Origin of the sequence: Paenibacillus sp. MDMC362 (assembly GCF_003269305.1) — a bacterium.
GTDB lineage: Bacteria > Bacillota > Bacilli > Paenibacillales > Paenibacillaceae > Paenibacillus_AQ.
On the sequence record NZ_QLYT01000028.1, the window covers coordinates 1 to 55,565 of the forward strand.

The 55,565-nt window shown below is 47.5% G+C and carries 62 protein-coding genes; 59 read left to right on the forward strand and 3 right to left on the reverse strand.

Annotated features, from left to right (window positions below):
* Positions 1–192 precede the first annotated feature (192 nt).
* The 6 genes from DP091_RS14600 (at position 193) to DP091_RS14630 (ending at position 7,566) form a co-directional block, all read left to right on the forward strand.
* Positions 193–1,200 carry a LacI family DNA-binding transcriptional regulator gene (locus DP091_RS14600; protein ID WP_113058984.1) on the forward strand — a complete coding sequence of 336 codons (1,008 nt, stop codon included), beginning with the start codon at positions 193–195 and terminating at the stop codon, positions 1,198–1,200.
* A 166-nt stretch (positions 1,201–1,366) separates the two neighbouring features.
* Entirely contained in the window at positions 1,367–3,043 is a 1,677-nt protein-coding gene (locus DP091_RS14605) for a ribulokinase (protein WP_113058985.1), read from the forward strand.
* A 204-nt stretch (positions 3,044–3,247) separates the two neighbouring features.
* A complete protein-coding gene (locus tag DP091_RS14610; RefSeq protein ID WP_113058986.1) occupies positions 3,248–4,330 on the forward strand; it encodes a glycoside hydrolase family 172 protein in 1,083 nt (360 codons plus the stop codon).
* Between the two features lie 275 nt (positions 4,331–4,605).
* Positions 4,606–5,562: an acetamidase/formamidase family protein gene (locus DP091_RS14615; RefSeq protein ID WP_181469812.1), complete on the forward strand. Its 957-nt coding sequence runs from the start codon at positions 4,606–4,608 to the stop codon at positions 5,560–5,562.
* Positions 5,563–5,820: 258 nt separating this feature from the next.
* Positions 5,821–6,867 carry an ATP synthase beta subunit C-terminal domain-containing protein gene (locus DP091_RS14625; protein ID WP_113058988.1) on the forward strand — a complete coding sequence of 349 codons (1,047 nt, stop codon included), beginning with the start codon at positions 5,821–5,823 and terminating at the stop codon, positions 6,865–6,867.
* Positions 6,868–7,092: 225 nt separating this feature from the next.
* Positions 7,093–7,566, forward strand: a complete 474-nt coding sequence (locus DP091_RS14630; protein WP_071220445.1) for a DUF3574 domain-containing protein — start codon at positions 7,093–7,095, stop codon at positions 7,564–7,566.
* A gap of 92 nt (positions 7,567–7,658) precedes the next feature.
* Here the strand turns inward: DP091_RS14630 and DP091_RS14635 are convergent, their stop codons facing one another.
* Complete coding sequence (locus tag DP091_RS14635) at positions 7,659–8,645, reverse strand: DNA-3-methyladenine glycosylase 2 (RefSeq protein WP_146747001.1); 987 nt, start codon at positions 8,643–8,645, stop codon at positions 7,659–7,661.
* Positions 8,646–8,792: 147 nt separating this feature from the next.
* Between DP091_RS14635 and DP091_RS14640 the strand changes: the two genes are divergently transcribed.
* The 17 genes from DP091_RS14640 to DP091_RS14715 all read left to right on the forward strand — a co-directional run bounded on the left by DP091_RS14640 (position 8,793) and on the right by DP091_RS14715 (position 21,668).
* Positions 8,793–9,404 (forward strand): bifunctional transcriptional activator/DNA repair enzyme AdaA, encoded by a 612-nt coding sequence (locus DP091_RS14640; RefSeq protein WP_113058990.1) that lies wholly within the window; start codon positions 8,793–8,795, stop codon positions 9,402–9,404.
* Positions 9,376–9,924: a methylated-DNA--[protein]-cysteine S-methyltransferase gene (locus DP091_RS14645; RefSeq protein ID WP_113058991.1), complete on the forward strand. Its 549-nt coding sequence runs from the start codon at positions 9,376–9,378 to the stop codon at positions 9,922–9,924. Before DP091_RS14640 ends, DP091_RS14645 begins: the two co-directional genes overlap by 29 nt.
* Complete coding sequence (locus DP091_RS14650) at positions 9,917–10,630, forward strand: 2OG-Fe(II) oxygenase (protein ID WP_113058992.1); 714 nt, start codon at positions 9,917–9,919, stop codon at positions 10,628–10,630. Before DP091_RS14645 ends, DP091_RS14650 begins: the two co-directional genes overlap by 8 nt.
* 85 nt (positions 10,631–10,715) lie before the next feature.
* Positions 10,716–11,534 carry an SPL family radical SAM protein gene (locus DP091_RS14655; RefSeq protein WP_113059037.1) on the forward strand — a complete coding sequence of 273 codons (819 nt, stop codon included), beginning with the start codon at positions 10,716–10,718 and terminating at the stop codon, positions 11,532–11,534.
* 176 nt (positions 11,535–11,710) lie between these two features.
* Positions 11,711–12,475: an SDR family NAD(P)-dependent oxidoreductase gene (locus DP091_RS14660; protein WP_113058993.1), complete on the forward strand. Its 765-nt coding sequence runs from the start codon at positions 11,711–11,713 to the stop codon at positions 12,473–12,475.
* A gap of 303 nt (positions 12,476–12,778) precedes the next feature.
* Positions 12,779–12,874 carry a competence inhibitor ComI gene (gene comI, locus DP091_RS31590; RefSeq protein WP_220091170.1) on the forward strand — a complete coding sequence of 32 codons (96 nt, stop codon included), beginning with the start codon at positions 12,779–12,781 and terminating at the stop codon, positions 12,872–12,874.
* 388 nt (positions 12,875–13,262) lie between these two features.
* Positions 13,263–13,859, forward strand: coding sequence for a hypothetical protein (locus DP091_RS14665; RefSeq protein WP_113058994.1), 597 nt, complete (start codon positions 13,263–13,265; stop codon positions 13,857–13,859).
* 208 nt (positions 13,860–14,067) lie between these two features.
* Positions 14,068–14,661: a hypothetical protein gene (locus DP091_RS14670; protein WP_146747002.1), complete on the forward strand. Its 594-nt coding sequence runs from the start codon at positions 14,068–14,070 to the stop codon at positions 14,659–14,661.
* A 100-nt stretch (positions 14,662–14,761) separates the two neighbouring features.
* A complete protein-coding gene (locus tag DP091_RS14675) occupies positions 14,762–15,298 on the forward strand; it encodes an AAA family ATPase (RefSeq protein WP_258394528.1) in 537 nt (178 codons plus the stop codon).
* 149 nt (positions 15,299–15,447) lie between these two features.
* Positions 15,448–15,924: a GNAT family N-acetyltransferase gene (locus DP091_RS14680; protein WP_258394529.1), complete on the forward strand. Its 477-nt coding sequence runs from the start codon at positions 15,448–15,450 to the stop codon at positions 15,922–15,924.
* Positions 15,925–16,027: 103 nt separating this feature from the next.
* Positions 16,028–16,627, forward strand: coding sequence for a transglutaminase-like domain-containing protein (locus tag DP091_RS14685; RefSeq protein WP_113058998.1), 600 nt, complete (start codon positions 16,028–16,030; stop codon positions 16,625–16,627).
* A gap of 73 nt (positions 16,628–16,700) precedes the next feature.
* Entirely contained in the window at positions 16,701–17,213 is a 513-nt protein-coding gene (locus DP091_RS14690; protein WP_113058999.1) for a DUF6886 family protein, read from the forward strand.
* 119 nt (positions 17,214–17,332) lie between these two features.
* Positions 17,333–17,926 carry a P-loop nucleotide/nucleoside kinase family protein gene (locus DP091_RS14695; RefSeq protein ID WP_113059000.1) on the forward strand — a complete coding sequence of 198 codons (594 nt, stop codon included), beginning with the start codon at positions 17,333–17,335 and terminating at the stop codon, positions 17,924–17,926.
* Positions 17,927–17,960: 34 nt separating this feature from the next.
* Positions 17,961–18,383 carry a hypothetical protein gene (locus tag DP091_RS14700; RefSeq protein ID WP_113059001.1) on the forward strand — a complete coding sequence of 141 codons (423 nt, stop codon included), beginning with the start codon at positions 17,961–17,963 and terminating at the stop codon, positions 18,381–18,383.
* Between the two features lie 30 nt (positions 18,384–18,413).
* Entirely contained in the window at positions 18,414–18,962 is a 549-nt protein-coding gene (locus tag DP091_RS14705) for a hypothetical protein (RefSeq protein WP_113059002.1), read from the forward strand.
* A gap of 127 nt (positions 18,963–19,089) precedes the next feature.
* A complete protein-coding gene (locus tag DP091_RS14710; protein ID WP_113059003.1) occupies positions 19,090–19,698 on the forward strand; it encodes a YdcF family protein in 609 nt (202 codons plus the stop codon).
* Between the two features lie 509 nt (positions 19,699–20,207).
* A complete protein-coding gene (locus DP091_RS14715; protein ID WP_113059004.1) occupies positions 20,208–21,668 on the forward strand; it encodes a chitinase in 1,461 nt (486 codons plus the stop codon).
* A gap of 281 nt (positions 21,669–21,949) precedes the next feature.
* Here DP091_RS14715 and DP091_RS14720 read toward each other — a convergent pair whose 3' ends face one another.
* Positions 21,950–24,304 (reverse strand): Ig-like domain-containing protein, encoded by a 2,355-nt coding sequence (locus DP091_RS14720; protein WP_258394520.1) that lies wholly within the window; start codon positions 24,302–24,304, stop codon positions 21,950–21,952.
* A gap of 439 nt (positions 24,305–24,743) precedes the next feature.
* Here DP091_RS14720 and DP091_RS14725 point away from each other — a divergent pair, with 439 nt between their 5' ends.
* From DP091_RS14725 to DP091_RS14875, 31 genes are all read left to right on the forward strand, one after another.
* Complete coding sequence (locus DP091_RS14725) at positions 24,744–25,355, forward strand: YkoP family protein (protein WP_181469814.1); 612 nt, start codon at positions 24,744–24,746, stop codon at positions 25,353–25,355.
* 85 nt (positions 25,356–25,440) lie between these two features.
* Positions 25,441–26,712, forward strand: coding sequence for an alcohol acetyltransferase (locus tag DP091_RS14730; RefSeq protein ID WP_113059006.1), 1,272 nt, complete (start codon positions 25,441–25,443; stop codon positions 26,710–26,712).
* Positions 26,709–27,386 (forward strand): DUF6320 domain-containing protein, encoded by a 678-nt coding sequence (locus DP091_RS14735; protein WP_113059007.1) that lies wholly within the window; start codon positions 26,709–26,711, stop codon positions 27,384–27,386. Before DP091_RS14730 ends, DP091_RS14735 begins: the two co-directional genes overlap by 4 nt.
* Positions 27,387–27,466: 80 nt before the next feature.
* Positions 27,467–28,000: a GNAT family N-acetyltransferase gene (locus tag DP091_RS14740; RefSeq protein ID WP_258394522.1), complete on the forward strand. Its 534-nt coding sequence runs from the start codon at positions 27,467–27,469 to the stop codon at positions 27,998–28,000.
* A 211-nt stretch (positions 28,001–28,211) separates the two neighbouring features.
* On the forward strand, positions 28,212–29,951 hold the full coding sequence (locus DP091_RS14745; protein WP_113059008.1) for a sensor histidine kinase: 1,740 nt from the start codon (positions 28,212–28,214) through the stop codon (positions 29,949–29,951).
* 31 nt (positions 29,952–29,982) lie between these two features.
* On the forward strand, positions 29,983–30,720 hold the full coding sequence (locus DP091_RS14750) for a LytR/AlgR family response regulator transcription factor (protein WP_113059009.1): 738 nt from the start codon (positions 29,983–29,985) through the stop codon (positions 30,718–30,720).
* A 194-nt stretch (positions 30,721–30,914) separates the two neighbouring features.
* Positions 30,915–32,366: a carbon starvation CstA family protein gene (locus DP091_RS14755; protein WP_113059010.1), complete on the forward strand. Its 1,452-nt coding sequence runs from the start codon at positions 30,915–30,917 to the stop codon at positions 32,364–32,366.
* Positions 32,367–32,563: 197 nt separating this feature from the next.
* Entirely contained in the window at positions 32,564–33,199 is a 636-nt protein-coding gene (locus tag DP091_RS14760; protein WP_258394530.1) for a hypothetical protein, read from the forward strand.
* Positions 33,200–33,221: 22 nt separating this feature from the next.
* Positions 33,222–33,749, forward strand: coding sequence for a MauE/DoxX family redox-associated membrane protein (locus tag DP091_RS14765; protein WP_113059012.1), 528 nt, complete (start codon positions 33,222–33,224; stop codon positions 33,747–33,749).
* A 10-nt stretch (positions 33,750–33,759) separates the two neighbouring features.
* Positions 33,760–34,299, forward strand: coding sequence for a thioredoxin domain-containing protein (locus DP091_RS14770; protein WP_113059013.1), 540 nt, complete (start codon positions 33,760–33,762; stop codon positions 34,297–34,299).
* 14 nt (positions 34,300–34,313) lie between these two features.
* Positions 34,314–34,784 (forward strand): hypothetical protein, encoded by a 471-nt coding sequence (locus DP091_RS14775; protein WP_113059014.1) that lies wholly within the window; start codon positions 34,314–34,316, stop codon positions 34,782–34,784.
* Positions 34,785–35,027: 243 nt separating this feature from the next.
* Positions 35,028–35,432: a NusG domain II-containing protein gene (locus tag DP091_RS14780; protein WP_258394523.1), complete on the forward strand. Its 405-nt coding sequence runs from the start codon at positions 35,028–35,030 to the stop codon at positions 35,430–35,432.
* Positions 35,433–35,636: 204 nt separating this feature from the next.
* On the forward strand, positions 35,637–36,803 hold the full coding sequence (locus DP091_RS14785; protein ID WP_113059015.1) for a purple acid phosphatase family protein: 1,167 nt from the start codon (positions 35,637–35,639) through the stop codon (positions 36,801–36,803).
* Positions 36,804–36,857: 54 nt separating this feature from the next.
* Positions 36,858–36,983, forward strand: a complete 126-nt coding sequence (locus DP091_RS31900; protein ID WP_258394524.1) for a hypothetical protein — start codon at positions 36,858–36,860, stop codon at positions 36,981–36,983.
* A 4-nt stretch (positions 36,984–36,987) separates the two neighbouring features.
* The gene (locus tag DP091_RS14790) at positions 36,988–37,617 is read left to right on the forward strand and encodes a hypothetical protein (protein ID WP_113059016.1); all 630 of its coding nucleotides are present in this window, start codon (positions 36,988–36,990) and stop codon (positions 37,615–37,617) included.
* Positions 37,618–37,705: 88 nt separating this feature from the next.
* A complete protein-coding gene (locus tag DP091_RS14795) occupies positions 37,706–37,966 on the forward strand; it encodes a DUF3139 domain-containing protein (RefSeq protein WP_258394525.1) in 261 nt (86 codons plus the stop codon).
* 47 nt (positions 37,967–38,013) lie between these two features.
* Positions 38,014–38,559, forward strand: coding sequence for a GNAT family N-acetyltransferase (locus DP091_RS14800; protein WP_113059018.1), 546 nt, complete (start codon positions 38,014–38,016; stop codon positions 38,557–38,559).
* Positions 38,560–38,582: 23 nt separating this feature from the next.
* Entirely contained in the window at positions 38,583–38,837 is a 255-nt protein-coding gene (locus tag DP091_RS14805; RefSeq protein ID WP_181469813.1) for a DUF402 domain-containing protein, read from the forward strand.
* A gap of 138 nt (positions 38,838–38,975) precedes the next feature.
* Positions 38,976–39,533 carry a GNAT family N-acetyltransferase gene (locus DP091_RS14810; protein WP_113059020.1) on the forward strand — a complete coding sequence of 186 codons (558 nt, stop codon included), beginning with the start codon at positions 38,976–38,978 and terminating at the stop codon, positions 39,531–39,533.
* A 99-nt stretch (positions 39,534–39,632) separates the two neighbouring features.
* Positions 39,633–40,379, forward strand: coding sequence for a GNAT family N-acetyltransferase (locus tag DP091_RS14815; RefSeq protein WP_113059021.1), 747 nt, complete (start codon positions 39,633–39,635; stop codon positions 40,377–40,379).
* Between the two features lie 200 nt (positions 40,380–40,579).
* A complete protein-coding gene (locus tag DP091_RS14820; protein ID WP_113059022.1) occupies positions 40,580–41,302 on the forward strand; it encodes a class I SAM-dependent DNA methyltransferase in 723 nt (240 codons plus the stop codon).
* A 15-nt stretch (positions 41,303–41,317) separates the two neighbouring features.
* Positions 41,318–41,797 (forward strand): GNAT family N-acetyltransferase, encoded by a 480-nt coding sequence (locus tag DP091_RS14825; protein WP_113059023.1) that lies wholly within the window; start codon positions 41,318–41,320, stop codon positions 41,795–41,797.
* 166 nt (positions 41,798–41,963) lie between these two features.
* A complete protein-coding gene (locus DP091_RS14830; protein ID WP_258394526.1) occupies positions 41,964–42,548 on the forward strand; it encodes a GNAT family N-acetyltransferase in 585 nt (194 codons plus the stop codon).
* Between the two features lie 115 nt (positions 42,549–42,663).
* Entirely contained in the window at positions 42,664–43,362 is a 699-nt protein-coding gene (locus DP091_RS14835) for a YjjG family noncanonical pyrimidine nucleotidase (protein WP_113059024.1), read from the forward strand.
* A 142-nt stretch (positions 43,363–43,504) separates the two neighbouring features.
* Entirely contained in the window at positions 43,505–44,152 is a 648-nt protein-coding gene (locus tag DP091_RS14845; protein ID WP_113059025.1) for an HAD family hydrolase, read from the forward strand.
* A gap of 331 nt (positions 44,153–44,483) precedes the next feature.
* Positions 44,484–45,101, forward strand: a complete 618-nt coding sequence (locus DP091_RS14850) for a YqaA family protein (RefSeq protein WP_113059026.1) — start codon at positions 44,484–44,486, stop codon at positions 45,099–45,101.
* The gene (locus tag DP091_RS14855) at positions 45,101–45,637 is read left to right on the forward strand and encodes a phosphatase PAP2 family protein (protein ID WP_071218639.1); all 537 of its coding nucleotides are present in this window, start codon (positions 45,101–45,103) and stop codon (positions 45,635–45,637) included. The genes DP091_RS14850 and DP091_RS14855 overlap by 1 nt, the downstream gene beginning before the upstream one ends.
* 22 nt (positions 45,638–45,659) lie before the next feature.
* Complete coding sequence (locus tag DP091_RS14860) at positions 45,660–46,901, forward strand: MGDG synthase family glycosyltransferase (protein WP_113059027.1); 1,242 nt, start codon at positions 45,660–45,662, stop codon at positions 46,899–46,901.
* A gap of 17 nt (positions 46,902–46,918) precedes the next feature.
* Complete coding sequence (locus DP091_RS14865) at positions 46,919–47,554, forward strand: DedA family protein (protein WP_113059028.1); 636 nt, start codon at positions 46,919–46,921, stop codon at positions 47,552–47,554.
* Positions 47,555–47,729: 175 nt separating this feature from the next.
* The gene (locus DP091_RS14870; protein WP_113059029.1) at positions 47,730–48,119 is read left to right on the forward strand and encodes a glyoxalase superfamily protein; all 390 of its coding nucleotides are present in this window, start codon (positions 47,730–47,732) and stop codon (positions 48,117–48,119) included.
* Positions 48,097–48,999 carry a hypothetical protein gene (locus DP091_RS14875; protein ID WP_258394531.1) on the forward strand — a complete coding sequence of 301 codons (903 nt, stop codon included), beginning with the start codon at positions 48,097–48,099 and terminating at the stop codon, positions 48,997–48,999. Before DP091_RS14870 ends, DP091_RS14875 begins: the two co-directional genes overlap by 23 nt.
* 117 nt (positions 49,000–49,116) lie before the next feature.
* Here the strand turns inward: DP091_RS14875 and pdxR are convergent, their stop codons facing one another.
* Positions 49,117–50,541, reverse strand: coding sequence for a MocR-like pyridoxine biosynthesis transcription factor PdxR (pdxR, locus tag DP091_RS14880; protein ID WP_113059031.1), 1,425 nt, complete (start codon positions 50,539–50,541; stop codon positions 49,117–49,119).
* Positions 50,542–50,654: 113 nt separating this feature from the next.
* On the opposite strand from pdxR, the gene DP091_RS14885 reads away from it, so the two are divergent.
* The 5 genes from DP091_RS14885 to DP091_RS14905 all read left to right on the forward strand — a co-directional run bounded on the left by DP091_RS14885 (position 50,655) and on the right by DP091_RS14905 (position 55,461).
* The gene (locus DP091_RS14885) at positions 50,655–51,635 is read left to right on the forward strand and encodes an aldo/keto reductase (protein WP_113059032.1); all 981 of its coding nucleotides are present in this window, start codon (positions 50,655–50,657) and stop codon (positions 51,633–51,635) included.
* A 60-nt stretch (positions 51,636–51,695) separates the two neighbouring features.
* A complete protein-coding gene (locus DP091_RS14890) occupies positions 51,696–52,220 on the forward strand; it encodes a YfiT family bacillithiol transferase (RefSeq protein WP_113059033.1) in 525 nt (174 codons plus the stop codon).
* Positions 52,221–52,378: 158 nt separating this feature from the next.
* Positions 52,379–53,380, forward strand: coding sequence for a Gfo/Idh/MocA family protein (locus DP091_RS14895; protein WP_113059034.1), 1,002 nt, complete (start codon positions 52,379–52,381; stop codon positions 53,378–53,380).
* 30 nt (positions 53,381–53,410) lie between these two features.
* Positions 53,411–54,358, forward strand: a complete 948-nt coding sequence (locus tag DP091_RS14900; RefSeq protein WP_113059035.1) for an AraC family transcriptional regulator — start codon at positions 53,411–53,413, stop codon at positions 54,356–54,358.
* A gap of 14 nt (positions 54,359–54,372) precedes the next feature.
* Positions 54,373–55,461 (forward strand): Gfo/Idh/MocA family protein, encoded by a 1,089-nt coding sequence (locus DP091_RS14905; RefSeq protein WP_113059036.1) that lies wholly within the window; start codon positions 54,373–54,375, stop codon positions 55,459–55,461.
* Positions 55,462–55,565: the final 104 nt, after the last annotated feature.

Genomic DNA, 55,565 nt, shown 5'->3' on the forward strand with positions numbered 1-55,565 from the left:
CGGCCCCGAAAGTGTCTCGGTTGGAAGTCTGCTCACGAATCGTTCATGGCAGAGCTATCGCACTTGGCTTGACAATCCGTCATATAAAAAAAGAGGGTTGACATAAGCATGTTCCTTCTTGTAACCTGTGATTGTAATCGTTTACGTAATCGATTACACAGCGGAATCATAACTTTTTGAGGTGAACCATGTTTGGCAAAAGCAACCATTAAACAAGTAGCAGCGGCAGCAGGAGTATCCACGGCAACCGTTTCAAGAGTGCTGAACGACAGCGATTATGTAAGCGATGAAATAAAAGAGCGAGTGATGGCGGCGGTGAACCAGTTGAATTACCGTCCAAGCGCTATCGCCCGCAGTCTGAAGCAGGACCGGACTTATATGATTGGGGTCATCGTTCCCGATATTTCCAATCCTTATTTTATGGGGATCTCCAGAGGAATTGAGGACACTGTAGGCAAAGAAGGCTTTCAGCTTATATTTTGCAGCTCGGATGAGAATCCGGACAAGGAAAGGCGATTGCTTAAGCTTATGCAGGAAAAGCGCGTGGATGCCGTCGTATTGGCGACTTCGGGCGGCAATGATCCGGCGATCAAGCAGCTGGCGGATTCCAAAATGCCGATGGTTCTCGTAGACCGAAAGCCGGACTCGCCGGAAGCGGGTTTGACTCTCGATCTGGTAGCCGAGGACAATACCGAGGGAGCATCCCGTCTAACCCGGAAGCTGCTTGAGGATGGTCATACGGTTATTGGTGTGGTTAACGGTCCGACGAGATCCAGCACGGGCAGGGAGCGTCTTGACGGTGTCCGGAAAGCGATGAAGGAACACGGCCTGAACGAGGAACCCATGGTGTATAATGGAGACTTTTCTACGGAGGACGGAATCCGCGCGGTACGTCATTTTCTGGCAACGGAAAGAAGACCAACTGCTGTTATATCCCTGAATAACCGCATGAGTCTCGGTGTTTTGCTTGAGATTGTGCGCAGCGGTCTAAAGATACCGGCCGATATGGCCGTAGCTTCTTTCGGTGAAGTAGAGGCCGGTCCATTACTCAAAGAATCGGGACTCTACTATATGAAGCAGCATCCCTATGACATGGGGATTAAAGCCGGCGAGATTCTCTTGCGTCGAATTCGCGATGAGGCCCCGTTGTCTGAGCCTGAAATAGCGATTTACGGCAATGAAGTGAAACAGCTGGATTGATCACCTTGGCATCGATGCTCCGTATTCCGGTGTGTATGCACAATGTTCCGGAGGAACGGATGTTTCAGCCAAGCGACTGGACCGCCTTTGTTGACTAGAACAGGTCACGGCCGATTAACGGGTATGCAGAGCTTACGGTCCTTTGTACAAATAGGAGGCAGATAACATGAAGCAGTTATACACCATTGGCGTGGATTTCGGTACGGAATCAGGCAGGGCTCTTTTGGTTGATATCACGACCGGGCAAGAAGTTGCTACCCATGTGACACCATACACGCACGGAGTCATGGACGAGGTGCTGGTCCACTCGGGTTTGAAGCTGGAGCAGGATTGGGCGCTGCAGCATCCGGGTGATTACATGGAGGTGCTTCGGCAATCCATCCCGCGTGTTCTGTCGGAGGCAATCGTATCACCGGATCAAGTCATCGGGATCGGCATCGACTTCACGGCATGCACGATGATGCCGCTGGATGCCGGGGGGACTCCGCTGTGCATGCTGGAGGAGTGGAGGGACAATCCGCATAGCTGGGTAAAGCTGTGGAAGCATCACGCGGCACAGGATGAAGCGAACCTGATCAATGAGGCCGCTAAGCGGCGAGGGGAGAAATTTCTTACACGCTACGGAGGGAAGCTGTCCTCGGAGTGGATGCTTGCGAAGTCTTTACAGATTCTGAATGAAGCTCCAGAGCTGTATGAGCAAGCTGCATTATTTATGGAGGCTGCCGATTGGGTGGTCATGCAATTGACCGGTCAGCTCGCACGGAGCAGCTGCACCGCAGGCTATAAAGCCAATTGGCATAAACGGGAGGGATATCCGTCCAAGGAGTTCCTGCAGTCGCTTGACCCGAGGTTCGGGACCCTTGTGGAGGCGAAGCTGAGAGGACCGATCAAGCCACTGGGTTCGAAAGCGGGCGGATTAACCGAATCGATGGCAGCCTTAACCGGGCTTTTGCCGGGTACAGCGGTAGCCGTTGCCAACATTGATGCCCATGCTATGGTGCCGGCCGTTAGTGTCGTAACCCCGGGTAAACTGGTGCTCGCCATGGGAACCTCTACTTGCCATTTGTTATTAAGCGACAAGGAAGTGACGGGTGAAGGCATTTGCGGTGTCGTCGAGGATGGGATCATCCCCGGTTATTACGGGTATGAGGCAGGACAATCGGCTGTTGGCGATATATTCGCCTGGTATGTGGATGAGGCAGTGCCGGAATATGTAAGTCGCAAGGCTGCCGAAGAGCGTCTGGGCATTCATGAGTGGCTTGAGCGGGAAGCGTCGCAATATGAGCCTGGCCAAACCGGGCTGTTGGCTCTCGACTGGTGGAATGGAAGCCGTTCTGTACTGATGGATGCCGATCTGAGCGGTGTCATCCTTGGATTGACCCTGCAGACCAAGCCAGAGGAAATATATCGGGCGCTTCTGGAGGCCACCGCTTTCGGAACGCGAGCAATCATCGAAGCCTTTACCGAAAGCGGAATTGAAGTTAAGGAGCTCTATGCTTGCGGTGGATTGCCGCAGCGAAACCGGCTGCTGATGCAAATCTATGCTGATGTTACCGGCAAGGAAATCAAAGTAGCGGATACCGTCCAGACGGCTGCTTTTGGTGCAGCTATGTTCGGCGCCGTGGCGGCAGGCAAAGAGCGGGGAGGCTTTGAGAGCATCGTAGAGGCAGCAGAATCCATGGCTCGTGTTCGTGAAGAGACCTATAAGCCGATTGAGACCAACGTGCGTGTATATGATCAACTATACAAGGAATATAAAGGACTTCATGATTATTTGGGAAGAGGCGAAAACGGGGTGTTGAAACGCTTGAAAGCATTAAAAAGCGGAAAATCATCGGAATGAACGCAAAAATGAACGCCGGACGGGAAGGATTACGGTCATGATGGTGTTGTGGACGAGGAGGAACCAGGCATAGGGATATTTATCATCTTCGATAGGGGGAATAGTGCGGTCGATGAGGCTTACCTGCGGATGAAGGACCTTCTGGGTTCATTCGTTAAAGAACGGCACGGACCCAATATTACATACTAAAAGGAGTGGTAATAGATGATGAACTTTAATGGACTCAACATGCACCTTGGAAATTTATCTCGGCTGTCCCATGCGCAGACAAGATCCATCAGCGCGGAGAATTTTACCGGTGAAAAAGGAAAGGGCGGCATGGCCACCAACGGCACGGGCGCAGCGGCTTCCAGGGACTTGGGCGTAGGATGGAAGGTCTCCCCTTCCGTGGAGATTTTACCGGGAGAAACGTTTACCATGGGTGACATTCAGGGGCCCGGGGCGATTCAGCATATCTGGCTTACTTGTCATCCGACGTTGTGGCGCAATCTGATTATCCGCATGTATTGGGATGATGAACTGGCCCCTTCGGTTGAGGTGCCCGTCGGTGATTTGTTCTGTAACGGATGGGGCGAGCGCAGCGATGTCAATTCAATTCCGGTTGCCGTGAATCCGGCCGGCGGCATGAACAGCTACTGGCAGATGCCCTTCCGCAAGCATGCCCGATTGACGATGGAGAACCGTGCGCCGGAAAAGGCAGTCCTTTACTATCAAATTGATTATACGTTGACGGAAATTCCGGAAGATGAGGCATATTTTCACGCGCAGTGGCGGAGAACGAATCCCGTTCCTTATAAAGAGGTTTATACCATTCTGGATGGGGTGACTGGACACGGACACTATGTAGGGACTTACCTCGCCTGGCAGGTGAACAATAACGGCTGGTGGGGCGAAGGCGAGATCAAGTTCTATATGGACGGGGATCAGGATTATCCGACCATATGCGGTACGGGAACAGAAGATTATTTTGGCGGAGCCTGGAATTGGGAGCAGCCGATTGGTACCTATAGAACCTACTCCACGCCATATTTGGGGATGCACCAAGTGCTGAAGCCGGACGGATTGTATCGAAGCCAGCAGCGTTTTGGCATGTATCGATGGCATGTCATGGATCCAATCCGCTTTCAGAGCGATCTTCGCGTGACCATTCAGGATCTTGGCTGGAGATCCGGAGGGAGGTATCTTCCGCAGCAGAGCGATATTGCATCGACTGCGTTCTGGTATCAGGCCGAGCCCCATGCGCCATTTCCAGAGCTTCCGGATAATGATGAGCGGGAGATTATATAAGAGGATCTTATGCTGGTGACTATAAAATTTGACTGAGCATGGTGATGAACCGTCCCTCGCAGTGAATCTGCGCCGTGGACGGTTTTTTGTGTTCCGACGACCAACCATGGTACAACCGGAAACGGAAAACGCACATATTCAGAGTAATTATTGTTACCCTTTAGAGTAATTGTTTATTGACTCACGGAGTAATTTGAAATACCCTATAAAGTAACAGAATGGATATTAGGCATGGAATGTCCACTCTGATTACAGCTGTGAAGGGAGAAAGATGGATGTCACAGGTTCATATGTTACAACCGAATATTCACACGCTTCATGGATTTTTCAGCATGGAACTGGAGCCCGCCCTATACATTCAGTCTGGGGATACTGTCGTGTATCAAACCTTAGATGCGGGTTGGGGACTGGAGAAGCGCGCTGCCCCAGACGCGGCGAGAATGAAGTTTACGAAGCGCAGTACGGAGCGGCAGGAGAAGCAGTTCGGGCATGCGTTAATGGGTCCCATCCATATTCAAGGGGCTAAACCCGGGCTTACATTGGAGATTCAAATCAACGAAATCGTTCCCGGATCATGGGGATGGACCTCTGCCGGAGGTTATCCGAGTTATTGGAACGAGAAGCTGGGTATGGCCCACGCCAAGGAAGTGATGCTGGACTTTGGATTGGATCCCCGGACAATGACAGGCAGAAGCCAGTTCGGAAATTTCAAGTACAGCGTCGGCCTGAAGCCGTTTATGGGGATTCTGGGCATGCCGCCGAATGAAAAAGGTCAGCATACGACTTTTGCACCGCGCCCTTATGGCGGAAATCTTGATTGCAAGGAATTAACGGCCGGGAGCACCTTGTATCTGCCGATCCCGGTGGATGGCGGGCTGTTCTCAACAGGGGATGGACATGCGGCACAGGGAGACGGCGAAGTTAGCGGTCCCGCCCTGGAATGCCCCATGGAGAAGGTGTGTCTAACCTTTCATGTCCGAGACGACATGCCCATAACGATGCCCAGGGCCAAGACGAGTACCGGCTGGCTTACGATGGGGTTTCACGAGGACCTTGACGAAGCCATGTGGATGGCATTAAACGGGATGCTTGATCTCATGACCGAGCTCTACTCTATTTCAAGAACGGAGGCGTACGCCTATGCCAGCTTAACGGTCGATCTAAGGGTAACCCAGATCGTGAATACATTTAAGGGCGTGCACGCATTTTTACCTTTTGGGGCATTGAGGTGAAGGGAACTGAAGGCTGGAGGACTCTGACTAGACTGACTTGCCCAGTCCTTATGATCCGTGGCGTAAAACCACATCCCGGGTTATCATTAGAAGCAGGGAACAATATAGGCTGGCGCAGCCTCAGGCAAACATCGTGGCGTTTGAGGAGCATGATCATCACATTTTTGAACCGGATGTGGAAGTGTTTGTCCGCACCGCAGACTCTCTTCTGAAAGAAATTAGGAAGAACCATCAATCATTTAAAAAGGGTGTACGCACTTGGACAATCTGAAGCTGAATGTATCACTTTTACGACAAAGAGTTCCGAACCTGACCAGCGCAGCCAAATCCGTGGGATTACGGCCGGCCACGGTCTCCAACCTATGTACTGGAAAAATTCCCGTTGGTCGGGCGGAAGTCCGTACCATAGCCGCATTGGCATCTCTGGCAAAATGCAGTCTGGATGAACTGATTCTGCGCGGAGAAAGTGTGGAGATGATTGAAACGGGCATCAAACCGCTTGATCTATTTGCCCCTTTGGCAAAAGGGGGGACCGTTGGTCTGGTCGCCCGTCCCGGAATGGGCCAACTGGTGCTGCTTGGTGAGTTGTTTCATCACCTCAAGCAGGAAGGGTATATGACGATTTTGCTAAAGCCGGATGGCGAATATCCCGAGCTGCAGGACATGCTGAATGACGTAGAACGGGTAGCTTATTCTATAGAAGAAACCTATTCCATTGTGGCGAATGCGAATACCGATCATGAGATTGTGTTTGCAGCGGACAGGGAGCATGTCTTGACCGGCAAAATCTATGACCTTCAGGAACGTTTTCAACAGGAGGGCATACAGCACATCACGACGTTTCTTGTGGACCTCAAAGGTGCGGCTGTGGATGAAGACATGCCTTACGGCCCCCTGGAGACGCTATGGTATTTCGATGCCGATCTGGCGGCAAGACATATGTTTCCTGCCGTGAACCCGTTATACTCTACCTCTTCCGTATCGGAAGGCGTTCACCTGGATCCGGTTCATTTATCGGTCCAACAGCGGGCCCAGAAGCTGCTGCGCCGTTATCGCGAGCTGCGTTCACTGGTTCAGGTACGAGGATTGCAGGCCATTCCGGCATCCGAGACAGAGGTTTACGAGCGGGGATCTCGGCTCGAGGCGTATCTTACGCAGCCATTTTACGTTGCGGAGGCTTATACCGGGTTACCGGGCGAACGGGTGCATTTGCAGGATACGCTGCATGATGTTCAAGCTATTTTGAATGGCAGCATGGATCATCGATCAGTGGAGAGTTTATCCCGGATCGGGAGGCTAAAATAGCATAATATTCATTAAAAGTCGATTTCTCGCAGTTTGTTTATCGGGAATATCGGCTTTTTTGCGTGATTCCGCATAATATAATCCGTATGTCCCATAGATGATAAGAAAAGGCCAGTATATAATATGTGCTAGTCTGTATCGTGCGGATGGCAGGGAGGTTGCACCGGACAACAGAAATGTCATGCTTGTACGGGACACGAGACCATACATAAAGGAGAAATGGGCATGAAGAGAAAAGGTTGGCTTATCGCATTCGCAGCGGCATTATTGTTAACACTTATCGTGGTACCGGTTCAGCAGTCTTTCAGCGCAGAGGGCAATCCGACGGCAACCGCCATTACACAGAGTGCTTTGAACGATCAGTTCCACTTGGATCATGTCGTTAAGATTTACGTGCCTTCAACGGTGAAGGGTGACATTCCGATTACGGATGCAGCCCATCAGAAGTTTGTCGACCAAACGCTAACGAAGCTGTCCGGCTGGTTTGGCGGGGCAACCGCGATTCCGGGCGAAGGGGCATGGGTGGACAATAACAAAACCCTGATCAAGGAAAAAGTAACGATCGTATACGCGTTTGCCGAGAAGCTTGACAAGGACTCGCTAAATCAAGTGGTGGATTATGCGAAGAAGCTTAAGGACGATTTGTCGCAATCCGCAATCTCACTCGAGGTTGACGGCAAACTGTATTTCATCGAATAGTTGATTCTCGAATCAGCGATGAGCTAATAGGGGAGGTCTCCCTGCTGTCTGTCATGGCAGAAGGGAGATGTCCTCTTTATTGCGTTTGCCTATTAATAAAGAAACCTCCACAGATAAAAGGTGGCATAGGATTCCCAGTTCGCCCATGCTGCCGACAGCTCCATTATCTCCTTCTTCGTCGGTTTCGCTTCCAAGCCCAGCAGATGTTTGATGGCATTGTGCAGACCCACATCATCGATGGGAAAAGCCGCCGGCATTCGCAAACATCGCATCAGCACATAGTTAGCCGTCCACGGTCCGATCCCGCGGATGTTGATTAATTGTTTCTCCGCTTGTTTTAAGCTGCCTGCTTCAAGCAGCTGCTCCTTCGTCAATTTCCCTTCGACCATAAGCTGAGCGACTCCAATAAGATACTCGCCTTTTTTCACGGTCATACGAAGCCCGTCCAGCTCTTCCACAAGCAGCGGTGCGATGTCCTCAGGTCTTGGGAAGATCCAATAAACCTCTCCTTCACACTCCACGCGGCGGCCGAAAGCTTCAACGAAACGTCTCTTTAACGTATAGGCATAGGCCAGGTTAATCTGCTGCCCCAAAATGCCCCAGCACAAAGCCTCGAACAGATCGGGAATGCCCATGTTACGAAGTCCATAGAAGGATTGAACGGCTTGACTGAGTAATGGATCTGCCTCCGCCATCGCATAGAACGGTACGAGATCGGTATTCAGATCGAACCAGTCCCGGACATAACCCGCTACTTCCGCCCGCTTGCAGGGATCGGAGGGGGCCGTATTCCCCAAAAACCGAACAAGGATCGCTTGCTCCTGAGGCTCGGCGCTGACTTCAATCACAGCGATCTCACCCTCACCCTCAAGTTGGATCGCCCGGTAGATGCTGTCATTCCGGATATGATAAAGACATTCGTTCGGCGATCTTTGCAAATAATGGAGGTTCTCCGTAAAACTGAACTCCTTCGGTACGAAAAGCCTGATGGCTTCGGTATGATCTTCCCAGCTGTCCCGGGGGAGATGATCCTCCGTTGTATATAGCTTACCGTCATGGTTGTGTTTTTGCACCTGCATCTTCATCGTTTCCTTTCGTGCTTGAACTCTTCTATACTAGTTGTACCATAAACGCAGACCGTATAATTTTGTTATCTTGCTCTTCTATTCCAAAAAGCGTACAACAGGATTATCCTGTGGTTATAATGTTAGCGGAGGTGAGGAAACGTGGCAAACCGAATACAACCGACCGATGCCCAGTGGAAGGCCATTATCAACAACGACAAGGATAGTGACGGCAAGTTTTTCTATGCGGTGCAGACAACGAAAATCTTCTGCAGGCCATCCTGTAAATCCAGACCCCCGAAGTTTGAAAATGTGCGCGTGTTTCAATCGGCGGATGAAGCGAAAGCCGAGCGCTTCCGGCCATGCAAAAGGTGCAAGCCGACGGGTGAGCGTTTACCGGACCATGAATGGATTGAACTTGTCACCGAGTATATCGATAAACACTATACGGATCATTTATCGCTTGATGTCTTGGCCGATGTGAGCCACGGCAGTCCGTACCATCTACACCGGATATTTAAGCGCGTCAAAGGTCAGACCCCGATGGAGTACATTCAGGATTACCGGATCGGCAAGGCCAAGGAGCTCCTGACGAAATCCAGCTTGGCCATTTCGGATATCGGCCATAAGGTGGGCATGGAGAATACGGCTTATTTTATTACGTTGTTTAAGAAGAAGACGGGGATGACGCCCCTTAGTTATCGCGGGCAATATCTGAAACATACAAATGCGGAGGTGCAAGATCATGAAATCCAATCATTCGATTACCATTAACTGGACCCAATTGTGTCATGATACATGGAACGTACACATCGCGGCCACGCCGCAAGGTTTATGCTTCATCGGATCACAGGATCAGCCTTTAACCGAGTTGGAAAGATGGGCGCAATCAAAGTTCCCTGGCTGTGAACTTGTGCAGAACGATGAAGCCATGAAGCCGTATGCTTATGAGTTGGTGGAGTATTTTCAGGGGAAACGCGATCGGTTTGAGGTGGCTATGGATTATAAGGGGACCGCGTTTCAAATGGTAGTATGGAATGCGCTGTGCCAGATCCCGTATGGACAAACCTTCACGTATTCAGACATTGCCAACCAGATTGGAAAGCCGGCAGCTGTTCGAGCTGTAGGAGCGGCTATTGGGGCTAATCCGCTGCTGATAACCGTGCCTTGTCATCGGGTAATTGGCAAAAGCGGTGCATTGACGGGGTATCGCGGGGGGCTTGCCATGAAGACCCGGCTGCTGGAGCTTGAGGGTGAGCGAGCCAGGATGAGGGAGAAGATCAATTATGCCTAATTCATTGCCGCAGCGCATAGCAGGGCTCGATTGGACAGGGATACAAGGAGCTTTGGATGAGCAGGGATATGCGGTCGTTCCAAAGCTCCTGCTGCCTGACGAGTGTGCGGAGATTATCAACACGTATTCGGAAGAGGAGCGGTTTCGCAGCACGATCAATATGGCTAGGCACCGGTTTGGGCTCGGAGAGTACAAGTATTATCAAGCACCGCTGCCAGAACCGCTGCAGCAGCTTCGGGAAGGCTTTTATCCTGAGCTTGCGTTGACCGCTAACCGCTGGTTGACGCAGATTGGACATGAGGAGAGATATCCGGTGAGCTTGGATGAGTTTCTTGGCATGTGCCATGCGCAGGGGCAAGAGCGTTCGACGCCGTTGATATTGAAATATGAAGAAGGCGGCTATAATTGCTTGCATCAGGATTTGTACGGAGATGAATTTTTCCCGTTTCAAGTGGTGTTTGTTCTGAATGAGAAGGAAGTCGATTACACAGGGGGAGAGTTTCTGCTCATCGAGCAGCGGCCGCGTGCACAGAGCCGGGGACATGTGATCACGTTGGAACAAGGAGCGGGGCTAATCTTTCCGACCAACCATCGTCCTGTTCAGGGAACGCGAGGGTATTACCGGACCACGCTCCGGCATGGCGTCGGCACCATTACGTCGGGGACCCGATACAGCCTCGGGATTATTTTTCATGATGCAAAGTAGAGGGGGGCGTGTGTCCACTCATTCATTATGGGATGTGAGGAGAGAAATAGTATAATAGAAGAAAGTGCAGGAATGGGGTGTCCAGGTGAAACAAGAAGTACTCTATAAAACGCCGAAGACCCTGCTCAATAAAGGAACGGGATTCCTGAACGGCTACAGCCATACCTTGAATCCGTATACGGGCTGCACCTTCGCTTGTTCTTATTGCTATGTCCGGCAAATGCCGGTATCGATATTCCGCAATCAGGAATGGGGGAGCTGGGTTGACGTTAAGGTCGAATCTGCTGCTATCCTGCAAAAAGAACTGAGGCGTGCCAAGTCCAAGGGACCCGTCACGATTTTCATGTCTTCCAGCACCGATCCTTACCAGCCGATTGAGGCCAAGGAAGAAGTGACTCGCTCTTTGCTTGAGGTGATGGTCAGCGAACCGCCGGATTTTCTGCTCGTACAGACGCGCAGTCCATTGGTCCGGCGGGATGTTGATCTGCTGCAGCAGTTAGGAGAACGCGTCCGGGTAAGCATGACGGTCGAGACGGACCGCGAGGAGATACGCAAGCATTTTACGCCATCAGCGCCGCCGATCCAAGCGAGACTGAAAACCCTCGAGCTGCTGAGGGACGCGAGGATTCCCGCTCAGGCAGCTATTGCCCCCGTGCTTCCGAGCACGGAGGCTTTCCCGCAGATCCTGCGGCCGCTCGTCCATCGCGTGTGCATCGACGATTATTTCATGGGGGATGGCAGTGGCGGGAAACGTACGAAAAGACTGCCTGTTCAGGCTCTGTACGAGGAGCTTGGGGAGCAGGAATGGTACGACCCCGCTGCTTATCGAACGGTCTACGATCGATTTAGCCGGGAGTTTCCGGTGGAGCAGTTGTTTGAGAGCCAGAAGGGTTTTGAACCTTAAGGTTTAGATTGGCAAGTTTAGAAGAGGATCCGTGATCCGTGGATTAGATAGATTATGATAGGTTTAGGCCAGGACCGGAAGATCGTTTCTGGTCTTTTTTTGTCATGTCTGGCGGTAGATGATTATGGTATGATAGGCGAAAATAACCAGTCAAACGGTAGAGGAGCGAATGAACAATGAAGATGGATTTAACGGATAAAATTGCGTTAATTACGGGAGCCGCGGGCCAGTTAGGGCGTGTCATGGTCAGAACCTTGGCGGAATGCGGCGCGGATGTGGTTATCCATTACCGGGGGAGCCAAGCCAAGGCAGAAGAGCTTCAACGCGAAGTAGAGTCGATGGGCAGACGCGCGTTCACGGTGCAAGCTGATGTCACGGATCAAGCTTCCGTGAATGCCATGCGGGATGCGGTGCTTGCACATTTCGGCGTGCTGCCCCAAATCATTGTTGCCAATGCCGTCGAATCCTATCAATGGACATCCGTCTTGGAGCAAGCGCCGGAAGATTACGAGAGTCAGTTTCAATCCTGTGTCATGCAAAGCGTCTACCTGGCGAAAGCTTTTGTTCCTGCCATGATCGAGCGTCAAGGCGGCCGGTTCATCGGGATCAACACCGAATGTTCAATCCAAAACTTCCCGAGCCAATCGGCTTATGTTGCGGGAAAACGCGGCATGGACGGTGTCTACCGCGTGCTCGCCAAAGAGATCGGCGAGCACGGGATCACCGTCAACCAGGTCGCGCCGGGCTGGACGATCAGCGACCGCGATCGGGAGAACGGAACCGAGCACAGCGCCTCCTATGAGGCCTCCGTTCCATTGAAGCGCCGCGGAACGGACCAGGAGATTGCCAATGCCGTGGCATTCCTGGCTTCGGACTTGTCGTCGTTTATTACCGGGGCATATATTCCAGTGTGTGGCGGGAATGTGATGGTGGGGATCTAGAGTTTCGGTAAATGGAGTGAGCTCAGCAGTGTTCATGAACTTCGTAGATTCTCATTGTGGTGGGGATTTGCGAAGTTCGTGGGTATGGAGTTATCGGAAATTCATGCCGCACAATAGTCGCATTCGCTCCTTTAAGCCTTTCGGGTTCGTGAATACTTACAACGTTAGATGAAATCAACGGATGTAAGATTGAGTAAAAAAACCGAACAATCGTTCTTCATCTCATTAGTAGATGATGGTATAATAAGGAAAGACAATTGAATCTTGGGTGGGCATGGTTTCCCTTCGAAAGGAGGTGAAGCCATGGAAATTAAAGATGCGTTGACGATCATGTTTCTGTTTGGATCGTTTATCCTTGCACTTTTAACATACATCAATTCGAACAACAAGAGAAAGTAAAAACCCACCCCAAGGTTAGCGCCGAAGGTGGGTCTTTATTCTGATCGCTTAGAAGGGAATAAACCATCCAAGCCAATTGTTCAGCCGAGTGTTCCCGCACTCGGCTTCTTTGTAAATTATGATAACACAATTGGAAAAAGAAGTGAACCTGGAAAGAGTATTTTGGGTATTTGAAAACCTTAAATAAAGAATAGTGGATTATTGAAGGGGTATATCGCAAGTGGGCGGGACGAAGCTTTGAAGAAGCAGATGTAATTATCTTTTTATCACCTAAGAAAAACTGATTGTAGTAAAGAGTAATAAGGAAATGATTTTGAGAGTAGCATATGAATGTGACATTCGATTACATACAAGAACGTTATGAGAACTCTATGCAAAGGAGAATAACATGGGATCTAGAATCATGCATTATTGTATTTCTGCCCGTCTTGCTAAAGAATTAAAGATTGATGATGATCAATTTTTCTTAGGTGGCATTGCTCCTGATGTGAATAAAAATATGAAAACCCCTAAAACCATTTCTCATTTCGTAAGGACCAATAATGAAGGACAAATATTTGCCGATTATTTGGGATTTCATGAGAAATATCTGAGATATATGAGTGAACCATTTTATCTAGGTTACTTTTTTCATTTAATATCTGATGTCATATGGGTCGAAGAAATTTATTACAAGAAAATAAAGTGGTTGCCTCAACCGGATAAAAAAGAAGCGCAGTTAAAGTATTATAGAGATTTTTGGAGACTCAATGGAAAGTTGATTGATTATTATTCCATTGAATATAGACCGATGGAAGTCAAGTCCATTGAGATTGAAGAGATTGATTATAGATACCTGCCAGAATTAATAAAGGATTTAGAAAATGATTTTGCAATGAAAGATGAGGCGAAAGAACAAGAATTGGAAATTCTTGAGTTTGAAGAAGTCATTGCTGTTCTTGAAAGAACAGTAAGGGAATGTGTTGAAATTTCGATGAAGACGTAGACTTCCGATAACGTAATATTCATGCTGGCCTCGGCTGAGGGCCGAGCTTTGACCGCTAGGGGGCTACTGGTCTGGAAACAGAATCAGGTAAATACAATCTATTCCCGGAAGACCATGAGTGTATATCCCACAACTTAACAGCTTCAAAGATTCCGATTAACTACAAGAAAATTTTGATTACATTATGACTAGTCGAGTGGGTACTTAGTTGGATTATAGATCTCCGAGAAGTTGTGTACGCCATAAAGAGATGAACGATCTGAAGATTAAGGTAAGTATATTTATAATTCTTATTTTATTGATAGCATTGATATTTCTTTTTCAAAAGGATAGACCAAATGACTACGCATCAATAGAAGAAGCGATGATTAATTCAAACATTGTTTATGATGAAATATATTATATTACTGAGAATAGAGGATACAGCATTGTTTTTTACTGTGAAGAAGATATTTTGTCGGTTGGCATAGCAACCAAGAAAAGATCAAAATATCAGTGGATTTATGGGTTTGGTAGTAAACATTTTAATGAAACCGAGCATATCCTTACAAGAGCATTCACAAACCTACCAACTGAGATATCAGGAAATGATGAACTTGTTTCGCTAACGTTTGGTGTAATAAATGATAGGGATATTGAAAATTTAAAAATCCAATACAAGGGTCAGGCAGTAAGAGATGCGACTATAATTCCAACATCAAAAGGTCCAATATGGTTTTGTTTTTCAGATACTCCAGTTAATTACGACCCGGATGTAGTAAGAATTTATAAACATGGAGAGACAAAGACCGGATGGTATTAAGATGAAGATTAATAGGTTTTTGGGGTAGAAGGGGTAGCAGCTAGCAACTTATCCATTCGTAGATATAAATCCATACCTATGGGGTGATTATGTGATTATCATGATTAATGGTACATTCGGTTCTGGCAAGACTTCGGCAGCTAACATGCTTCAATCCTTAATCTCAAATAGCATGATTTATGATCCTGAAGAAATAGGATACATGTTAAGAAATATCATTAACGAAGAAACTAGATTTGAAGAAGAACGAACTGATGATTTTCAGGATCTGGAATTATGGAGAATCCTCACGGTTAAGACAGCTCATGAATTAATGAATAAGTATAAGAAACATCTTATTGTTCCTATGACGATTTATAAAGCTGATCATTTCGAATACATATTAAATGGATTTAAAAGTTTTGATCAAGATGTTTTTCATTTTTGTCTCATTGCGTCTGAAGACACAATCAAAAAGCGAATTGAAGAGCGAGGTGATCAATTTGGAACGTGGTATCAGACACATACAGAAGCTGGTTTACTTGCATTTAGGGATAGCAGATTTCCAGAACATATTGAAACGGACCATATAGGAACAGAAGAAGTTGTTAGACTAATCCTAAATAAAACTGTTAAGAGCAATGTGTGGAGAGTTTAATGAGGTTACTGGCTACACATAACACGAGGTTCACCTCTTGGTCCACCTAAAGACATGGATCGTTCAGGAGGCGATGTGGGTCCCCGCACCACCTAACCCATCACGGCCGCTTACTAACGTTCGCTTAAAGTTGAGTTGACGTCGTGAACATGGAAACTTTGTATGAATTCAGCTTAAGAAAGGAAAGGGGAAAAACAATGATTCGAGAAGCGGAACCAAAAGATGCAGAACAAATTGAGGAATTATATATGGAATTATTACCTAGCAACACTGAAATATATGTGTCCAATGAAAGAATAAGTGAAGTCCAAAATAATCCGAATAGCTTCTTATTCGTCTACGAGCTAGAGCAAAAGATTGTGGGAACTGCTCATTTGCATCTCTGCTTGGACGCATTAGTGGGGTCCAGGCCGTTTGGTGTTGTAGAAAGAGTTATTATTTCAAGAGCACAACAAGGAAAGGGATATGGTTCAGAATTAATGAAATATATTGAAGGTTTATGCGCCGAGAAGAACTGTTTAAAGATATTTCTTACAAGTGGAAGTTCAAGGACTGAGGCTCATGAATTTTACGATAGGTTGGGATATGACGGACATTCAAGCAGAGCATTCAAAAAGTATCTGTAATAAAAAGGAATACCTGCCGATACGAAGTTTGAGCTACTTGAACGTCGTGAATGCGATAGAAGTTAGGCTGGGAATTTCTGTTATACGACTAGGAGGAGAAACAATGAAGCAGTTAGCACAATTGGAAGCCTATTTGCAGGCATCTGAGTATATTGATTATTTTGATGCTGAAATACAAGCTGTGATCTTATCTTTTACAGAGGAAACTGAAATCGAAAGAATACAGGCAGCATTTGAATTTGTACGCGATCAGATTGATCATTCTTTTGATATTAACAACGAAGAAGTAACAAGGAAGGCCTCTGAAGTATTGAACAAAGGACATGGCATATGCTATGCCAAATCTCATTTGTTGACAGGAATACTGCGAGGAATGGGTATACCTTCAGGCATTTGTTATCAAAGGTTAACCTTATTCGATAAACCCGAAGATGGGTACTGTTTGCATGCTTTGAATACAGTGTATTTGAGGGAGCAGGGCAGGTGGATACGTTTAGACGCAAGAGGAAATAAGGAAGGCATAAATGCGCAGTTTTCAATAGATAAGGAGAGGTTAGCCTTTCCTGTTAGGGAAGAATATGGTGAGAAGGATTATGAGAATAATTACGCACAGCCCCATCCAGTCATTATTCAAACACTAGAAACCTATTCGAATGCCATGGAGATGTATCTAGGCGGATTGCCAGAAGACCTGAGTCAGTGAAACTGTGACGCGTTTAGTACGTGATTAAAGTATACGAAATTACTGAAATACATATATAAAATGAGGTGCATGAATGCTTTTTCATTTTAGCGAAGAGGCGGATATTGAAATCTTCATCCCGCGGGAAAAACAGAACCGACCAGACTTTCCGGCAGTGGTTTGGGCCATAGATGCGGAACATGAATTCTCATATTACTTCCCGAGGGATTGTCCGCGAATCGTATGTAGAAGAACAGAGGATATCAGTGAGAGAAACAGGGAGTTGTTTTTTAACAACACGTTGGCTGACATCATCGTAACTGTGGAAAATGATTGGTACGCAAGAATCGTTCAACAAACGTTGTACAAGTACCAATTTGAAGACGAGGGGTTTGAAGTTTTTGATAAGACTGCAGGCTATTATATTTCCTATCAAACCGTAAAGCCTGTGGGTATGGAGAAGGTTGATAGACTGGTTGAGAGACTTTTAAGTAAGGGAATTGAATTAAGGTTTACACCCAATTTATGTCCTCTTAGGGAATCCATAGTTTCTTCAGATTTTAAGGAATTTGGAATACATAGATTTAATAATGCCAAGAGACTATAGGGGATTTAACTACTGCATTCATGCAGCTAGGAAATATCCCTGCTGTATCTTGGCCATTACGGGGCTGATTTTTGCCTAATGAATTGATGCCTCTGCCATTAAAGGAGACTGTAACGAATATGATCATATTAATCAGCGGGAACAGCTGCACGGGTAAGACCTATATGGCTCAACAATTGCTCGAGAGGTATCACGCTCCATATCTTTCGATCGACCATTTAAAAATGGGCTTATACAGAGCAGATATGAACTGCGGTTTCACCCCCCTGGATTCAGCAGAGTTTATCGGTGAGATATTATGGCCGAGCCTCAAAGAGATCATCAAGACGAACATAGAGAATAACCAGAATCTAATCATTGAAGGCTGCTACATCCTGCCTCACCATCTTCAAGATATCGAGCCATCCTACTCAGCGCACATCATACCGGTATTCTTGGGTTTCTCAACCACCTACATCCAGCAAAACTTCCATTCCAACATCATTCAACATCGCAATGCAATCGAAACACGTACCTATCCTGAAGAAAGAACCATTACTGATTACATACTGGAGCATGATGCATTCCGTGAAAAGTGTTTGGCATCAGATGTCCCTTATTTTGAGATTAAAGAGAACTACGAAGAAGAGATTTCAAAAGTATATGATTACATCGAGGGTGAAAAGCAGAGAATCGTGAGTGAAAATCGAGAAATCACAAGTCGTGATATATGAAAGTAGTTCCCTATTCAATAATGTGGAGTAGCCTATGAAAAAACAATTATTACTTATCCTTGTTGTCGTCCTTTCCGTGTTTTTATTATTTCATGTTAATCAATGGATGAAGAATGAATATGAAATATGGACGGCCATTGAAAATCGGGAGTGGGAAGCAAGAGGGACAGGTGTGTACTTTTATGAAGAAAACAATCAAAAATATGGTCTCTACATGATTTATGGAAGTGGAATTCCCGTCATTTCTTCTCATAAATCCAAGGTCAGAATAATAAATGATGTTGAGATTGAGATGGAGATTCCGGATCATTCTATAAATTTGCAGTCAACAGATCAACAAGTACAAATATCCAGATTAAAATGGAATCAGGGTAAGTTGACCATGGACGGGCTGATATTTGATGCCTCGGAGACTTCGGAGAAACATAAGTGGGTTTTAAATCTACGAGCGAACTAATATCGCTGTAATCGAGGAAAGGAAGAAGCCGTGGAATTATTCTTATATCATTATTATGATGCAGATACCGGACCTTTTCGAAATCTATCCGCACTATCTATAGATGAAGCGAAGCAAGTACAGAGAAGACTCCAACAAAATAAAAATAGGTTTGCGAGTCAACGCGGAGATGATTATATCGTCATCCGACGCGGATTAGAATCTCGTGCAAGAGATCTATTTATAGCCAAGGGTGGACGGCCGACAAATAAATATCCACATTACATGACACTTGGCCCTTGCGAATGGATTAAGCAGTGGTATCAGAGCGGGAGGGAAGTCAAGATTCCCCTCGATGATGTTGACCCCGAGATCATTAGTTTTACTTATGGTGACTTATTTCCCACGATGCGCTTTAAAGACGACAAGCCTTACAGAGGGAAGGTCTACTTAAAGAACGAAATTCTCCGGCTGGTAGACGAATATGGTTGGCCGCAAGAATGGAATAAAGACGGGGATCAAGGACCAGAACGATATATAGAAGTACAGGTATGGGACGATCGTGTGATTCGTCTTTTATTGAATAATTTTATCGAATGAGATGAAGTGTTACTTCCGTTCACATGGAGGACTCCAGACGCTGCAAAGCTATTGCAGTTTTATCGATATGAAGTCGCCAGGCATTACTTGGGTTTTGATGAACATGAGACAACGGGAGGGTTCTTTATTGCTGATCTCACAGATGAATCCAGAGATATTGACGAGAGAACAGATCACAACGGTGGTGTTCGGAGCGGAAACGGAAGTTGATGATGGTACGCAGTCTGGTGATTGTATCTTTGTGTTTGGCGGAAAAAACCTGGACCGAGTAAGGAAAGCGGTTGAATTATACACAGCCGTACGCGCCCCGTATCTATTATTCACGGGTGGAGACCGATTTGGCGAGTGGGAGCAGCCCGAGGCGGTTATGATGCGGGATGAAGCCATAAAAATGGGCATTCCGACAGAATCCATTTTTATTGAAACGATGTCCAACCATACGAAGGAAAACATTATGGCCTCACTAACCGTGCTTGATCGGGCATTGGGGTTACAACGAATCCATCGGCTCTTGCTCGTCAGTGCGCCTGGACATATGCGCCGATGCCAACTCATGCTCAGGACCTTTATGCCGCCTTGGTATGAGTATGTATGGTGTCCGGACCATCGCTCTCTTGGGAGACGGGACAATTGGTGGACCGATCCAGAGGAAGAGAAGAGGGTACTGGGCGAGCTGAAAAAAGTGATCGGCGGGGTAAAGGGACGATATTTTGTTGATGCGGATATTGAAATTTGAAAACAATCGCAAGGCATGCATTACACTGTGAACTCAACACCGAGCTTGGTGTTTACTGATGGCGGGCCAAATGCTAGCGCATGATACATCTTTACAAACCCCAACGGAGAAGGCGGAAGCACGATTCGCATACGTAGTGTTGCCTGACGAGTTGGGTAATTATCACCATTATATACAATGATCAAAGCGGCCGTTCTCCTGAACACATTACAAGGAGGACGGTTGTTTTTGTGTTGCCTAGTCTTAGGCATATCTTGTTTGAAAATCTTCTTACATACACAAATTGAGCCTTCCAAGCTATTGATAATAATTAACATATAAAGTAAATTTTTTACATATAAATCAAATTACGAATTATGTAAATGAATCAAAAATGAGTAAATAAAATGCATCGATATGGATTTAGAGAATTAACAAGATAATTGTATGTGATAAAGGAGGTGATGTCGTCTTACGCGAGATAGGCTAAAGCTGAACGATTAATTTATTTTCTGAGGAGGGATTAATGGATGAAGAAGGGTTTATCCAGAGTGCTGGACAGATCGAGAGTGATGATGTTGCCTTTATTGGTTGTCGTGTCTATGGTGTTGAACTTTTTTCCACTTGAGGTGTCTGCAGCAGACCGGGGCGCTTGGGCACCCAATGTATCTTATGCCGTTAACGACAACGTAACGTACGATGGGAAAGCGTATAAGGCTATTCAAGCTCATACCTCATTACCCGGATGGGAACCGCCCAATGTGCCTGCATTATGGCAGTTTGTCCAAGGTGGTGGAGGTAACGATACGGTAGCCCCGACAACTCCTACGAGTGTAATTGTAAGCGCAGTCACTTCTTCAAGCGTCACTTTATCCTGGCAAGCCTCAACGGACAATGTAGGCGTGACAGGTTATGATGTATACCAAGGCACATCCATAGCCGTTTCTGTTACCGGTACGACAGCGACAATAACGGGTCTTTCACCGAACACGACATATTCTTTTCAGGTCATTGCAAAGGATGCTGCCGGCAACCTTTCTCCTGCCAGTGCGATCGTGAATGCAACCACTTCAGAAGGAACAGGAGGCCCCCAGCCGACGAAGCATATATTGACAGGGTACTGGCAGAACTTTGTTAATGGTGCGAGCAAGTTAAAGGTGAGAGATATACCGGAACAGTACGACATCATTGTGTTAGCGTTTGCCGAGATGGATCCTGCTAATCCTGGGGGTGTCACTTTTACAGTTGATCCTGCGCTATCCACAGCACTTGGCGGGTACACCAATGCCGAACTGATCGCGGATATTCAGGCCAAACACGCTCAAGGCAAGAAGGTCATCATATCCATTGGAGGGGAATTGGGGAACATTAACTTGAATAATCCATCCCCGAATGTAACGAACTTTGTGAACAGCATGTACGGCATCATCACTCAATATGGGCTTGATGGGATAGACATCGATCTGGAGCATGGCATGAATGTACCTAATTTAACCAATGCGATCCGCCAACTGAAGCAGAAAGTAGGAAATGATTTTGTTCTGACGATGGCTCCCCAAACGATAGACATGCAGAATCCAAACACCTCCTATATGCAGCTTTATAACAATCTGAAGGATATAACAACGGTAATTAACGTCCAGTATTATAATTCTGGATGCATGCTAGGCCGTGACGGTAAATGCTATTCCCAAGGCACGGTTGATTTCCTGACGGCTCTTTCGGACTTAACGCTCCAGTGGGTATCACCTTCCCAATTGGGATTAGGAGTGCCTGCTACCTCAGCAGCAGCTGGAGGCGGATATGTTTCTCCAACCGTCGTAAATAATGCCCTAAATTGTCTGGCAACTGGAAACAGCTGTGGAAGTTATAAACCGGTTGCTAAATACCCCGATATACGGGGAGCGATGACTTGGTCCATTAACTGGGATACGACCACGAATTACACGCTTGCCAAAACAGTGAAGCCATTCTTGAACACGCTGCCCTAACATGAATGATATTTGTACAATTTAAGCAGATCTAATATTTAATATAAGGAAACCTCTCTTTGATATGTGGTGGTATAACACCTTCATTATCAAGAGAGGTTTTTGTTTGGTTTCCAAACTCCAACGGAGAAGGCGGAATCATGCTGTAGAAGCAAAGCGGTCCCCTTTGTCCCCGGATTTCAACCATGTCATAGGATCATAAGAAATCTGGGGGCAACAGGGATCGGAAGCATGATCCGCATTCGTAGTGCTGAAGTTCTGAATCGCTGTATATCTGAGCCTCAAGGCTCCCATATCACCGTCGGGTACGGGAGTTGGTCATAAGCACTGGCCCAGTAATAGGAGTCGGCCATGATGCGCCGTGGCAGGAAACCGATCTCGCCTCTTGATACGGAGATGAGCTCAGACTGCGATTGGAACACGCCGTCCGCCGTTGTCGCGGCATTGACATATTTGCCTGCCATATGGGTGAACCGTCCGCTGATTTTGGCTGAAACAGGCAGCCTTGTTTCCTTATCGACCATCTGCATGGTTACTCTGGCGATACCGGCAGAATAGGTGAGGGTCATCTGATCAATGACCATCGGTTTCATTGTGGATGGCGCTGTTGTTGCTGAGGCAGCCGCGCTGGGAGCTCCTTCATTGCCGCTGATATCGACCGCCGTGATTTTATAATAATAGGTAGTGCTCGGCAGCAGACCGGTATCTTTGAAGGAAAGTCCTTTAGAGATTCCGGCGTAAGTAGCGGGTCCGATCTCAAAGTCGGCATTGGTACTCCGGTAGATCCGATACGCATTCACTGCGGTATTGTCCATCGCCATATTGTAAGTAATATTAATGCGTTGAAAATCAAACGTGGCCGCTGTTGCTCCACTGACCGTGCTTGGCCGTTCATGGTCAGCAGGAGGCTGCCATGCGTAGCCGCCAGGTCCCCATTCGCTTGGAAAATCAACGATCGAGGAGTAGTGATGGAGAGCAATGCCTCCAAACGCTGAATCGTTCAGAAAAGCATCATAAACCTTGTTTAACTCCTGCTCCATATAAGTTCGACCTTCTTCATGGAAGCTGATGGTTTCCGGATCCCCGCCATCGGCGATGTCCTTCGTCTCGACTCCGATCACAACCGACTTCGGTTTGCCGATCGTATTGGCATAAGCCAGCTCGTTTAGCGCTTGTGCGATAATGCCGGCGCTGCCATCGGCTTGATCGCGGTAATTCATGATCGAGATATAATCGGCCGTGTCCTGAATATGCTCAGACAGCCATTTCGTCTTTCCGTTCCATGAGATATTGCTTGCGTCAGAAGAAGTATCGTACCATCTTGGAATTGCCGCGCCGACGGACAAGGTAAGGCCCGATGCCTGTTTACGTTCCATCAGAAGCTGCAGCATATCCAGGTACTGAATCTGAACAGAAGGCTTTGCTATTTTGAAATCCGGCAGGATATACGGTTCGGTATCCAGGTTCACGCCATCAAAGCGAGCCGTTTCGCCGGAAGCCAAATTGTAATTCAAGATTTGCTCAAATTCTCTTACGGCATGAGTCTCATACCGACTATAGGCTCCGAAGTAAGGTGGGGAGGTGCCGCCGGCGATCAACGCATGAACATAGAAACCTTGAGAGTGAGCCCACTCGATGAATTGTTGAACCTCACTTCGATGATCCTCCAGCATTTTTGCTCCGTCATATTGCCCTACAGCCAAATAAAGCGTTGTAATCGGACGTTGATTGAAGGTGGTTGTATCCTTTGCCATGGAGGAGAGGGCCGCTCGGGCATTTGGATTCAGTACTAGCGGGTAGGAGGCATTTTCCCAGATCCAGATCGCACGATCCTGATCCGGCAGCGGCTCCGGCTCATAGGTGTTGCTGGTCACCGTTTCAGGATTCGTCGCGGAGGGATCGTATACATCATTAATTACGTTAACGGGAGTTGAGTTGGCAAGATCCATATAGACAGCGTCAGTCACCGTCGCGGGATATTTGCCTTGGTTAGCCGGAGGCATCCCCCCTGTTCTTGCATAGACCGTTAGGCTATAGCCTGTGTTGCCATAAGAATCGGTTGCTCTTGCCTCCAGACTGTGAACCTGGTGAGGGGATTGACGCGAATCGAATGTATATTTATATCCGTTTTTGGCAGGGGCGACCTGCAGCCAATCGCCTCCGTTGATGCGGAGCTCAACTTGGGCTATCGGATTTTTACCCGCTGCAGATATGTGAATATCCATTTTATTGCGCTGCAACGTATGCTCGTTTGGGCTGGTAATCTGCACTCCCGGGATATGAGCTGCAGGATTATCGATATTAAGGTGAATCCATGGGGACCAGATACCATAACGCGTAACCGCATCATTTCCTTTAAGGACCATTTCGACGGGACCGTCCAACTGACTTGTATCCAGCTTGTAAGACCAAGATCCACTGTCATCGCCATTCGGGTCATCCATCTGAACATCCGTCACAAATGCACCGTTAACGATGAGCTGAAGTTCATACACGCCGGAGTAGGTTCCGGATAACTCAGCCACACCCGGTTGAAGTGTTTGTCCGTCCTGATGAGAATCAATAGTAATTAACGCTGCTGCCTTAACGTGGGGAGGCGGGATACAGATTGTAGAAATCAGAACTGCCGCCAGCAACAAAAGCCCGCACCTACGTAAATGTGAAAGCATCCTTGTAGTCACATCCTTGTCAGTATGATGTAAACCTAATGGACTCTACGGCAGTTACAATGCCTTGCGTATCCTGTGAGCATACATTTTGCATCAATATGAAGCGCTTACTTTTTAATATTTCGTAAAAAACCGATTAGAACCAATGTTAGAGAGGTGGCAGGTTATTATTTTTCAAGGGGAACAGGTTCGTTACCAAATCGGATCCGTCGAAGCATCGCAACTGTTTTGACCCGCATCTCCGTCTTGAGACCGAGAGGAACTCTGTACCTGAGACGGTGGGAACCTGTGCAGATCTTCTTTATGATGAAATCAACGGATTTTTACTGGAGAATCATGGAATGACATATTCAAACTAAAAAATAGTGAGGTGTTCCATCTGCTGCGAAAATTACTTAAAACCGTCATGCAAAGCTCCTGGATGATGTGGGAACGTATCTTCAGCTTCATTTCCAGGTTCCGCAGCTCGCATATCTCTCGCTTTGGCATATGTACAGTCATGATTAAGAAGCATCGAGGAGAGCGCATCGTCTGCGAGGACTCAACGGTCATTCAGAATGGAGATTTGGTAGGCGAGCTGCATTTGGACAATGAAACGATTCTCAAACTAATCCGATCGGAAGGGCCGGATCGTGCGGCTCTGAAAATAGCAAGACTTGCAAGAAAGTCCATGCTGCAGATTAGCCGTGCATATGAATACCGGTCCGAGTTCAGCGAGGTCAGCGCGCTGGTCGGGATTACTTTGCTGCACCGTGGATTAACGCATGGTCTTGGTTTTGAGCATCAAGCGATGAAACCGGACTTGTTCCAAAAGCTGACAACGTCCTACCTGCGAATGCTGTTATCCGTGATGCACCCGGATGGCAAGAATCGGATTGATCGAAGAACGGAACTACTCGTTCCCATGATGTTAATACATACCCGCTCATCGCTGATAAAGCGATTTTCAATGGCGGATAAGCGGACTTTACATGAAGAGGGGCATGCCATCTTGGTATCGGCTGCGGTTGAAGCTTGAGTGAAAGTGGCATTGCCACATACATAAGGTAAGCCTGTTAATTGCAGCTGAGTGGGAGTTCTAATAGAAATGAGGAGAGCAACAGATGGAAGAATGGTATAAACTTGACCACGCCGGGAAGCTGTTTCCCGCCGTTGCAGGAAGGGAGAATTCATCAACCTACCGGTTGTCCATGATGCTGACAAGTGACGTGAAGCCACCGGTGTTGCAACAGGCGCTCGATAGCGTAATGAAGAGATTCCCTCTATTAAACGTCGAGCTTAGAAATGGCCTGTTCTGGAAATTTCTGCGGGAGAAGGAGACGCGTTTGATGGTGGAACCGGAATCCACCTATCCTTGCGCTCCTGCAGCTCTCTCGACTGAGGGCGGAAGCTTGGTGAGGGTTTTATATCATGGCAACAAGATCAGCGTGGAGATTTTCCATGCGCTAACAGACGGGGGTGGGGCACTGGAGTTTCTCAAAACCTTGGTGTTCCAGTATTTATATCTGCTCGGCGAAAACGTAGAGGACAAGGAAGGTCTGATTCTGCCGCCAGCTTCATTTGCTCGATATGCCGAAGCGCAGGACAGCTTTAAAGCTCATTATACATCGGCCACGGCCGATTCCAGAATGCCGGAGGCCCTGCAAATTCCCGGTACCCGATTCTCGCCTTATGGACACAACGTCATCCACGGCATGATTCACGCCTCGCGGCTGAATGGGGCGGCCAAGCAGAAGGGAGTAACGCTCACCGCTTACCTGACAGCGATTTTGATTATGGCGGTTTATGAGACGACGTTGCCCTTCAACAACGATAACCGGCCGATTGTGATCAGCATGCCGGTGAACCTGCGTAAAATATTTCCTTCGAGCAGTCTGCGCAACTTTTTTGCGGTCATTAACATTGGCGTACAGATGAAGGAAGGCATGACATTGGATGAGGTGCAAGGTATCGTGCATGCACAGATGAAAGAGAAAACGACGAAGTCTTATCTAACCCAAGCGATGGCCAGCAGCATGAAATACGAGAAGAACCTGATATCCCGATTCACGCCGCTGAAATTGAAGGATCTGGCGATTCGTTATGGATTCGACCATTACGGTGAAGAAGCCAAAACGCTTACGCTTACCAATCTGGGCCGAGTCGATATCCCAGCGAGTATGGCTGCGCATATCGAATCAATGGAAACCACGATGTATCCTACGGCCAAGAGTCCAATGAACTGTGCCGTCAGTTCGATCAATGACCAGCTTACCATCACCTTTGCCAGGAATATCGTCGAGAGCGATGTGATCAGGCATTTTTTTCGCCAGCTTGCCAGCCTGAGCGGAATGGATATAAGGATTGTCAGCAATGATTGGGGGATGGGCGCATGAGATGCGAGAGCTGTGGGGTATCCGTAGACCCGGCGCACGCAGCATGTCCCTTATGCCGGAGAAATTTACATGGTAAGGGCGATGCACCATCAACAGGGAATTCCTGGTACCCCATCTATGAGGCTGTAGAGGAGCAGCGTGCGAGCAGTCTGTTATCCAAGTGGCTTACCTTCATTGCAGTGTCTGTCATCGGTTTATCTTTACTTATAAATATTCTGGGAGATCACGAAGTATGGTGGAGTCTGTACCTCATGCCCTGCGTGCTCTATGCATGGCTGTTCATCAGACATACCTTGATGTCCAAGTCGCACCTCGGCGGCAAAATCGTCGTACAGCTGCTGGGGCTGTCCGGCATGCTGCTATGGCTTAACGTGGCAGCGGGTACGAATTACTGGTCGACCGGTTACGTCATTCCGTTCCTGATGATGGCGGCAACCCTTCTGATTACCGTTATATGCTGCACCAGAAAAATGCGCTGGCGTGAGTTCGCAGGTTACTTGTTAACCCTGATCTTGCTTGGATTTGTGCCCTTATTACTATATGCCGTCGGCATGTCGCACGTATTATGGACAGCCGTTGCCACGGCCGTATATGCCTTATTAACGTTCGGCGGGATGTGTCTGATTGCAGATAAGGGATTCCGAAAGGATATGAAGCGCAGATTACATTTTTGACAGGAGGAGAACATCATGTGCTCCATTACGATTAGAAGAAGGCAGATTATGAACGAGACGTTCGCGAGGAAGTAGCGGAAGTGTTTGTTGATGGATATTATAACGAATTGTCCTATTTCACTGAGGATCGAAGCACGTTAAAGAAAGCCTTCCGGAGTCTGTTCAGTCCCGAGGTGTTTTATGTGGCTGAGGTCCAGGGCGTCATTATCGGGATTTTAGCCTGTTCCCATCATAGGCAGCGGGCCATGCCGGTCGAGTTAGCTCCGCTTCAGGAGGCTTTTGGAGAGAAGACAGGCGAGCTTGCATATAACGTCATGAAAAACGAATTTAACCCGGCACTGCCTTATGATGAGGAAACAGGTTATATCGAATGTGTGGCAACTACGACGAAAGCTCGCGGCAAGGGCGTTTCCACCGCTTTAATGAAGCATGTCCAAGAGGAGCTGCCATACAAGCGTTACGTTCTGGAAGTGACCGACGGCAACCTGGTCGCGCTATCGTTATATCAGAAATTTGGATTCCGGGAGATTGAACGAAAATCTGAGGAAGATGTAGAGGGAATAGGGTTCAGCGAACGTATTTACATGGAATGGAGAAAGCCGGTCTTCAGGTGATATCCATATAAACGAGGGATGTTCAAACGAATAGGATGGTACGGAGTTTAACAACCTCCGCTTTAGAACGAATGGAAGCGGGAGGTTTTTTGTTGTTTTTTTGAGCCTCTGCCATGATAATTTAGTATGTATTGCCAGGTTTACGGTAAACTTCTTAAGGAATCTATTCGTGACGAGTAAGCGATTCAAAGTCAGATTGCGGGGTGACGCCATGTTTGAACTGCTGATTACAATGACCGAGCGGATTGGAATTATTGTGACGATTGCATTTATCGTAACCCGGTTGAGGTTCTTCCGATCGATGATAAGTCAGGACAAGCTGACGTCAGCACAACAGATTCAGGCCGTATTAGTTTTCGGGATTTTAGGGATTATCGGGACGTATACCGGAATTACGGTGAATACCGAATCCCTTGAAGTCAACAAATGGATGATGCAAGTTTCCGGAGACGAAGCGATTGCGAATTCAAGAGTTGTCGGTGTTGTCATGGCCGGATTGTTCGGAGGCTACAGAATCGGGCTTGGTGCAGGACTGATTGCAGGGCTTCACCGTTTTACATTAGGTGGGTTTACGAGTTTGGCCTGTGGGCTCGCTACCATATTTGCAGGTCTTCTGGCCAGCCTGTTTCATAAAAAGAATGAGCAGGTTCGTTTCTCAGCTGCGCTTCTAATGGGGGCATTGGCAGAGTCCCTTCAGATGCTGATCATCCTGCTTTTGTCCAGACCATTCGAACAGGCGATGTCCTTGGTCGGTTATATTGGAGTTCCAATGATTGTAGCAAACGGAATCGGTTGTGCATTGTTTCTGCTCATTATCCGATCCGTATTGAATGAAGAGGAGAAGGTAGCGGCTCAGCAGGCTCAAGCTTCTCTTCGGATAGCCCGCAGAACCATTGGGTATATGCGTCAGGGGATGAATGCGCAATCCGCGGAAGCGGTATGTCAGATTCTTTATGAGGAAGTCAATGCCAGTGCGATTGCGATTACGAATGACCGGATGATTCTGGCCCATGTCGGAACGGGGGATGATCATCATGCGGCAGGTCGTCCGCTGCAGACGGAAGTGACGCGTCGGGTCATTGAACAAGGGGAGCAGCTGATCGCGGATCGGGCGCATATTCAGTGCCAGAAGCCGGATTGTCCGCTGGGGGCCGCTGTAATCGGACCTTTGAAACAGGGCGGTCAGACCGTGGGCACACTAAAGTTCTATTTTCGAAGTCCGAAGGACATTACCCACGTTACGACAGAATTGATGTCAGGTCTTACGATGCTGTTAAGCTACCAGCTGGAGGCCGCTCAATTGGAGGAAACCAAGGAACTTGCCAGAGAAGCTGAGATCAAGACGCTTCAAGCACAAATTCATCCGCACTTTTTGTTTAATGCATTAAACACGATACTCTCTCTAACACGGATCGATGCGGAGAAGGCAAGAAAGCTGCTGCGGAGTCTATCGGACTATATCCGCCAGAATTTGACCGCCGCAACCGCCGAGAAGGCCACGCTTCAGGATGAACTGCAGCATATACGATCTTATATGAGCATTGAACAAACCAGATTCGAGGATAAGCTGCAAATACAATATGAGGTAGAGGATTCCGCGCTGCAGGCGCTTGTACCGCCGCTGACCTTGCAGCCATTAATAGAGAACAGCATACGCCACGGTTTCAGGAACAAAACAGACGATTGTGTCATACATATCCGCATTCAGGGTGATCCGGCTAACGGTGTATTCGTTACGATCAAGGACAACGGAACGGGGATTACGCCGGAACGGCTTCGGTTATTGGGGCGCCAAATGCTCGATTCTTCATCGGGTACGGGAATGGCTGTGTATAACGTGAACAGAAGATTGGCTTTGATGTATGGGCCCCATGCATCATTAAACATCCAAAGTGATGAAGCGGTCGGGACTGAAATTCAATTCCAGATTCCCGCAGCCGCTAACGTATAACTCTACTCATGAAGGCAGGGATTTCTTACACATGATCGAACGCATTCGAACACTCATCGTGGATGATGAACGGTACAGCCGTGAAGAACTGATCTATTTACTGAAGCAGCATCCTACACTCGAGATCGTTGGAGAAGCGGATTCCGGGGAACAGGCGGTGTTAAAGACCATGCAGTTGAAGCCGGAAGCCGTATTTCTGGATATTGAAATGCCCTTAATGAACGGGCTTGAAACGGCTAGAGCCTTAAACGAGTTGAAGCTCCCTCCAAAAATCGTGTTTGCCACGGCGTACCCTCAATTCGGTGTAGAGGCCTTCCGGTTCGAAGCGCTGGACTATTTGTTAAAGCCTATAGACGAAGAAAGACTGGCGGAGACGGTAAGGCGCCTTGAGCAATCATTACGAAAGGAAGACCCGACAGCACCCGGTCATTCCAAATCATCGGGCAAGCTGTCGTTGGATGTGGATGGGGAAATTATGTTCATAGACCCGAAAGATATTATTTATATCTCACGGGAGGAGGCATACTCCAAGATCGTCACAGTCGATAAGCAATATCATGTTAAAACGCCACTCAAGGAGCTGGAAACGAAGCTTCGGCAGTATCCGTTCTTCCGGATTCATAAAAGCTATGTGGTACATCTTGATTATGTCAAAAGCCTGGTTCCTTGGTTTAACGGCGCATTCCAGCTTGAGCTGAAGGGGTGCAGCGACAAACTAGCCGTAAGCCGTAATTATGCCAAGGCATTTCGAGAGGCTTTGGAGCTTTAATTAATCGTGGACGTGTTAAGGATGTGACGCTCATGATGTGAATGAAGAGTGCATGAGAGCCCTTTAATGTGCATAATAACCTTAAATTTGAACATCTTAATGCGTCCAGACGACATGTTATTTCAAAATCGCCCTCTGATCTCGATAATTTCTTATAATCAATGTAAGCGATTTCAGTAAAAGGGGGCGAAGGCATGTATACCTTCATCATATCGATCATTCTGCTGGTTATTGGATATTTCACTTATGGAAAATACATTGAAAAAATGTTCGGAGTTAAAGAAGAACGGGCAACGCCTGCTTATGTCAATCAGGACGGCGTTGATTATCTGCCTATGAGCTCGAACAAAAACTCGCTGATTCAGCTCCTCAATATAGCCGGTGTGGGCCCCATCTTCGGACCCATTATGGGCGCGCTCTATGGACCGGTTGCTTTTATCTGGATTGTGCTGGGGTGTATTTTTGCCGGGGCTGTCCATGATTACCTGACGGGTATGATCTCCATCCGCAACCGCGGCGCGCATCTGCCGGAGCTTGCTGGAAAGTTTCTGGGCAAAGTGATGAAACATGTTGTGAACGCTTTCGCGATTCTGCTGCTGGTCTTGGTAGGTACCGTCTTTGTGACCTCACCGGCCAGCCTGCTTCACAATCTGATGAACGGCAAAGTCAGTTTGTGGATCATCACCCTGTTTATTTTCGGCTATTACATTCTGGCTACACTGCTGCCCATTGATAAAATCATTGGCCGCTTCTATCCGATATTCGGCGCACTGTTACTCATAGCATCTCTTGGTGTCGGCGGGATGCTGATTGTACAGCAGGTACCGATACCGGAATTGACACTAGCCAATTTGCATCCGGATCATATGCCGATTTTCCCGCTATTGTTTCTGACGATTACGTGCGGTGCCTTATCCGGATTCCATGCTACCCAGACACCGATTATTTCCCGGACTACACAGACCGAGAAGCAGGGACGTAAAATTTTCTATGGCATGATGATTGCCGAGGGGATTATAGCCATGGTATGGGCCGCAGCGGCGATGAGTTTGTTCCAGGGGTCCAACGGCTTGAACGAGCTTCTGGCAACCGGCGGAACGGGTCTTGTCGTAAGCGAGGTCGCGAAGGTGACGTTAGGTGCGGTTATAGGCACATTGGCTGTGCTGGGAGTGATCGTGCTGCCGATTACGTCGGGGGATACCGCATTCCGGAGCGCGCGCATGATCATTGCGGATTATATCAAGCTGCCACAATTCAGCATGAAGCGGCGCCTTATCATTGCCATTCCTTTGTTTGTCGTTTCCATTGCCTTAACCCAGATTGATTTCAACATTCTCTGGAGATACTTCTCCTGGGCCAATCAGGCCACAGCGGTTATTGCTTTGTTTGTCAGTGCGATGTATCTGTTCATTGCCCGTAAAAATTACTGGGTAGCGCTGATTCCGGGTGCGTTTATGCTCTACACAACGACGGTGTATATTCTGAACGCGGAGATCGGATTCAGGCAGTCCATGAATGTTTCTTATATCGTGGGTGCTGTCATCAGTGTCTTATTGGTCATCGTATTTTTTAAAGCGGCCCAAAAAGCGCGAGCAGCCGAAATGCCGCTGGAGGTTGATATCTCGGATTATCATAAAGTCGCATAACCAATGCTTGCATAAATCAGAACCGTCTTTGGAGATTATCCATGGACGGTTTCTTTATTCTCAATGAGATAGCGATGTAGCGGCATATCCAGCGGATCGGATATTTGTATAAATAATCGACAGGCTGTCACACATAAGATGAAAGAGTGAAGGGTTCATGTCTAGGGATGATGGGGAGGTGGCATGACTTGCTGTCGATGTTGCTCTTTATATTTGCCGTCTGTGCCGCGGTAGCCAGTGTCGACACCACCTGTGGGCTGAATGTGTTAGGCAGTCTGGAGGGCACGAAGGTCAGTAAATCCAAATATGCGCTGGTGTACATCGTTTCTTGTACCCTGGGCGGCGCTATGACCGGACTGGCGATCGGATTCATCAATTTTTTGCTGAAATTAACCCCTGTTGGTTTATATCAAAACTCTATTATTGTGGTGCTGTTTGCGATACTCCTGGGCTTGGAGCTCATTCATAAAACGGGGATTCTTCCATCCGGCAATTTCATCGTTCCCTCCGAATGGATCAAGCATGCAGGGTACCGTTCGGCAGCATTATGGGGCCAGATTCTGGGCTTGGGTTTCATCACATTGCAGGTGGGTGTCCTCTTTCACGCGTATATCCTGGTCTCCTTATTCGCGGCTCCATGGTGGCTTAGCTTGCTGGCAGGGGCAACGTTTGGAGTCGTTCGCGGCACCGTGTTCAGTCTCCCGCTGATCCGATCCATCGTGTACCGTATGCTTGAAAAAAGGGTGCGCAATCTCACGCTGCTCTCGGCCGTGCGGCAAACGGTCTCCATGCTGCTGATCATCGGTTCCATCATCTGGATCATCAGCTACTGAAGAGAAAGGAGCATATGGGGCCATGTACGATTTGCTTGCAATATCCGTTACGCTGCCCATGCTGTTGTCCGTGGTGAGCTTTGGCTGGAGCCGTGCATTCGGTGATCCGGATCGGTTCCCCGGAAGTGCCCGATTGCATGCGCTGCTCATCCTCCTGCAGATCTTGTCAGTAACCATGGTATATGGTTTTCCATCGCGGTACAGTTTCCTGGGCATTTCTTTACTTTATTTCATTCAGGGCGTGGGCGTCGCTTATTTCATCCGAACAAAAGGGAGGTTGGACTGCGGCTGTCTCGGGCCTCAGATCAGCTCTAAACTTGGATTTCCATTAATTGGGTTCAATCTGGCGATGGGACTCATGGGGTTGGCCTACAGCCATCCTGTCTGGTTTGCGCATCGCCACTCTTTTGCCGCAACCGGTCTGCTTATGGAGGGAATGCTGCTGCTGCTATCGCTTTTTATCATCATAGGAGTTCCGGATGGGCTGCATGCGATACGAATATACCGCGAGATTGCCGCAACTCATATTTCCAAAATAAAAAGGTTGTAAGGAGGCTGCGATGAACACCTTTTTCTGGATCTCATATACCATGCTGTGGATTCTGGTCGTACCTTTGGTCATTCTGAACCTGGTCCTGTTTCGGCAGTTGGGGATTATGGTGATGGGTACTGCGCGAGGCGTGAATCAGTCCGGTATTCCGGTCGGCCATAAAATCCCCGGGGCCACAACGACAACCCTGCGGGGTGCCGAGTGGTCCACAAGCGAGCTGATTGGCACGCCTTCCATCATGCTGTTTGGATCGCCAACCTGTAAGGAATGCGCCGATATTTTGCCGGATTTTAAGCGGATCACCAGGATGAATAACGTGAGACCGATCCTTTTGCTATTCTCGTCTGTAGATTTGGCATCGGAGTATGTCCGAAAAATAGGTTATGACGATGAGGTGCTGATCGTTAGTTCGGAGTTTGCGAATCATCTCGATGTGCAGGTCACCCCTTATGCCTACGCGGTGGATATGGACGGCGTCATCAGGCATAAGGGATTGGTCAACAGTCGGGAACAGCTTGAAGCGTACGCGAAAGCATCAAGGGCTTCATAAGATGAGGTGAGAATATGTGGCGGAAGCCGGAGAACAAGGACGAAGAGACGCAGGTGGTGATCAGCCGGGTTACCCGGAAGATGAATCGGAAGTCGCTGCTGAATAAATTAGCGCAAAAAACGGCCGAGACGCTTGCCAAAGTATTAGTCCGTCCCGATGATAACGATATCGTCAAAATTTCGTTTGCTGCGGGGCCCTGCCGGCCTCCGCATGGACAATATTGCTCAGGCTGCGGCGCAGATGCCTCTTGTCCGTCGGATTATATCATTTGCACCCCCAAGACGGTGATCGACGATTGTAAAGGTTTATGCCCTTATCCTTCCGGCTGGTGGTATACGAGTGATCCTGCGGGACAACGGGCCAAGTGTCAGGATTGCATCTCGCGTTATGTGCATCCGTATGTCGGAAGGAATTGGTGCTATCAGGGAGCACGGGTCTATGGGCGGTATGTGATCTGTGCATGCAGGTCAACGGAGTTGTATTGATAGAAAAGAGGGGAGTGCTTTAAGCAATTCATGATGAACTCACTGACTCCAACACATGATCGAGTCCGTTCCGGACAGCCGGCAGGTTGCCCCATAGCAAGAGCTGCATCAAGGCTTTCGCGGCTTGCTCCTTCGGTTGTACAAGCCGTCCACATGGATAACGAATGTGACAAAATTCATTTCAGTGGTTTCGTACATCGTTCATACTGGGGTTCCAAAGACTGTGCACATGGAGGAGGGAGCATGTTGTCCAGAATAAGACGCGGAGATATGATCCTGTTTGCCTTGATCCTGATCCTTGGCTCCTTCACGGGAATGCAGTGGTGGAAGCATAGCCATGCAGATTACCAGCAGGGAGAACTCAAGGCTTTGATTACGGTGAACGGCAAAGAATACGAGACTGTCCCGCTGACCGCGGACGAACGTATCATTGATATTAAAACCAAGTTTGGACACAACACGCTGAAAGTGTATAACTACGGGGTCCAGATGATATACTCGGATGCCCCGAAGCGAATTGCACTGGATATGGGATTTATCTCGGAACCCTACCAGCAGATCATCTGCGTACCGACTAGAGTCATGGTTGAGGTGTTAGTTCCCGATCGCGAACAGCGGGAGACAGAACTGGATGCTGTGGTAAGCTAAGTTCAGGGACAAGAGAGTATGACTATCATAAATTTTACTAGAACCGGGGGTAATGCCGGTTCTTTTTGTTATGTAGGACAATGGTGTGAATGTTAGGTTAGCGTAACTTTTTAGCTGAAAGAATAGTTATAATTAGAGAGGAAACGAAGTCAGATAACCGATAACCATCATTTTCTGATGAATAGATTCGAAGGAGGCTGTTACATGCTTTCCATTGTGAAGGGACCATACCTGCAAAACCCGACCGGGCACAGCATGACCGTGATGTGGGAAACGTCGCTCCCTGCAACTTCCAGGGTGGACGTCTTGCATGCTGAGAGAATACATAGCGGACATCAAGGAAACTACAAGCAGCCAGTTCACCTATTCGGTACTTTTGCCGATGGGTCTCCAACACGGATACACCAAATCAACGTGGAGGGCCTCGAGCCCGGAACCCCTTATTATTACAAGGTCTACTCCCAGCATGAATCGGATGAGATTGAGTCTGACTTTTATATGTTGAAGACGGCAGCAGGACAAGGTGAGCCATTCTCTTTTACGGTGACCAGTGAAACCGGAGGTTATAGCGGGTTCGATTCGTCGGGAGGACGTATTAATAGTAGAATTTTCAGCCGAATGAAGCAGTATCGACCCGATATCGCTTTGTTTGTAGGAGATGTCGTCCATGACGGAAAGAACGCTGAGGATTGGGACAAGTATTTCTTTGGACCAGGGCGTGATTTTTTTGTGGATACACCTTTTTACAGCTGCCTGGGAAATCATGAGGACAACGCGTCATGGTATTACGATCTGTTTGCATTTCCGGAACCGAAGAATTTCTACGCATTTTATTACGGAGACGTTCATTTCATCTGCCTGGACAGCACGGATTTGATCAGACAAGAAGATTATCCTCGCAGCTCCGGCGTGATGAGTCCGGGAAATGCGCAGTACGATTTCTTGGAACGTGAGCTCTCAACAAGTAGTGGTAGGTGGAAAGTAGTATATTTTCACTACCCGCCATATGTTTCAGGCGGATATCAAGTCGAGGATTTACGACAGCTTTCCACGGTCTTTGAACGGTATGGGGTGGATCTGGTTATCAACTCGCATACAATTGTATATGAGCGAAGCCACCCATTGACGAAAGGGACCGTGGATTATGACAATGGCATCGTGTACATCGTAGCAGGCGGCGCCGGAGCCATGCCGGGCTGGTTACTGCCCAAGAGGGAATGGCATACCTCGCAGTCCTTGGCGGTGCCTCATTTTCTGCAAGTCGTTGTAACGATGGACCGCTTGGAAGTGCGTGCCATCGATGATGAAGGGCGATTGTTTGATACGATGCGGATTCGAAAAAGCGCTGAGGGCAAGAGGGATTATACATAGAAGAGTTATGGTCGATTGGAGGTCTCCAGTCAGAGCAGCAAAGGTGGAGAGATTATGGGGATGATCGCATTGATATTGATTGTAGGTTTTTTATTCGTTGTGGTATATTTGCGGGCGATTTGGAACGTATTGCTGGACATTCGAAACGAGTTAAGAAAAGATAACGACAGAGGGGCATGATTAGATGATGAACGAGAAAAAAGACTACTCCCACGTATACTGGATCGGAGGTTCCCCATGTTCAGGCAAATCCACGATTGCCGAAATGATCACGAAAGATTACGGCTACACCTATTATCAATGTGACCTGTTCAACGAGAAGCATGTACACTCATGCAATCCGTCGGAGCATCCCACCATGTTCCGTTTGAAGGATATGAACTGGAATACATTATGGTCACGACCGGTTCAGCAGCAGATTGATGAGGAGCTGGAGTTTTATCGCGAGGAGTTTCCGATGATCGTGGATGATGTATCGGCTTTGCCGGCTTCACCCCCCGTCATTGTGGAGGGAGCAGCGCTTTTACCTGAAAAAGTAGCACAGCTGGTATCCAGCCCCCATCAGGCAATATGGATCATACCGGTTCCGGATTTCCAGAAGGAGCATTATGCGAAGCGCGAATGGATCCACGATATTCTGAATCAATGCGATGATCCCGATATCGCGTTTCAGAATTGGATGGGACGAGATATCGGCTTTGCGGCCTATGTGGCCAAGGACGCCATGAATCGTGGATTCAAGGTTATATTCGTGGACGGAAGCAGAAGCATTCAGGAGAACTATGAAGTGGTTAAGCGGCATTTTAATCTATGAAAATAACAGGGAATAAAATCAAAATTGCACTATTGGTTTGTTGGTGCTTGTTCTTCTGTCTCCCTTTGTGTATGTGCAGGCGAACAAATTGATCTACGCTAAAAAGGTGAATACCTACTTACTTGAAGAAGAACATTACAGCAAGGATGAGATTCAGTCGGTAATAAGCATCTGGGGAGTGAAGCTTCCGCCTTTTTATGTGGTTGTGGTCTTCAAAGACGAGCCTGATGTCGAATATATCTATTTTGCTCACAGTAACATTATGCAGTTTGAATACCGATTGACTCCGGAGGGAAAAGCTCGAGGAATTACTCGATCAAAGCTGAAGCATTATATTCCCAAGGAATGATAGGTTGTCATTGAATTTCAGTTTAAGTCTTTAAGGGGGAGCGTCGTATGTCCTTTACGTTACAAACCTCACGATTACAGCTAAAGACCATCGATCAGGATCGGGCAGCGGATGTGGTGGATTTTATCGTCAAGAACGATGAGCATTGGAAGGTATGGGAGCCCGCTCGAGAAGCTGAGTTCTATACCATCGATAAGCAGGCGGAGATTCTGGAAGCGGAGAGCCGAAGCATAGCAGACGGATCTCTGTTTAAAGTGTGGCTGCATAAAGATGATGAAATCATAGGTTCGATTGCGATCAGCAATATCGTTCGAGGCGTCTTTCAATCGGCCCATGTGGGATACAAGCTGGCACAGGCGCATACGGGAAAAGGGTATATGACCGAAGCGCTAAGGGCCGTCGTCGACTATTGCTTTGATACGATGGGGCTGCACCGCTTGGAAGCTAACATCATGCCAAGAAACAAAGCCTCGTTGAATGTAGTGAGACGATTAGGCTTCTACGAAGAAGGGCTAGCCATTAAATACCTGAAGATTAACGGCGTCTGGGAAGACCACCTACATATGGTAATCCGCAATGAACGCATGGAATAACGCATGAGAACGATATTTCTAGGGTGAATGGAGTTAGTGACGAAGGGATCCCTTATTGGGATGATCTCTATCTGGATGTTATTGTGCTTCCAGACGGAAGCCTCTTCATTCAAGACGAGGATGAGCTTGAGGAAGCCTTACGCCAAGGGCATATTGAGTTTCAAGATTATAAGCTGGCTAAAGAAACGGCGGCAAAGATCATTTTGGAAATCCGGTCGGGAGAAAACAAGGTGATCAACGATAGTATCAGGCACTTTTGGCAACTGATCAACCTCTAACCATCCACATCCCTGACGATCATGCTTGGAAACCTGTCCAGTTAACCGATGAACAAAAGGATGAAGTTAAAGCCCATGTTATGAAACACACCAAAGATCTGTGAGACTATTGTAATTGAAGCTACAAGGAGGCCTAACATGCTTCAAGTAGAAGTCAGGCGACCAAATCGCAACGATATAAAAGCCATAGAGCATTTTTTCAGGCTCGTAATTACCGATACTTTTGCCAAAGAAGGCTTGGCAGATTTACTGGAGGATATTGAACAGGAGATTGACAGCAAAAATAGATACTTGAACGCAGATTTTGAAACGAACGGAGAGCAGCGATATTTTCTCATCGGGCTGCTAGATAACAGCATTGTGAGCTGCATCGAGTATGGACCATCCAATGCATTGATCCGGGAAGCTACCGATGGGAAATTGCGTGATGTGGTTGAAATCGGAACGGTATTTGTTCATCCGGATTGCCAACAGCAAGGGATCGGAAATCTAATGTTAAATATCATGTATCTTACGCTTCTCAATAAAGGATTAACGGAATTTTGTTTGGATAGCGGATACTCTCGTGCACAGAAGATATGGAAGAAGAAGCTGGGTGAACCCGATTATGTCCTACAGGACCATTGGGGGAGTGGAGCAGATCATATGATATGGAAACGAAGACTCGCAGATGTTCCAGTTATATTCAGTTTATAAGGCGGTTAATTCCACTAATGAAATAATACATTTTTCTAATTGAATAAAAATCCATATTAACGTATATTTATTCCTAACATATTTGTAGGAGTGATTTACGTGCATAAGAGAATCGAGGAGCTTACCTTAAACGCTTGGCCAGCGCTCCAAACCTTGACACAACAGGGATGGCTGTTACGATTTGCAGATGGCTATACCAAGAGATCCAACTCAATTCAAGCTCTCTATACGGAGTCTTCGATCGACCTTCATAGCCAGATTGAACAATGTGAGCGTTTATATGTTAAGGCCGGACTTGACGTCGTATTTAAAATCACACCATTCAATCCGCAGGAACTCGATCCTATTTTAGAATCCAGGGGTTATACCCTATTGGATCCTACCAGTCTTCGAGTATTGGCACACCTGGATGATATGGAGTCCCCATCCCATAAGGAAGTTCAGATCGAAGACAAGCTGACCGATGAATGGCTGGATGTGCTTGCGGACTTAACCGGAATATCTGAGAAGAACAAGGCTGTAAAAAGAAAGCTGTTTAACTATTCCGTGATACAATATGGATTCTTCATCCTATATGATCGTACTGAACCTGTAGCATGCGGAATTGGTGCATTGGAGCAGGGCTATGTAGGAATATATGATCTGGTTACCGCTCCGGCCTGTCGAAATCGTGGGTACGGCAAACAGTTAATGTTACATATTCTGCATTGGGCCAAGAAACATGGGGCTACAAGCAGCTATTTACAGGTGGTACAAAATAATTTTGCCGCAAGCCGATTGTATGATCATCTTCAGTATAAAGAGATCTATTCCTATTGGTATAGGCACAAGCATATCGAAAGGTAAGCACATGCAACCATAATCATGGATGTTCATAAGTCTGCTGCTTACTTGAACAAAGGGTTACTCAATCTGAGGAACGGTTGTATAATCATGGAAGATGACTGAGCGGATGCCCCGACTTTAGATGATGTTATCTAAGTAGGGGTCTTTATAGCTTACGAACTCTTATTTGGCTGCAGATAAAGACATGAAGGTTACTTATTATGCGAAAAGTTGGTGTATCCATGTTTGATTTATCGTCGAAATATTATGACGTGATTTACAGCTTTAAGGATTATGAGCAGGAGGCGCAGCAGGTCCGGCAATATATTAGAAGACAGGGTAAGGATTACCGGACTGTACTCGACGTTGCCTGTGGAACCGCGGAACACGCCTTTTTCTTAAAGCAGCACTATACGATCGATGGTATCGATTTAAATCCGGAATTCGTCTCGATCGCGAGATCGAAAAATCCGGAGGGTCATTATTCGGTTGCCGACATGACCCGTTTTCGCTTGGACCGGAAATATGATGTGATCCTGTGTCTGTTCAGCTCCATCGGGTATGTGAAAACGCTGGATCTGTTGGTGCAGACCCTTACGCAGTTTAAGGAGCATTTGAACGAGGATGGGGTCATTCTGGTCGAGCCTTGGCTTACGCCCGATGTCTGGACAACCGGAAGAGTGGACACGATCGTGACCGAGCGTCGCGGGATCCATATGAGCAGGATGTCCCATTCGGACCGCGAAGGCGATATTTCGATCATGAAAATGGAGTATTTGTTTGGCAGCGAGCATGGAATCGAGCATTATACGGAGGAGCATCGCATGGGGCTCTTTACCGTGAAAGAGATGATCGAGGCATTCCAGGAAGCGGGCCTTCACGTAGAGCACGATGCGGAGGGTTTGATTGGAAGAGGCATGTATATTGCACGAAATGTGAAGTAAGGAGGACCTTGTATTATGTACATCCATAGGTCGCTGGCAGACGAGGATTTATCAACGATATGCAGCTTTCCTCAGACGCCGGAGGAGCTGTTTTATGTGAGTCCCAGATCGGAGTTCCCTTGGACGCCGGAGCAAGTCTTGAGTTTGCTGGAAAATCGATATGATCCCACGGTTATTGTTGAAGAATCTAGTGGGCAGGTAGTGGCTTACGCAAATTTTTATGAGGATATTGATCAATCTCTGTGGCTTGGCAATGTTATTGTTGCTCCGTCGCATAGGGGAATGGGAGCCGCGCAGAAGCTGTTACAGACGATGATGGATATAGCCAAAGAGAAATATGGAATGACTCGATTTGATCTTAGCTGCCATAATACCAATTCCAGAGGGCTTGTTTTTTATCATAAACTTGGTTTTGAGCCCTACGATGTCCGTATTACGACGTTAGATGATGATCGTAAGATGATTACCATTCAGATGAGGCTGGATTTGGTCTGACTGGATAAGTTGTACAGTCGGGGTCGTGGAGTGCAAGGGGAGCGCATTGGTTTGATGCTGTTCAGAATGCCAATTTGGCGTAAGCCTGATGGCATTTATACTCGGGCCGGTCAATTGATGTCATCGTCATGGGGGAACATAAGCGATACAATAGAGGAGGACTAATTTGAATCACAAGATAAAAATCGCTGCTCAAGAAATACCCTTTACAATTGAATGTGAGGACATCCTGCTCAGGGAATATATGGTGGAAGATGTTGATGCGATCTTTAAGATCACGCATGAACCGGAGATCAGACAGTTCCTGCCCGGTTGGGATGTACCCAGGGAACAGCGGCTTGAATGGTTAACCAACTATGAAATTGTGGAGAATCGGCAGTTCTTGCAGGCTGTTCAAAACGGCGGGGATGTGGGACAGCTTCGTCTGCGACTAGCCATGGTCTTGAAAGAAACAGACGAATGTATCGGCTGGTGCAATACAGGTCCTAAAGAGGAGCTGCCCCAGCCCAATCGAGAAATTATGTACGGAATCTCGAATCAGCATTACAATAAGGGATATACTACCCAAGCTGTAAGGGCATTAATCCAGTTTTTGTTCCAAAATACAAGCGAGCGCGAGCTGAGTGCATTAGCCGTTCTTCATAATCATGCCTCCAATAAAGTGATCCAAAAATGCGGGTTTAAGTATGTGGGCGAAATTGAGCTTGAGCAGGAGCGGCATCATCTCTATAAACTCCGAAGAGAGAGTTAAGGAGGTATTATGAAACAGCTGGCTTTGGGTGCAGGAATTTTCATTTTGGAAAGATTCGGGAATTAAATCAACAATCCAGATTGGAATAAGTAAGCAGCATGTAAGGAGGGCAGCTGTGCGTTACAACGTTATTTTATTTGATGCCGATGAAACCTTATACGACTATGCCAAGTCGGAGGCTTTTGCGTTATCCGGCGTATTTGGAGAAATTGGTCAGGAGTGCACGGATGCCATCGTAGACAGCTACAGACGCATTAATCAGCAGTTGTGGAGTGATTTTGAGCAGGGGAAGGTTACACAGCGTGAATTGCGTACAGCCAGATTTGAGCGTTTGTTGGCAGAACACGGCATTACGTGTGCCTTGGATGCCGATGCCTTTAGCGATGTTTACATAAAATATTTAGGGCAAGGCTCCTTCCTAATGGAAGGGGCAGAGGAGCTGTGCAGACAACTGACCGAGCGCGGTCAACGAATGGCGATCATCACGAACGGAATTAAGGAAGTGCAGTTTAACCGAATCAGCCGGTCGCGGTTATGCGATTCCTTTGAATGCATCATTGTTTCGGAGGATGCTGGATCTCAAAAGCCTCACGAAGGCATATTCGATTATGCCTTCGATAAGTTGAACCATCCCGACAAGAGCGAGGTTCTTATTGTTGGTGATTCATTAACTTCCGATATACAAGGAGGTATTCGTTACGGGATCGATACCTGCTGGTATAACCCGCTGCGCAAGGCAAACCCGACAGCCATTCAACCGAAGTATGAGATTCATACCCTTATGGAGCTGCACGATATCATTTCATTTGCGTGATCTTTTTGTATCCTGCACCCGCTGCGGCTTCGTCGAAGTATTCGATCCCGATGTCCTCAGAGGCCATAAATCCGGAGTGCTGGGAACGGTACTCGATATAATCTGGCGTTAACTAAAAACATTTCATCAAAGGAGTTTGAACATGATACAGGCATTTATTTTTGACATGGATGGGGTCATTATTGACAGTGAACCGCTTCACTTTGAAGTCGATATTCAGGTGATGAACTACTACGGATCGGCGATAACCCACGAACAGCTGGAGCAGTATGTAGGTATGACCAATCCGGAGATGTGGGCAGCCATTAAAAATGAACATCAGCTTACCCAATCCGTCTCGGAAATCATTGAGTACCAATTGTCCAATAAAATTGAAATGCTTACCTCGCGGGAAATGGAGCCTATTGATGGCATACGGGAGCTCCTTGCGGAGCTTAAAGCACGAAACATACCGGCGGCTATTGCATCTTCATCACCGCCTGTATTTATTTCGGCCGTTTTGCGTAAGTTTGATCTCCTGGATCATTTTAAATGCGTTGTGAGCGGTGAAGAAGTGGAGAAGGGAAAACCGGCGCCGGATGTATATCTGAAGGCGGCTGAATTGCTCGGTGTGGATCCGGAGCATTGCATGGTGCTTGAGGATGCAAGGCACGGCGTTGCTGCGGCGAAGGCGGCTGGCATGAAATGCATCGGCTTTGTGAACCCGAATTCGGGGAATCAGGACTTATCGCAGGCCGATCATGTGGTGAACTCGGTCCGAGAGGTCGCGCAAATTTGTCAATTTGAATAGTTCATGATCTTAGATTTTGGCAGCCTGGCCGCACATTGCGGCTAAGCTGTTTTTTTGTTTTTGGTCCAAATGGTTATAAACTCAACTTATTGATCATAAAACTCGTTTATACTATATCTACTATATTATATCTACTATTAGTATCTAGACCTAAGTCTAGGTTCATTATCGTCTGAAGACGGAAGTCATCCTTCTCCAATCATGATATCCTTTCATTAACATGATTTCGGAGAGGAATGTGAACGCATGATTTCGATTTTAAATGTAACCAACGATATCGCACAGCATACGGGCTGCCATGCAGGAAGCCTAGCAGAGGAGACAAGGCCTGATGGATTTTTTACGTAATTTAGGCGATATCGGATTATTTATTCATGCTATGATCGATGCGATTATTTTTCCGATTCCGGCTCTTTTCTCACAATTGTCTTTAAGTGCATTGAGTCCAGACCGTGCGATCTGGCTTGCCACGATCGGATTTGTCGGCTGCCTGATCGGAACGCCGATTGGTTATGGAATCGGCAAGGTTTCCGGAAATTTGGTCTTAACCAAGATCATGAAGAAAAAATGGTACGATTCGGCCACCACATTGTTCACCAAGCATGGGGAAGCCGCTATTCTTGTCGGTGCGTTTACGCCGATTCCGTTCAAAATCTTCACCATCCTCTCCGGCTGTATGAGTTATCCTTTATGGAAACTACTCAGTTACGCAGCCCTCGGGCGTGCCGTGAAGTTCTATACCGTAGGTATCCTGTTCTACGTGTACGGGCGTGCTGCAGAGCATATGGTGGACGGCGTACTTACGATCATTCTACTGTCTGTAGGTGCTCTCATAGGAGGGATCTGGCTGACGGTGCGTCTTATCAAGAACCGCAAGAAGAAACGTGCGGAGGTCCCTGTTGTGCAGGGTCCAAAAGATTCAATGGATGTAACGGCAGGTGAAGAGTAATGATAGAGCGATTGCGAAGATTCGATCATCGGGTATTCGTCTGGTGTAACCAGACCATCAGCAACAGAGCTTTTGATCGGTTGTTCGGAGGTATCACCCATCTCGGTGGAGCCACCTTCACGATTCTGAGTGCACTGCTCATCGCCTGGGCAGCGTTTGAAGCATGGGACATAACGGCATATCAGAGTGCCATTGCTTTAACCGTTAGCCATCTGATTGTTGTCCTCATCAAGAAGATCGTCAGAAGAGATCGCCCATTCCGGGTTCTGGAGCAGGTGAAGATCGGAAATTTCCCATTGAAGGACTATTCCTTCCCGTCAGGACATACCACAGCGATCTTTGCCGTCATTACGCCACTCCTGTTTCTGGTATCACCGCTGCCAACGATACTGCTGCTTATCCTGGCTGTGCTGGTCGGTCTATCCCGTATTTATTGGGGATATCATTACCCGACGGATTGTCTGGCAGGCAGTCTGATTGGATTGGGTTCAGGATGGCTGGTCGTTTACCTGATGCATGTCATTGGAATCACATAACGTTAGATAAGGAGTAATACTCATGAGATCCATATATGAGCAAAAAATCATCATATTAACCGGAAGTCTGGGAGAGGGTCACAACCAGGCATCAAAGGCCATTGTGGAATCAGCAAAAAGAAACTACCCTCATCTGAGCGTTAAAGTCATTGATTATATGGAGTTAACCCATCCACGGCTGCATGTGGCTGGTCAGTTTTTCTTTGTGCAGTGGATGAAGCATTTCCCATCCGTTTACGGCTATCTATTCCAAAAAACACGCGAGGAAAACACGCTCATCCATATGCTGAAACGCTTCAGCACCTTCAGTCTTCACAAGCTCAGCACGATGCTGGAAACGGAAAATCCGGCTATCGTGGTCAGTACGTTTCCGCCGGCAGCAGCAGGCATGTCTCTGCTGAAAGGGATGGGCTTTACCAATGTGCCGACGGCAACCGTCATGACGGACCATACGGATCACAGCTACTGGATACACGCTCACACGGATTATTACATGGTTGGTTCCGATGTGGTACAGGATGCATTGGAGCGCAAAGGCGTGCCAAGCGAAAAGATTTCTGTAACCGGCATCCCCGTCAATCCGCTGTATAGTCAGCCAATGGATCCCGGACGGCTTCGAGCTCATTATGGCTTGCGTCCATCCGAGCAGGTTGTGTTGATCATGGGTGGGGGAGAAGGGATGATCGATAAAGAAATTATCGAGCTCTTGAAATCGAGGGCATACCCAGAGGATGTTCGGTTTATGGTCGTGTGCGGCCGTAACATGAAGTTATATCAAGCACTACTGGAGGAGTTTGCAGGTCATCCGCAAATCACTGTTATGGGTTACGTGGATCGTATGCATGAATTGATGGCGATAGCGGACCTGATGGTGACAAAGCCGGGAGGACTCACGATTTCCGAGGCGTTAACGATGGAGCGGCCGATGCTGTTAGTAAAACCCTTGCCAGGCCAAGAGCAGGATAATGCGGATTATCTGGTTGGAATAGGCGTGGCACGGCAGGCCATGGCCGGTGAATTGAAGCAACAACTGCTGACATTAATTAAGAGTCCGTCCTTGTTGCGAGAGATGAAACGACAGGCCGCCTTGAACACGCATAAAGATTCGGCTTTGCTGGTCCTGACAAGACTGATGGATATACAGCAGAATCAGCGGTTTTCCCGTGAATGGTCGGAAGATGTGAATCCGGTGCCCTACGAGGTCCTGAACAGGGAAGTTTATGTAAATGAAACGCTGCAACATTACTATGACAGTTATCGGTAAGATGAAGGAGTTTTCCCATGAATTTGTTTGAATTGGTTGAGCAGTTATTTGAACAATATGGTTATCTAGTGTTATTGATTGGGCTCCCCCTTGATTTTATTGCTCTTCCAATTCCTCCTGGAAACAGCACATTGACCTATACCGGTTTCTTAACCTATAAAGGAATTATCGATATGGTTCCTGCAGTTGGATCTGCTTTTATGGGAGCGGCCATGGGGTTAACCATTACCTATATCCTGGGATACAAACTCGGGATGCCGCTTATCGAGCGATATGGAAAATGGCTGTTTATCAAGCCGTCCCTTGTAGAGAAGACGCAGGTCTATTACAACAAATATGGAAATAAGCTGCTCATTATTTGTTTTTTCATACCCGGGGTCAGGCAGTTTATCGGGTATTTTATCGGCATGATTCGGGTTCCCTATCGGACGGTGTGGCTGTATGGATATACGGGCGTAGCTGCATGGGTATTGGCTTTTTTCGGCATTGGTTTTATATTCGGCGAGCAGTGGCAGTACATTCTGAACGTGGTGGAGCATTATTTGAAAGTGATCTTCATTTGCCTGGCCAGTTCATTTGTCGTTTTGCTGGTGTGGAGTCGTATAAAACGCGAGAAGGCCAAGAAGTTAGCCAAAGTGACCAGAAATGAATAATGATAAATAAAATGAATACTTGCAAAAGATGGCCCAGCAATGTGGATGCATGGATCTGTGCTGGGTTTTTAGATTTAGGACGAGCCTGGCGGAATTTATGATATATTCTAAATAAGTCAACGGCAGCGCATACATAACGAGTTAGAAAAAATACGGGTGTAGTTAGGGGCAGACCATGAGCAAAGTCATACCTTTATTCAGAGTGTTCGATGAACCGAAGGCAAGGGAATTCTATATTCACTATCTTGGTTTTACTTTGGATTGGGAACACCGCTTTGATGAACTGGCACCGCTTTACATGCAAATATCAAAGGAATCGGTAACGATTCATTTGACGGAGCATTACGGTGACTGTTCCCCGGGAGCAGCCATTCGCGTGGAGATGGCGGGGATTGAGGGGTTTCACGAACAGCTGTTAAGCCAGAACTATCCGTATTCCAGACCCGGAATAGAGATTGCACCATGGAACAGCAAAGAGCTATGTGTCACGGATCCATTCGGCAACCGAATCACTTTCTACGAGGAGTTGGAACCCAGTGAAGATGCTAAACAGGATGCGATTTGAACAAGCCAGGCAATATATGCTGCACCAGGCCAGGGATCTTGAACGGTCATTGTTCCGGTATGATTTTGAGAACGGGTCGTTTACGGACGTGTTGACTGCGCTAGATAGCTATCAGAACGAGGACGGCGGATATGGTCATGGACTTGAGCCTGATCTTCGGTGCAAAGAGTCATCTGCTCTGGCAACAACCAGGGCGCTGGAGATTCTTCGGTTGAATCCAGATCATCCGGTGCGAAGCGAACGGGTGACATCCGCTTTAAAGTATCTCGAGCATTCCTATGTGCCAGAGCGGTCAGGGTGGGATATCATCCCTAAGGAAGCCGAGCAGTCGCCAAGGGCGATATGGTGGCAGTATGGTGCCTTCAAAGATCATTGGGGAAATCCGAATGCGGATATTATCGCCTATTTTATCGACGAGCGGGAGTTATACCCTTTGGAGTTTTTGGAATCAAGGATTGATTATGCTGTGAACTACCTGAAACAATCCAGCGATCTTCATGAAATGCATGAATTGTTTTGTTATTTGCGTTTGAACGAAAGATTGTCAACAGAACAGGCGTCCGAGATCGGAGAAACACTTGAGGTCTTCATGGATCATTGCATTAGCAGGGATCCTGGCAGCCGCGAGGGATACGGAGCAACGCCCCTCAGCATTATGGATTCGCCGGATTCGCCCTATTTTGCCAAATACAGCGAGCTTCTTCCGCTGGAACTGGATGAGCTTATAGGGAATCAAGGGGAAGATGGTGCCTGGGAGCCCAATTGGAGCTGGTACCAGTACGAAGAGGTATGGCCGTTGGCCAAGGAGGAATGGAAGGGCGTTCTGACATGGAATGCACTTCGGACGCTGCGTAATTTTGAACGGATTGAGGGAGTTTGACATCGAATCCCTGGATATAACAGAAATGGCTCGGATCCCATACAGCGGACGAGCCATTTTTGTTTTATATAGTTGGTGAAAGCATGAATCCATATAAAATCCATATCATGTCAATATTCAAGTGAGTATCTTGCAAGAGGAAGCAAACAAGTAAAGTCGGCGTAATCCTTCCTCGATTTCTTCGGATGACAGGTTCCCATATCCTAACACGATACCGGTTGAACGGAAGGGGCTGGAGGATGAGATCCTGTAATTCGATACAGGCTCAACACGGAACCCGTAAGATGCCGTGTCGTTCCATGGAAGAAGGGCATATGGCTGTGGATGGAATATTATCTGAAGATGCATTCCCGCATCATCGCCGAGAATGGAAATATCTGCTCCGAATAAGTGCTGGAGCTGCTCCGTCATGATATTCCGCCGTTTCTTGTACATTTTCTTCATCGTATGGATATGCCGTTCCAGATACCCGTCCAACATGAATTGGCTCAATGCTTTTTGAATGATGAACGGAGTATGTAAATTCAGTTTATCTTTCATTTCGGCAATGGCATCGGTTAGACTCGGTGGTACGATCATAAATCCGATCCGAAGGCTGGGCGACAGCGTTTTGCTGAATGTTCCCACATAGATAACCCTTGAAGGCGACAGCGTCTGTAGAGGAGGCACAGGGATCCCTCGAAGGCGGAACTCGCTGTCATAATCATCCTCGATAGCGAAAGAGTCGGCTTCCTCCAGCATCCCAATGATCTGATGCCTGCGCTGAATGGATAATACGCTGCCGGTTGGAAACTGATGTGATGGCGTTAATAAAACCAGATGCCCTGGAGCGATACTCGACAAGGCGTCGACGCGCATTCCGCTATGATCAACCTCGACCGGAACAAGATTATAGTTCATCGTCTGAAAAATATCCCGGGTAATATCGATTGTCGGGTCTTCGATATAGATGGAATGAAACTTGGAAGACAACGATTTGGCAAGGAGAAGGAACCCTTCAGTGGCACCGGACACAATCACAATCTGTTCGGGTGAGCATTGGATGCCTTTAGCCCGGAATACATAGTCGCAGATGGCAGAGCGCAGAGTCGAATCCCCTTTGACTTGACCGTAGTCATGGTCTTCATATTCGGAAGATTCAGAGGCTTCTTTCAAATACTTGGCCCAGATGTTTCGTGGGAACATGTTCCGATCGGGAACGCCCGTGGCAAAATCAATGACGTCATGCCTAGTGGTTATCCGCCTCTGGATCGGCTGCTTGCTCGAAGGTGGAGCGGTACGCGAATTGGGGGTAGGGATGATACCTTCCGCTACATAGGTGCCGGAGCCTACACGCCCTTCCAGATATCCTTCAGCCGTCAGCTGCTCATATACCTCAATGACGACATTGCGCGCAATCCCCCATTCTTTTGCCAGAACGCGCGTAGGAAGCAGACGAGTTCCGGCTGTCAGTTGTCCCGATTCGATGATCCTTCGCAGCTGCTGACATATCTGACGGGTTACCGTCAGTTTAGATTCACGATCGATCTGAATGCCGTACACCGTATCCCTCCTCTAATTGGTTCCTCCAAATTCGTTATCATTGGATCTCATCAGAGACCATTCTCCTTATTATAATGATGACGAACTGATTCGAAAAGGGAGGAAATATAACAATGAAACGAATGTTAGGCAGATCGCAAATATCGGTAAGTCCGCTCGGTCTGGGCTGCTGGGCCATAGGCGGGAAATTTACATTGGACGGCTTGGCGGATGGATGGGGAGAGGTGAATGAACGCGAATCCATAGCGGGGATTCACGCTGCGTTGGAACGGGGCGTTAACTTTTTTGATACTGCAGATGTATACGGAACGGGCCATAGTGAACGGGTCCTGGGCCAAGCGTTAAAGGGAAGGCGGCAGGATGCGGTGATTGCCACCAAATTCGGTTTTACGTATGATGAGTCAACAAAGGAGGTTTTCACTCGTCACAATGTTTCAGCGAATTATGTCCGCAGCGCTTGCGAGCGATCACTTCAACGCTTGGATACTGATTATATCGATGTCTATCAAATTCATGTAGGCGGATTAAGTCTTGGCGAGGTGGAGTCGGTGATTGATACCTTGAACGGTCTTCGTCAAGATGGGCTGATCCGAACATATGGCTGGAGTACATGGGATGTGGCCAATGCAGAATGGTTTGCTCGAAAATCGGAAGCCGCGGCAATTCAACATGTGCTGAATGTTCTCAGTGACGACAAGGAGATGCTTGCCCTCTGTGAGCGTTACGGTTTAGCAAGCATCAATAATACACCTTTGGCTATGGGGCTCTTAAGCGGGAAATTCAACCATGACTCCAGGTTCAGTGATCAAGATGTAAGGGGGAGCGGTCACGATTGGGTTTCCTATTTCAAGGATGGTAAACCGGTACCATCGTTTCTGGCTAAACTTGAGGCGGTTCGAGAGATTTTAACCAGTGAAGATCGGACTTTGGTGCAAGGGGCGCTGGCATGGATTTGGGGGAGAAGCCACGTCGCGATCCCGATTCCGGGTTTTAAAACGAGGAAGCAAGTGGAGGAATTGACTGGGGCCGCTCTTTTCGGACCACTATCGGACGGTCAAATAAACGAAATTGAAGATATAATGGGCTCGTTGTAAAATGCTATTATCATTACTATACGAATGATTCAAAAAATGATGGTCAAGGAGTGAGGGAACATGGACTTGAGATACCCGATAGGACAATTTGAATGGGAAGGGCCATCGACGCCTGAACAGAGGGAGCTCTGGATTCAAGAGATTAAGAGCCTGCCGGAGAAACTGAGGGCTGCCGTGCAGGGGCTAAGCCAAGAACAGCTGGATTTATCATATCGAGATGGAGGCTGGAGCATCCGACAGGTCGTTCACCATCTGGCAGACAGTCATATGAACAGCTATATCCGGTTCAAACTTGCTTTGACGGAAGACAACCCAACGATTAAGCCTTATGACGAGCAGAAGTGGGCAGCCCTTGAGGATTCAATGACGGCGGATGTTGATGCTTCACTCGTTTTGATTGATGGCATACACGCCAGATGGGTCGCTTTATTAAACATCATGAATACCGAGGACTATCCCAGAACGTTCTATCACCCCGAGAACCAGCGAAAAACGAGCCTGGAATACGCAACGGGCATGTACGCCTGGCACGGTAAACATCATACTGCACATATCACAACTGCAAGAGAACGCTTGAAACTTTGATTTATCAGATGATTCTGCTCCGTCAACTGGCGGAGTTTTTGTTTGTCGTCATGTCGTGATATCTAACTTGGTTGTCGCAATTTTACACTGTGAATCGGGCGGTTCGTGTGATAGATTAATGGCATGATGTCTTAATATTAGATACTGAGGTGACGAGAATGATTAGAATCGGAAAAATTAGTTATTGGCATGTACACGCGTGGGATTATACGAAACAGGCGCAGGAGCATCCGGATGCTCAAATCGTAGCGGTATGGGATGAGAACCCGGAGCGTGGAAGAGAAGCTGCAGAGAAGCAAGGCGTGCCTTTTTATGAGTCCCTGGACGACATGCTGCAAAGTGACGATATCGATGCTGTGATCGTGGATGCTCCGACGTCCATGCATAGAGAAGTCATGTTGAAAGCTGCGGCGGCAGGCAAACACATATTCACGGAAAAAGTAATTGCGGCCACCCTGCAAGAGGTCAACGATATCATCAATGCCGTGAATGAGCACCAGGTCAAATTTACGGTATCGCTACCGCGGCTGAATGACGGCTATACCTTGGCGATCCGCGAGGTATTGCAGCAAGAGCTGCTCGGCACCGTAACACTTGTTCGTGTACGCTTGTCTCATAATGGCGCGACTGCCGGTTGGCTGCCTGAGCATTTCTACAGCCTGGAGGAGTGCCGCGGAGGCGCATTAATCGATCTGGGTTGCCATCCGATGTATTTGACACGCTTGTTCCTCGGTGAAGAAGCGGTTGATGTCCATGCGAATTTCGGATACATCACGGGTAAAGAGGTGGAAGACAACGCCGTTGCTACGCTTTCTACGGCTACGGGAGCTGTCGGTGTGGTTGAAGCCGGATTTGTAAACAGCTTCTCGCCATTTACGATTGAAATTCATGGTACGGACGGAACGATTCTGTACGGAACGCCTGACGCCAAACTTCTGATTCGTTCAACGAAAAAAGAAGAGTACAAGGATGCTTGGGCCCAACTGCCGGTACCGGCGAATCGTGCAAGTGCATTTGAACAATGGATTTCCCATATTCAAGAAGATACCATTGCAGAAGAAAATATCGCATATGCGGTTGAATTAACCAAACTGATGGAAGCATCCAACCGTTCGGCCAAAGAGCATCGCGCCATTCGTTTGGATGAACTCCAAGCATAAGAGCATAAGATACAGGGATGATGCATCAGGATGAATAACCATTTTCCATACGAATTGATGAAAGATCGGCAGGATGCCTTGGAGCGACTTGACCTGAGGGTCTATTGGGGACGTTATGAGATCCGTGTTCTTCGGTTTCATCACACCACCTTTCCGCCTGGAAAGATTGTCTCCTTCCACAAGCATGCGGAGTATGAATTTCATTTCATACCCCGCGGCAAGGGGACCGTTATTATGGAAGAAGAGCCTTATGCGCTGCGGGAAGGCATGTTCTATCTAACGGGTCCGAATGTGCTTCATTATCAGGAGGCGGATGCAGCGGAGCCGATGGACGAATTATGTCTGCACGTGGACATTATCCCACTCGATGAGGTTTCCGATCATGAGAGTCCGGCCCTGCATGCTTCGGATCCATGGGAAATGGCGGAAGCCGATGACTGTATGGAGAAGCTGAGGGGATTACCGCTGAAGCCAACGATGGATATCCATCGTGCGATGCCTTATTTCCTTGAGGCTTATCAGGCTTCTCAAGAGAAGTATTCGGGTCTGTATACAACGATTAAGCAGTGCATTATCCAGATACTGCTGCGCGCTGTACGCGCATATGAATCCGAGCCATCGGAAGCGGAACTGCCTTCACGGGACATGAAGGCTTACCGCTATCAATTGGCACTGGAGTATATCCATGCGAACTCTTCGGGAGAGGTGGTATTGGATGACGTCGCGGAGAAGCTGCATATCAGCTCAAGACAGCTGCAGCGAATATTCAAGGAGCAAGCGGAAGGGCAGTCCTTCAGCGAAATACTGGAGCATGTCCGCCTTGAAGCCGTCTGCAGGAAGCTGATCGATACCAACTGGTCAATTGATAAAATCGCAATACACGAAGGCTTCTCAAGCGGAAGTTATTTGCATACCGTATTTCGAAAGAGATATGGATATACGCCATCAACATATCGGGCAATGAATGTGAAATTGTAGGGGGAGTATCAGCCATGAGCAAAACCATTCGAATTGGAATTATTGGAAGCGGCGGCATTGCGGGGGAGCATGCAAAATATTATAAACAAATTGACGATGTGCAGATTGTCGCTGTAGCTGATATTTTACCCGGCAGAGCCGATCAATTTATTGAGCGCTGGGGACTTCAGGGAGCGATCGGATTTGATGATCACCGAAGATTGTTGGATCTCGACCTGGATGGCGTGAGCATCTGTACGCCAAACGTTGCGCATTACAGCACCACGGTTGATGCACTGTCAGCGGGCAAACACGTAATGCTCGAGAAACCGATGTCGGTCACGTTGGATGAAGCCATCGAGATGGTTCAGATTTCGAAGAAGACCGGGAATATGCTCAATGTGGGCTTCCAGCCGCGTTATGATCCGAATATGGGCATCATTAAGAATTTGATTCATAAGGGCGAGCTTGGAAAAGTGTATTATGTGGAAACCGGAGGCGGTCGCCGTCGTGGAATGCCGGGTGGCACGTTTATCCGGCAGGAGATTTCAGGGGCAGGCGCCATGGCGGACATTGGCTGTTATTCCTTGGACATGGCCCTGAACGCGCTTGGATATCCCAAGCCGTTAACGGTATCCGCGTATACATCGAATTATTTTGGAACAAACCCCAAATACCACTCCGAATCCGGCGCGTTTAATGTTGAGGATTTCGGCGTAGCGATGATTCGATTCGAAGGAGACCTTGTGCTTAACTTCAAAACGTCATGGGCTATGCATATGGATACCCTGGGGGCGACGATGTTCCTAGGCACGGATGCGGGCATGAAGATTACCCCGGCAGGTTCAGGCCCTTGGAGCGGTGTGTGGGACGGGAAGGTAGGATCAATCTCCATGTTCCATGATATCCAAGGTCATCATACCGAAAGCGCCATACCGCTGGTCCAACATGAGCTTAACGTATTTCAGGAGAAAATCAAGGATTTCGTAAGCGCTGTGCGCGAAGGCAAGCCGGCGCCGATCCCGGGAGAGCAGGTGCTTCGGAATCAAGCGATTCTGGACGGCATTTTGCGTTCTTCCCAGAGCAAAAAAGAGGTTGAAATTCATATTCCGGACTTGGATTGATGATGAGAAAGCCGCGCTTATGAAGTGACCCCCAAAAGTTAGACACGATTATTTCATTAGGCAGCTTTCTCAAAATGAGTTCGGTACTGTACCGGACTCATTTT

Bases quoted from the DNA above. Each gene is read 5' to 3' on its own strand.
- DP091_RS31900 (WP_258394524.1), top strand. From the start codon at position 36,858: ATGGGGATGATCGCATTGATATTGATTGTAGGTTTTTTATTCGTTGTG.
- DP091_RS14735 (WP_113059007.1), top strand. From the start codon at position 26,709: ATGAGATGCGAGAGCTGTGGGGTATCCGTAGACCCGGCGCACGCAGCA.
- DP091_RS14645 (WP_113058991.1), top strand. From the start codon at position 9,376: ATGAAATCCAATCATTCGATTACCATTAACTGGACCCAATTGTGTCAT.
- DP091_RS14650 (WP_113058992.1), top strand. From the start codon at position 9,917: ATGCCTAATTCATTGCCGCAGCGCATAGCAGGGCTCGATTGGACAGGG.
- DP091_RS14765 (WP_113059012.1), top strand. From the start codon at position 33,222: ATGTACGATTTGCTTGCAATATCCGTTACGCTGCCCATGCTGTTGTCC.
- DP091_RS14820 (WP_113059022.1), top strand. From the start codon at position 40,580: ATGCGAAAAGTTGGTGTATCCATGTTTGATTTATCGTCGAAATATTAT.
- DP091_RS14810 (WP_113059020.1), top strand. From the start codon at position 38,976: ATGCTTCAAGTAGAAGTCAGGCGACCAAATCGCAACGATATAAAAGCC.
- DP091_RS14845 (WP_113059025.1), top strand. From the start codon at position 43,505: ATGATACAGGCATTTATTTTTGACATGGATGGGGTCATTATTGACAGT.
- DP091_RS14775 (WP_113059014.1), top strand. From the start codon at position 34,314: ATGTGGCGGAAGCCGGAGAACAAGGACGAAGAGACGCAGGTGGTGATC.
- DP091_RS14890 (WP_113059033.1), top strand. From the start codon at position 51,696: ATGGACTTGAGATACCCGATAGGACAATTTGAATGGGAAGGGCCATCG.
- DP091_RS14905 (WP_113059036.1), top strand. From the start codon at position 54,373: ATGAGCAAAACCATTCGAATTGGAATTATTGGAAGCGGCGGCATTGCG.
- DP091_RS14790 (WP_113059016.1), top strand. From the start codon at position 36,988: ATGATGAACGAGAAAAAAGACTACTCCCACGTATACTGGATCGGAGGT.
- DP091_RS14695 (WP_113059000.1), top strand. From the start codon at position 17,333: ATGATCATATTAATCAGCGGGAACAGCTGCACGGGTAAGACCTATATG.
- DP091_RS14725 (WP_181469814.1), top strand. From the start codon at position 24,744: ATGCAAAGCTCCTGGATGATGTGGGAACGTATCTTCAGCTTCATTTCC.
- DP091_RS14715 (WP_113059004.1), top strand. From the start codon at position 20,208: ATGAAGAAGGGTTTATCCAGAGTGCTGGACAGATCGAGAGTGATGATG.
- DP091_RS14800 (WP_113059018.1), top strand. From the start codon at position 38,014: ATGTCCTTTACGTTACAAACCTCACGATTACAGCTAAAGACCATCGAT.
- DP091_RS14825 (WP_113059023.1), top strand. From the start codon at position 41,318: ATGTACATCCATAGGTCGCTGGCAGACGAGGATTTATCAACGATATGC.
- DP091_RS14885 (WP_113059032.1), top strand. From the start codon at position 50,655: ATGAAACGAATGTTAGGCAGATCGCAAATATCGGTAAGTCCGCTCGGT.
- DP091_RS14900 (WP_113059035.1), top strand. From the start codon at position 53,411: ATGAATAACCATTTTCCATACGAATTGATGAAAGATCGGCAGGATGCC.
- DP091_RS14700 (WP_113059001.1), top strand. From the start codon at position 17,961: ATGAAAAAACAATTATTACTTATCCTTGTTGTCGTCCTTTCCGTGTTT.
- DP091_RS14750 (WP_113059009.1), top strand. From the start codon at position 29,983: ATGATCGAACGCATTCGAACACTCATCGTGGATGATGAACGGTACAGC.
- DP091_RS14635 (WP_146747001.1), bottom strand. From the start codon at position 8,645: ATGCAGGTGCAAAAACACAACCATGACGGTAAGCTATATACAACGGAG.
- DP091_RS14865 (WP_113059028.1), top strand. From the start codon at position 46,919: ATGAATTTGTTTGAATTGGTTGAGCAGTTATTTGAACAATATGGTTAT.
- DP091_RS14605 (WP_113058985.1), top strand. From the start codon at position 1,367: ATGAAGCAGTTATACACCATTGGCGTGGATTTCGGTACGGAATCAGGC.
- DP091_RS14860 (WP_113059027.1), top strand. From the start codon at position 45,660: ATGAGATCCATATATGAGCAAAAAATCATCATATTAACCGGAAGTCTG.
- DP091_RS14665 (WP_113058994.1), top strand. From the start codon at position 13,263: ATGGGATCTAGAATCATGCATTATTGTATTTCTGCCCGTCTTGCTAAA.
- DP091_RS14630 (WP_071220445.1), top strand. From the start codon at position 7,093: ATGAAGAGAAAAGGTTGGCTTATCGCATTCGCAGCGGCATTATTGTTA.
- DP091_RS14855 (WP_071218639.1), top strand. From the start codon at position 45,101: ATGATAGAGCGATTGCGAAGATTCGATCATCGGGTATTCGTCTGGTGT.
- DP091_RS14850 (WP_113059026.1), top strand. From the start codon at position 44,484: ATGGATTTTTTACGTAATTTAGGCGATATCGGATTATTTATTCATGCT.
- DP091_RS14730 (WP_113059006.1), top strand. From the start codon at position 25,441: ATGGAAGAATGGTATAAACTTGACCACGCCGGGAAGCTGTTTCCCGCC.
- DP091_RS14895 (WP_113059034.1), top strand. From the start codon at position 52,379: ATGATTAGAATCGGAAAAATTAGTTATTGGCATGTACACGCGTGGGAT.
- DP091_RS14760 (WP_258394530.1), top strand. From the start codon at position 32,564: ATGTTGCTCTTTATATTTGCCGTCTGTGCCGCGGTAGCCAGTGTCGAC.
- DP091_RS14690 (WP_113058999.1), top strand. From the start codon at position 16,701: ATGCTTTTTCATTTTAGCGAAGAGGCGGATATTGAAATCTTCATCCCG.
- DP091_RS14780 (WP_258394523.1), top strand. From the start codon at position 35,028: ATGTTGTCCAGAATAAGACGCGGAGATATGATCCTGTTTGCCTTGATC.
- comI (WP_220091170.1), top strand. From the start codon at position 12,779: ATGGAAATTAAAGATGCGTTGACGATCATGTTTCTGTTTGGATCGTTT.
- DP091_RS14745 (WP_113059008.1), top strand. From the start codon at position 28,212: ATGTTTGAACTGCTGATTACAATGACCGAGCGGATTGGAATTATTGTG.
- DP091_RS14680 (WP_258394529.1), top strand. From the start codon at position 15,448: ATGGAAACTTTGTATGAATTCAGCTTAAGAAAGGAAAGGGGAAAAACA.
- DP091_RS14685 (WP_113058998.1), top strand. From the start codon at position 16,028: ATGAAGCAGTTAGCACAATTGGAAGCCTATTTGCAGGCATCTGAGTAT.
- DP091_RS14615 (WP_181469812.1), top strand. From the start codon at position 4,606: ATGTCACAGGTTCATATGTTACAACCGAATATTCACACGCTTCATGGA.
- DP091_RS14755 (WP_113059010.1), top strand. From the start codon at position 30,915: ATGTATACCTTCATCATATCGATCATTCTGCTGGTTATTGGATATTTC.
- DP091_RS14785 (WP_113059015.1), top strand. From the start codon at position 35,637: ATGCTTTCCATTGTGAAGGGACCATACCTGCAAAACCCGACCGGGCAC.
- DP091_RS14660 (WP_113058993.1), top strand. From the start codon at position 11,711: ATGAAGATGGATTTAACGGATAAAATTGCGTTAATTACGGGAGCCGCG.
- DP091_RS14875 (WP_258394531.1), top strand. From the start codon at position 48,097: ATGCTAAACAGGATGCGATTTGAACAAGCCAGGCAATATATGCTGCAC.
- DP091_RS14770 (WP_113059013.1), top strand. From the start codon at position 33,760: ATGAACACCTTTTTCTGGATCTCATATACCATGCTGTGGATTCTGGTC.
- DP091_RS14675 (WP_258394528.1), top strand. From the start codon at position 14,762: ATGATTAATGGTACATTCGGTTCTGGCAAGACTTCGGCAGCTAACATG.
- DP091_RS14610 (WP_113058986.1), top strand. From the start codon at position 3,248: ATGATGAACTTTAATGGACTCAACATGCACCTTGGAAATTTATCTCGG.
- DP091_RS14870 (WP_113059029.1), top strand. From the start codon at position 47,730: ATGAGCAAAGTCATACCTTTATTCAGAGTGTTCGATGAACCGAAGGCA.